Annotated in this window: 46 protein-coding genes (1 of these 46 running past the window's edge); 26 read left to right on the top strand and 20 right to left on the bottom strand. The window is 72.8% G+C overall.

Annotation, left to right across the window (positions count from 1 at the left end; genetic code table 11):
* Positions 1–643 precede the first annotated feature (643 nt).
* Positions 644–2,011 carry a (2,3-dihydroxybenzoyl)adenylate synthase gene (locus MTF69_RS37080; protein ID WP_243340899.1) on the top strand — a complete coding sequence of 456 codons (1,368 nt, stop codon included), beginning with the start codon at positions 644–646 and terminating at the stop codon, positions 2,009–2,011.
* 61 nt (positions 2,012–2,072) lie between these two features.
* Here MTF69_RS37080 and MTF69_RS37085 read toward each other — a convergent pair whose 3' ends face one another.
* The 4 genes from MTF69_RS37085 to MTF69_RS37100 all read right to left on the bottom strand — a co-directional run bounded on the left by MTF69_RS37085 (position 2,073) and on the right by MTF69_RS37100 (position 7,799).
* Positions 2,073–2,693 carry a TetR/AcrR family transcriptional regulator gene (locus MTF69_RS37085; protein ID WP_243340999.1) on the bottom strand — a complete coding sequence of 207 codons (621 nt, stop codon included), beginning with the start codon at positions 2,691–2,693 and terminating at the stop codon, positions 2,073–2,075.
* 49 nt (positions 2,694–2,742) lie between these two features.
* Complete coding sequence (locus MTF69_RS37090) at positions 2,743–4,197, bottom strand: hypothetical protein (RefSeq protein WP_243341000.1); 1,455 nt, start codon at positions 4,195–4,197, stop codon at positions 2,743–2,745.
* A 513-nt stretch (positions 4,198–4,710) separates the two neighbouring features.
* Complete coding sequence (locus MTF69_RS37095; protein ID WP_243341001.1) at positions 4,711–5,523, bottom strand: cupredoxin domain-containing protein; 813 nt, start codon at positions 5,521–5,523, stop codon at positions 4,711–4,713.
* Positions 5,524–5,630: 107 nt separating this feature from the next.
* Positions 5,631–7,799, bottom strand: a complete 2,169-nt coding sequence (locus MTF69_RS37100) for a right-handed parallel beta-helix repeat-containing protein (RefSeq protein ID WP_243340901.1) — start codon at positions 7,797–7,799, stop codon at positions 5,631–5,633.
* Between the two features lie 309 nt (positions 7,800–8,108).
* Here MTF69_RS37100 and hmgA point away from each other — a divergent pair, with 309 nt between their 5' ends.
* Positions 8,109–9,431 (top strand): homogentisate 1,2-dioxygenase, encoded by a 1,323-nt coding sequence (gene hmgA, locus MTF69_RS37105; RefSeq protein WP_243340903.1) that lies wholly within the window; start codon positions 8,109–8,111, stop codon positions 9,429–9,431.
* Between the two features lie 64 nt (positions 9,432–9,495).
* A complete protein-coding gene (locus MTF69_RS37110; RefSeq protein ID WP_243340904.1) occupies positions 9,496–10,245 on the top strand; it encodes a GntR family transcriptional regulator in 750 nt (249 codons plus the stop codon).
* Positions 10,246–10,277: 32 nt separating this feature from the next.
* On the opposite strand, the gene MTF69_RS37115 is transcribed toward MTF69_RS37110, so the two are convergent.
* Positions 10,278–10,439, bottom strand: coding sequence for a hypothetical protein (locus MTF69_RS37115; protein WP_243340906.1), 162 nt, complete (start codon positions 10,437–10,439; stop codon positions 10,278–10,280).
* 177 nt (positions 10,440–10,616) lie between these two features.
* Between MTF69_RS37115 and MTF69_RS37120 the strand changes: the two genes are divergently transcribed.
* Entirely contained in the window at positions 10,617–11,774 is a 1,158-nt protein-coding gene (locus MTF69_RS37120; protein WP_243341002.1) for a type ISP restriction/modification enzyme, read from the top strand.
* 849 nt (positions 11,775–12,623) lie between these two features.
* Here the strand turns inward: MTF69_RS37120 and MTF69_RS37125 are convergent.
* On the bottom strand, positions 12,624–13,358 hold the full coding sequence (locus MTF69_RS37125) for a TetR/AcrR family transcriptional regulator (RefSeq protein WP_243340907.1): 735 nt from the start codon (positions 13,356–13,358) through the stop codon (positions 12,624–12,626).
* Positions 13,359–13,428: 70 nt separating this feature from the next.
* Here MTF69_RS37125 and MTF69_RS37130 point away from each other — a divergent pair, with 70 nt between their 5' ends.
* Genes MTF69_RS37130 through MTF69_RS37140 form a run of 3 tightly spaced genes read left to right on the top strand, consistent with a single transcriptional unit; the run spans position 13,429 to position 16,449 of the window.
* Positions 13,429–14,421 (top strand): ATP-binding cassette domain-containing protein, encoded by a 993-nt coding sequence (locus tag MTF69_RS37130; RefSeq protein WP_243340909.1) that lies wholly within the window; start codon positions 13,429–13,431, stop codon positions 14,419–14,421.
* Positions 14,418–15,221 (top strand): ABC transporter permease, encoded by an 804-nt coding sequence (locus MTF69_RS37135; protein WP_243340910.1) that lies wholly within the window; start codon positions 14,418–14,420, stop codon positions 15,219–15,221. The genes MTF69_RS37130 and MTF69_RS37135 overlap by 4 nt, the downstream gene beginning before the upstream one ends.
* A gap of 31 nt (positions 15,222–15,252) precedes the next feature.
* Positions 15,253–16,449, top strand: a complete 1,197-nt coding sequence (locus tag MTF69_RS37140) for a CaiB/BaiF CoA-transferase family protein (protein ID WP_243340912.1) — start codon at positions 15,253–15,255, stop codon at positions 16,447–16,449.
* Positions 16,450–16,521: 72 nt separating this feature from the next.
* Here the strand turns inward: MTF69_RS37140 and MTF69_RS37145 are convergent, their stop codons facing one another.
* Positions 16,522–16,791 carry a hypothetical protein gene (locus tag MTF69_RS37145; RefSeq protein WP_030720225.1) on the bottom strand — a complete coding sequence of 90 codons (270 nt, stop codon included), beginning with the start codon at positions 16,789–16,791 and terminating at the stop codon, positions 16,522–16,524.
* A 299-nt stretch (positions 16,792–17,090) separates the two neighbouring features.
* On the opposite strand from MTF69_RS37145, the gene MTF69_RS37150 reads away from it, so the two are divergent.
* Positions 17,091–18,770, top strand: a complete 1,680-nt coding sequence (locus tag MTF69_RS37150) for a serine/threonine-protein kinase (RefSeq protein ID WP_308401503.1) — start codon at positions 17,091–17,093, stop codon at positions 18,768–18,770.
* A gap of 34 nt (positions 18,771–18,804) precedes the next feature.
* Here the strand turns inward: MTF69_RS37150 and MTF69_RS37155 are convergent, their stop codons facing one another.
* The gene (locus tag MTF69_RS37155; protein WP_243341004.1) at positions 18,805–19,605 is read right to left on the bottom strand and encodes an SGNH/GDSL hydrolase family protein; all 801 of its coding nucleotides are present in this window, start codon (positions 19,603–19,605) and stop codon (positions 18,805–18,807) included.
* A 218-nt stretch (positions 19,606–19,823) separates the two neighbouring features.
* On the opposite strand from MTF69_RS37155, the gene MTF69_RS37160 reads away from it, so the two are divergent.
* Positions 19,824–20,924: a DUF5925 domain-containing protein gene (locus tag MTF69_RS37160; RefSeq protein ID WP_243340914.1), complete on the top strand. Its 1,101-nt coding sequence runs from the start codon at positions 19,824–19,826 to the stop codon at positions 20,922–20,924.
* A gap of 155 nt (positions 20,925–21,079) precedes the next feature.
* Positions 21,080–21,622 (top strand): FABP family protein, encoded by a 543-nt coding sequence (locus MTF69_RS37165; RefSeq protein ID WP_243340916.1) that lies wholly within the window; start codon positions 21,080–21,082, stop codon positions 21,620–21,622.
* A gap of 156 nt (positions 21,623–21,778) precedes the next feature.
* Here MTF69_RS37165 and MTF69_RS37170 read toward each other — a convergent pair whose 3' ends face one another.
* The gene (locus MTF69_RS37170) at positions 21,779–22,171 is read right to left on the bottom strand and encodes a GntR family transcriptional regulator (RefSeq protein WP_243340918.1); all 393 of its coding nucleotides are present in this window, start codon (positions 22,169–22,171) and stop codon (positions 21,779–21,781) included.
* Between the two features lie 72 nt (positions 22,172–22,243).
* Between MTF69_RS37170 and MTF69_RS37175 the strand changes: the two genes are divergently transcribed.
* The 3 genes from MTF69_RS37175 (at position 22,244) to MTF69_RS37185 (ending at position 24,993) form a co-directional block, all read left to right on the top strand.
* Entirely contained in the window at positions 22,244–23,176 is a 933-nt protein-coding gene (locus MTF69_RS37175) for a GNAT family N-acetyltransferase (protein ID WP_243340920.1), read from the top strand.
* A 17-nt stretch (positions 23,177–23,193) separates the two neighbouring features.
* The gene (locus MTF69_RS37180; protein ID WP_243340922.1) at positions 23,194–23,676 is read left to right on the top strand and encodes a DUF402 domain-containing protein; all 483 of its coding nucleotides are present in this window, start codon (positions 23,194–23,196) and stop codon (positions 23,674–23,676) included.
* Positions 23,677–23,946: 270 nt separating this feature from the next.
* Entirely contained in the window at positions 23,947–24,993 is a 1,047-nt protein-coding gene (locus MTF69_RS37185; RefSeq protein WP_243340924.1) for a lytic polysaccharide monooxygenase, read from the top strand.
* A gap of 63 nt (positions 24,994–25,056) precedes the next feature.
* Here MTF69_RS37185 and MTF69_RS37190 read toward each other — a convergent pair whose 3' ends face one another.
* On the bottom strand, positions 25,057–25,917 hold the full coding sequence (locus MTF69_RS37190; protein ID WP_243340926.1) for a triacylglycerol lipase: 861 nt from the start codon (positions 25,915–25,917) through the stop codon (positions 25,057–25,059).
* 269 nt (positions 25,918–26,186) lie between these two features.
* Between MTF69_RS37190 and MTF69_RS37195 the strand changes: the two genes are divergently transcribed.
* Genes MTF69_RS37195 through MTF69_RS37205 form a run of 3 tightly spaced genes read left to right on the top strand, consistent with a single transcriptional unit; the run spans position 26,187 to position 29,155 of the window.
* Entirely contained in the window at positions 26,187–27,290 is a 1,104-nt protein-coding gene (locus tag MTF69_RS37195; RefSeq protein WP_243340927.1) for a DUF3533 domain-containing protein, read from the top strand.
* Positions 27,287–27,952 carry an acetate uptake transporter gene (locus MTF69_RS37200; RefSeq protein WP_243340929.1) on the top strand — a complete coding sequence of 222 codons (666 nt, stop codon included), beginning with the start codon at positions 27,287–27,289 and terminating at the stop codon, positions 27,950–27,952. Before MTF69_RS37195 ends, MTF69_RS37200 begins: the two co-directional genes overlap by 4 nt.
* An 18-nt stretch (positions 27,953–27,970) precedes the next feature.
* Positions 27,971–29,155: an AAA family ATPase gene (locus tag MTF69_RS37205; protein WP_243340930.1), complete on the top strand. Its 1,185-nt coding sequence runs from the start codon at positions 27,971–27,973 to the stop codon at positions 29,153–29,155.
* 37 nt (positions 29,156–29,192) lie between these two features.
* Here MTF69_RS37205 and MTF69_RS37210 read toward each other — a convergent pair whose 3' ends face one another.
* The 7 genes from MTF69_RS37210 to MTF69_RS37235 form a co-directional block, all read right to left on the bottom strand.
* Complete coding sequence (locus tag MTF69_RS37210; RefSeq protein WP_243341005.1) at positions 29,193–30,485, bottom strand: VWA-like domain-containing protein; 1,293 nt, start codon at positions 30,483–30,485, stop codon at positions 29,193–29,195.
* A 23-nt stretch (positions 30,486–30,508) separates the two neighbouring features.
* Positions 30,509–31,759, bottom strand: coding sequence for a MoxR family ATPase (locus tag MTF69_RS37215; protein ID WP_243340932.1), 1,251 nt, complete (start codon positions 31,757–31,759; stop codon positions 30,509–30,511).
* 52 nt (positions 31,760–31,811) lie between these two features.
* The gene (locus tag MTF69_RS37220) at positions 31,812–33,242 is read right to left on the bottom strand and encodes a hypothetical protein (protein WP_243340934.1); all 1,431 of its coding nucleotides are present in this window, start codon (positions 33,240–33,242) and stop codon (positions 31,812–31,814) included.
* A gap of 117 nt (positions 33,243–33,359) precedes the next feature.
* Positions 33,360–34,619 (bottom strand): vanadium-dependent haloperoxidase, encoded by a 1,260-nt coding sequence (locus MTF69_RS37225; RefSeq protein WP_243340935.1) that lies wholly within the window; start codon positions 34,617–34,619, stop codon positions 33,360–33,362.
* A 61-nt stretch (positions 34,620–34,680) separates the two neighbouring features.
* Positions 34,681–34,758 (bottom strand): putative leader peptide, encoded by a 78-nt coding sequence (locus MTF69_RS43935; RefSeq protein WP_374325190.1) that lies wholly within the window; start codon positions 34,756–34,758, stop codon positions 34,681–34,683.
* Between the two features lie 168 nt (positions 34,759–34,926).
* The gene (locus tag MTF69_RS37230) at positions 34,927–36,579 is read right to left on the bottom strand and encodes an amidohydrolase (RefSeq protein WP_243340937.1); all 1,653 of its coding nucleotides are present in this window, start codon (positions 36,577–36,579) and stop codon (positions 34,927–34,929) included.
* Positions 36,580–36,739: 160 nt separating this feature from the next.
* Positions 36,740–38,137, bottom strand: a complete 1,398-nt coding sequence (locus tag MTF69_RS37235) for a cytosine permease (RefSeq protein ID WP_243340939.1) — start codon at positions 38,135–38,137, stop codon at positions 36,740–36,742.
* Between the two features lie 232 nt (positions 38,138–38,369).
* Here MTF69_RS37235 and MTF69_RS37240 point away from each other — a divergent pair, with 232 nt between their 5' ends.
* Entirely contained in the window at positions 38,370–38,927 is a 558-nt protein-coding gene (locus MTF69_RS37240; protein ID WP_243341006.1) for a TetR/AcrR family transcriptional regulator, read from the top strand.
* Positions 38,928–38,942: 15 nt separating this feature from the next.
* On the opposite strand, the gene MTF69_RS37245 is transcribed toward MTF69_RS37240, so the two are convergent.
* On the bottom strand, positions 38,943–40,163 hold the full coding sequence (locus MTF69_RS37245; RefSeq protein WP_243340941.1) for a transposase: 1,221 nt from the start codon (positions 40,161–40,163) through the stop codon (positions 38,943–38,945).
* A 26-nt stretch (positions 40,164–40,189) separates the two neighbouring features.
* Here MTF69_RS37245 and tnpA point away from each other — a divergent pair, with 26 nt between their 5' ends.
* Complete coding sequence (gene tnpA / locus MTF69_RS37250; protein WP_243340942.1) at positions 40,190–40,561, top strand: IS200/IS605 family transposase; 372 nt, start codon at positions 40,190–40,192, stop codon at positions 40,559–40,561.
* Between the two features lie 191 nt (positions 40,562–40,752).
* Here tnpA and adhE read toward each other — a convergent pair whose 3' ends face one another.
* Positions 40,753–43,398: a bifunctional acetaldehyde-CoA/alcohol dehydrogenase gene (adhE, locus tag MTF69_RS37255; protein ID WP_279346735.1), complete on the bottom strand. Its 2,646-nt coding sequence runs from the start codon at positions 43,396–43,398 to the stop codon at positions 40,753–40,755.
* Between the two features lie 300 nt (positions 43,399–43,698).
* Between adhE and MTF69_RS37260 the strand changes: the two genes are divergently transcribed.
* From MTF69_RS37260 to MTF69_RS37290, 7 genes are all read left to right on the top strand, one after another.
* Positions 43,699–44,601 (top strand): alpha/beta fold hydrolase, encoded by a 903-nt coding sequence (locus tag MTF69_RS37260; protein WP_243340944.1) that lies wholly within the window; start codon positions 43,699–43,701, stop codon positions 44,599–44,601.
* Between the two features lie 390 nt (positions 44,602–44,991).
* Positions 44,992–45,156, top strand: coding sequence for an FxSxx-COOH cyclophane-containing RiPP peptide (gene fxsA, locus MTF69_RS37265; protein ID WP_243340946.1), 165 nt, complete (start codon positions 44,992–44,994; stop codon positions 45,154–45,156).
* Positions 45,157–45,468: 312 nt separating this feature from the next.
* Complete coding sequence (gene fxsB / locus MTF69_RS37270) at positions 45,469–47,763, top strand: radical SAM/SPASM protein FxsB, inactivated metallohydrolase extension form (RefSeq protein ID WP_243340947.1); 2,295 nt, start codon at positions 45,469–45,471, stop codon at positions 47,761–47,763.
* On the top strand, positions 47,760–48,614 hold the full coding sequence (locus MTF69_RS37275) for an aminoglycoside N(3)-acetyltransferase (RefSeq protein ID WP_374325164.1): 855 nt from the start codon (positions 47,760–47,762) through the stop codon (positions 48,612–48,614). Before fxsB ends, MTF69_RS37275 begins: the two co-directional genes overlap by 4 nt.
* A gap of 43 nt (positions 48,615–48,657) precedes the next feature.
* Positions 48,658–50,079, top strand: a complete 1,422-nt coding sequence (locus MTF69_RS37280) for a TIR-like protein FxsC (RefSeq protein WP_243341009.1) — start codon at positions 48,658–48,660, stop codon at positions 50,077–50,079.
* On the top strand, positions 50,063–54,061 hold the full coding sequence (fxsT, locus tag MTF69_RS37285; protein ID WP_243340949.1) for an FxSxx-COOH system tetratricopeptide repeat protein: 3,999 nt from the start codon (positions 50,063–50,065) through the stop codon (positions 54,059–54,061). Before MTF69_RS37280 ends, fxsT begins: the two co-directional genes overlap by 17 nt.
* A gap of 117 nt (positions 54,062–54,178) precedes the next feature.
* Positions 54,179–55,075: a DUF4231 domain-containing protein gene (locus tag MTF69_RS37290; RefSeq protein WP_243340950.1), complete on the top strand. Its 897-nt coding sequence runs from the start codon at positions 54,179–54,181 to the stop codon at positions 55,073–55,075.
* A gap of 37 nt (positions 55,076–55,112) precedes the next feature.
* On the opposite strand, the gene MTF69_RS37295 is transcribed toward MTF69_RS37290, so the two are convergent.
* The gene (locus MTF69_RS37295; protein ID WP_243340952.1) at positions 55,113–55,592 is read right to left on the bottom strand and encodes a hypothetical protein; all 480 of its coding nucleotides are present in this window, start codon (positions 55,590–55,592) and stop codon (positions 55,113–55,115) included.
* Positions 55,593–55,750: 158 nt separating this feature from the next.
* Here MTF69_RS37295 and MTF69_RS37300 point away from each other — a divergent pair, with 158 nt between their 5' ends.
* On the top strand, positions 55,751–57,536 hold the 5' portion of the coding sequence (locus MTF69_RS37300; RefSeq protein WP_243341010.1) for a transposase. 140 nt of this gene lie beyond the right edge of the window; the window shows 1,786 of its 1,926 coding nt (coding positions 1–1,786); it begins with the start codon at positions 55,751–55,753; its stop codon lies off the right edge, out of view.

Consider the following 57,536-nt stretch of genomic DNA (forward strand, 5'->3'; position numbering starts at 1 on the left):
GCGCCAGCGTCCTGTGGGCTCTCCTGCGCGACAACCGGGCGTTCACCTCCGCCCCGCCGGTCACGCAAGCGGCTTGACTTCGTCATTGAGACTCCAGGGGCAGCAGGCTGCGACACGGGGCACGGGCGCCGGACCCGCGCGGGCGGCACCGAGCATACCGACCGGTAGGCACGGTGGGGAGGGGTCCGGCACCGCCCGGAATCCGGGGCCCGCGGGCTGCAGGCAATAGGGCACGGGCCAGAGACCAGTGGCCAGAAGCCACGGGCCCAACGGCCACGCGTGGGCGCCCGCTCGTCGCGCGGGCTCCGCGCACGCCTGCATGGACGGATCCGCGTACCCGGACCCCATCGGCCTCCATGACAGCGGGATGCTGCTCCGCGGAGACCCGGCACGCCGTCAATACCCTCGTCGCCGCGCCGCGAATATCGCGCCCGCCACCACACACCACGGCCGTTCCCCCTGGTCAGCGGCGCCCATTGGTCCTTCTGCTGACGCGATTCGACGCCCTTGGTCTGGAAAGCACATTGCCCCTACGGGTATGGACGGATTTGACTGCGAGGTCAGGACGGCGGGCTTTCTCCCGCTCACGGCGAAGGACGACCCGCACGGCTTCCGGTTCAGAAGCCGGTACACGAGGAACCGAATGACATCCATGCTCGACGGCTGTACACCCTGGCCCGAGGAATTCGTCGACTACTACTGGGCGTCCGGCCACTGGCGGGGCAATACGCTGGACAACCTGCTGCGCGGCTGGGCCGTGCAGTACGGACCGCGGACCGCACTCGCCCACGGCGACACCCGCATCACGTACGCGGCCCTGAACCGCCGCGTGAGCCGGATGGCCGCCGGGTTCCGGCTGCGCGGCCTCCGGCCCGGCCAGCGGGTCGTCGTCCAGCTTCCCGACATCCCCGAGCTCGTCGTCGCCACGTTCGCGCTGATGCGCGCCGGCGCGGTTCCCGTGATCTGCCCGATCTCGCACCGCGCTCCCGAGGTGTCCCACGCCGTCCAGATCTCCGAGGCCACCGGCTACATCGGCCCCCCGACCTACCGGGGCTTCGACCACACGGCGATGGCCGCCGACATCGCGGCCCGGGGCCCCTTCCTGCGCCGGGTGTTCACCTTCGAGCCGCCGGGCACCTCGTCCCCGTACGGCGGCTTCACGACCGACACTTCGGGCTGCCACTACTTCCCGCTGAACTCCCTCGACTCCCCGCCCGAGCCGCCGCTCACGCTGAGCGCCGGCCAGGTGGCGTTCTTCCTGCTCTCCGGCGGCACCGGCGAGGCGCCCAAACTGGTTCCGCGCACCCACAACGACTACGCGTACCAGGCGCGGGCCGCTGCCGAGCTGGTGGCGCTCACCCAGGACGACGTGTACCTCGCCGCGCTGCCCACCGACCTCAATCTCGCCTTCGGCGGCCCCGGCATCATCGGCACCCTCACCGTCGGCGGCACCGTCGTCCTGGTCGAGGACCCGGAACCCGCCGCGTTCCTGGCGGCCATCGAGCGCGAGCGGGTCACCGTCGCCTCGCTGACGCCGGCCACCGCCCGGCTGTGGCTCGACGCGCGTCCCGCTGCCGCGGTCCGGGCCGATGTGAGCAGTCTGCGTCTCGTGCAGGTCGGCGGCAGCACCCTGCCCTTGGACCGTGCGACCGCCGAACGGGTGAGCTCCGAATGGGGTTGCCGCCTGCAGCAGGTCTTCGGCACGGACGAAGGGCTGCTCACCCTCACACGGACCGACGATCCCGACGAGACGGTACTCACGACGCAGGGCCGTCCGCTCTCCCCCGACGACCAGATCCGCGTCGTCGACGCCGACGGCACGGAAGTCCCCGACGGGGAGCCGGGCGAACTCCTGGCCCGCGGCCCCTACACCGCCCGCGGCTACTACCGTTCGCCCGGCCTCAATGCGCGCTCCTTCACCCCCGACGGCTACGTGCGCACCGGCGCCCTGGCGCGGCGCACGCCGGACGGCAACCTGGTGGTGACCGGCCGCGTCGAAGGCGGCGCGTAAGGCGGTGGCGGCTTCCCCAGCGGGGGGCGCCATCACCATCCGACGAGCGTGCTCCGCCCGGTCAGTCCAGGACGCGTGCGAGGTAGGCGTGCATCATCGCTCGGGTTTCGGCGACGATGTCGGGGTCGCCTGCCGGGTCGTTGCGGAAGGCCAGCTGGATGAGGGCGTCGGTGGCCTCGACCGCGACCAGGACGGCCCGCTCCAAGGCGGCGTCCGGGGTGAGGGTGAGGTGGGCGCCGAGGAGTTCGGTGAGGCGGACGGCGACCAGGTGGTTGGGGTCGGAGGCGGGCCCCTCGGACGGTGGCGCCGGCACCCCGAAGTCGACGAGGGCGAAGCCGGGCACGCTGCGCTTCATGACCAGGTACTCGTCCAGCACCGCGTCGACGACCGGGCGCCAGTCGGTGTCCGGGAGGTCCGCGAGCCGCTGCTCGATGCCGTCGGCGTAGCGGTCCAGATTGCGGTGGGCCAGGGCGATGGCCATGGCCCGTTTGTTGCCGAAGAACCGGTAGACCGAACCGATCGGCACGCCGGCCCGCAGGGCCACGGCCCGGGTACTGAGGTTCTCGTACCCGGTCTCGTCAAGGAGCTCCGCGCAGGCGTCGAGGATCCGGGCGAGGCGGTCGGCGCTGCGCTGCTGGATCGGCGTCCGGCGCAGGGGGTGGGCTGGGGGCACGGGGTCCATCATGCCGCTCCTGGGTTCACGGGTCGGCGGCGGTACCGGTTCGGCCGCCTCAGTTCAGCAGCAGGCTGAGGCCGCCCACCGTGTACGTGATCATCAGCGCGAGCAGCGGCAGTTGCCCGGCGACGGCTTTGGCGGGCGGGAAGAGGCGTACGGAGCGGTCGTGCGCGGCGATCACGCCGAGGACGTGGCCGGTGACGACGGCGATCACCTGGAGGGCGGCGAGGCCGCCGGGACCCAAGGGAGACAAGGGTTCGGGGGCGTTGTCAGTACCCAATGCCATGATGACTGTGCGTGGTCCTTCGACTACCAGGAGGGAGAAGTAGTGGGCGACGAGATAGCCGAGGGCGATCGGTACGAGTGAGTGCGCGAAGGCGGTCAGCGGGCCGGGGTGCGGCCCGCAGACGAGGCGGGTGACCGCCGCGCAGAGGCAGTAGAGGGCGGCGACGAGGGCGACGGCTCCGATGAGTCCGAGGGTGGCCGCGGCCGTGCGGCCGAGGGGGGAGGTCTGGATCGCGTTGATCCACGAGGGGTTGTCGGAGAAGCCGTCGTAGGCGGTGGATCCGAGCAGGACGCAGACGGTGGCGACGAGTCCGGGCTGCTCGGGTGTCGCGTCGAGTCCGTGGAAGGGGTTACGGAGAACGAGGCGGCCGTCGCTGCGACGGCCGAGGGGGGAGAGCCGGGCCAGGAGGGCGGAGTAGACCTCGAAGGCGTCTCCGTCGGCGAACCAGCGCTCGCCGTAGCGGGCGGCGAGCAGGAGCTGGACGGCGGCGTAGCCGGTCAGGGCGATCAGGAGGGTGGTGGTGGAGGCGGGATCGGGAGAGACGAGTTCGAGCCAGGTGAAGGCGAAGAGCCCGGCGGCGGCCGGCCATTGCCCCAGCCGGGCGGGGAGCGGTCGGTGCGTCCGGGGCTCCGGGCGCGGGGGCTGTGCGGGCTGCGGGGGCTGCCTGCCAGGGAGGTCCGGCACCGCGGCGAGGTGCGGTGCCGGACCTCGCGGACTCCGGGAGGAGCGAGCGGAGGCGGTCCCGGCGGCAACTGCGGCAGGGGGGCGGGCCGTACGGAGCTTCGCCGACACCCGGGCGAGCAGTCGGTGCAGGGCACGGAGCGGGTTGAGGAGGCGCCAGACGGGACCGAAGAGGAGGGAGGCGGGGACGAGGCCGACCCAGAGCAGGACGTAGACGGCGCCGGGAGCGGGATTGTGGGCGGGGTCGTCGGGGCCGAGGAGGAGGTACAGGAGGACGGCGAGCGCGGCCGCGAGGCCGAGCCCGCGCAGGGCGGTGCGGGTGGCCGGCGCGTCGGCCACCCGTTGGAGCCCGGCGGGCAGGGCCAGACCGGAGCGGTCGCCGCGGAAGCGGGAGGCGGACCAGAGGAGACCCAGTGCGAGGAAGGAGACGAAGAGTGCGGTGAAGGCGCCGGCGAAGGCGTAGAAGGGAGAGATCGGCAGATCGTGCTGCGAGCCGATGCCGTGCGCGAACACGGTGAGCGGATCGCCCGGGTGAAGGACCACGCCCTGGCCGGACCCGCCACCGGACACCCCGTACGGGACCGCCGCCGGCCCGTACCCGGTCACCGCCGGACCGCCGGGGTCGGGGCCGATGCTGGGGCCAGGGCTGAGGCCGGGGCTGAGGCCAGGGCTGGGACCCCGGCCTGACTCAGGGCCGGCGCCCTGGTCGGGGCCAGAGACCCAGTCGAGTCCGGCGCCCCGGTCGGGCCCAGAGACCCGGTCGGGCCCAGGAGCGCGGCCGGGTCGGGGACGCGGCCTGGGTCCGGGACCGGGTCGGAGCCAGGGACCCGGCCAGGGCCAGGGACCCGGTCGGCGTCAGCGACCCGGCCGGTGCCAGGGACCGGGCCAGGGACCCGGTCGGCGTCAGCGACCCGGCCGGTGCCAGGGACCGGGCCAGGGACCCGGTCGGCGTCACGGACCCGGCCAGAGCCAGGAACCCGGTCAGGGCCAGGGACCCAGTCGGGGACTGCGCCCGGGTCGGGGTCCGGGGCGGTTCTGGGGGTCGGGGTGGTGGGGTCATCGGACGACGAGTTGAGTCAGGACGAGGTTGGTCTCGTGGGTCTCGACCTCGAAGAGGCCCGTGCGGTCGGCCGTCAGGATCAGGGTGGCCTCCTGTCCTGCCGGCAGGGCCAGTTCCTTGTCGATGCCGTGCACGTGCAGGGTGTCAGCGCGATCGCTGGTGACCCGTAGGGCGACGCGTTCGCCGCGCGTCACCTCCACCCGGCCCGGGGCCGGGCTGACCTTGCCGTCCCGCACGGTGATGGTCACCGTGCGGTCGGCCTGCACCGCCGCCGGGGGCGTGGGAGACGGTGCGGCCGGGGAATGGGGGTGCGTGGACCGGCCGGATCCTGCGGCGAGTTGGAGGGTGGCTTCGACCGGCTTGCCCGCCACCGCCCAGGCCGTGTGGTCGTCCGCGTAGAGGCGGACGGTCAGGGTGTGCGTGCCGCCCTCGGGCACCTGCGTGGCGGGCAGGTGGAACCAAGGGCCGTACAGGCGGGCCAGTTTGCGGCCGTCCAGCTCCAGGTGCGCGTGCCCGGCACCCGGGAGGGCGCCGCCGCCGGCACTGTCGGGGGTGAAGTGGAAGTTCGTCACCGTCAGCTGGAGGTTCCAGCCGTCCTCGGAGTCCGGCCGGGCGGCGAGCCGGACCTCCGGCGCGCCCTCGGCCGGGACCTCGCGGAGGCGGTGGCCCGCGCCGTCGTCGGCAGTGAGCAGGGTGCCGGCCGTGCCGGAGGCCTGCTCGTGGGTGGTGCCGGGCTTGTGGTGGGTGGTGGCCCGCCCCCCGCAGCCCGTCGCCGCGCCGCCGGCCAGGAGCAGGGCCAGGGCGAGCAGTGCCGCCGCGCGGCCCGTCCGGCGGGACCGGCGGGACCGGCCTGGCGGCGTGCCGCAGGCGTCGCACGAGGTCCGCCGTGCGGGGCGGTCGCTGCCCGGGTGCCCCGTCACCGCCGGTCTCCCCCGGCGGCGCCCGAGCCGTGGCCGGGACCGCCCGCGGCTTCGGCTTCGGCTTCGGCGCTGCGGGTCGGGGCCGGGCCTGCGGGAACGGGGACCCGGTCGCCGGCCGGGTCGCCGCCCGGGCCTGCCGGGCGGGCCGGGGCACCGCCCGGGCGGGCGGCGGCGATGACGGCCCAGAGGATCCAGACCACGGCGACGAGGGACCGGATCCAGGCGGGGCTGAGCGGGACCCAGGGGATCATCAGGACGGCCTTGTCGAAGGCGTCGAGGAGGGTGAGCGCGCCCAGCAGCAGGGTCAGGCGGGCCAGCCAGGGCCGGGTGGGGCGCAGGGCGAGGCCGGTGCCGGTCCACCACAGGCCGAGGCAGAGCAGGGCCAGTGCCGGGACGGAGGTGCCGATCAGGCCCGTCGTGGAGCCGGCCACGTCCAGGGCCAAGCCCGCGAGGCCGAGCAGGGCGGCCACTCCAGCCAGGCGTGAGCCGCGCAGGCGGCGCCACCACAGGAGGCCGCCGACCAGGAGGAGGACCGCCGCGACGGCGAGGGCGAGCTGGGTCTCCACCCGCTGGAGGCCCCGGGAGCCGTACCAGTCGCAGCCGGCCGGGAGTTTGCGCGCCTGGACGCTGTAGTCGGCGCAGACGAGGAGCTGGGCCAGCTTCACCGGTTCGCCGGCCAGCCGGGCCGAGGCGCCGGAGACCGCGCCGCGCCGCTCGCCGCACTGCGGGAGCGTGCCCGGGGTGGAGCCGTCCGGGCCCTGCTGCCAGCAGTTGCCCCGACCCTGGCCGTCCCACCACACGTCCATGCCGTTGGGGCGGGAGGCGCCGGACTTGTCCTTGCCCATGATGTTGCCGGCGTAGCGGTTGTGGTGGGAGGTGTCGGTCTGCTTGGAGAGCGCCTCCTCGCCGCGGATGAAGGCGGGCACGGCCGAGAGGAAGAAGCCCGCGCGCTGGTGCCCGTACACCCAGTTGTTCTCGTAGAGGTTCCAGTTGCCGCCGGCGGTGATGATGCCGGTGCCGGGGGGCATGGAGATCTGCGGGCAGACCACGCCCTGCTCGTAGCCGCGCTCGGCGGGCGGTTTGGCGCAGGTGCCGTCCGCGACGTAGTGGTAGTAGTCGGCGTTGTTGTCGTGGATCAGGTTGCGTTCGAAGAAGGCGTGGTTCTGCGGGAGGCCGGGGTGGCCGGGGAAGGCGCTGTCCATCGAGGCGCCGCCCATGTTCTGGTCGAACTCGTTGTCGTGCACGTACACCGAGTCGCCCGCGGTGCCGGAGTAGCCGACCATGTTGTGGTGGCTGCGGCAGCCGGTGATCTCGATGGAGTAGCGGGGGACGTCGTAGCCGCGGCCCTCGTTGATGTCGGAGGCGCTGCCGGGGTAGATGCCGGAGTCGCCGTTGCCGTAGGACTCGCAGTTCTTGTACAGCCCGTGGTCGCTGGCGAAGGTCAGGAAGCCGTACTCGTCGTTCCAGCGGGTCAGGACGTCGTCGATGACGAACCCGTCGGCCGCGAGGACGTACAGCGAGTTGAAGGTCGTGCGCTGGGCGGTGAAGTTGCGGAAGTAGATGCCGTTGGACTTGTCCGCGCGGATCGCGTTCAGCTTCTGGTACTTGGCGTCGATGACCACGTCCTGGCGGGAGGCTCCGGTGCCTTCGATCTGAAGGTCGGTCTTGCCGAGGACGGCGACCAGGTTCTGGTTGTGGCGGCAGGCCACCTGCTGCTCGTAGGTCAGGATCTGGTAGCCGAGCGAGGAATTGGGCGCCTTGAGCGAGGCGCACTCCCCGGTCGGCTTGGGGAGCGAGGGCTCCTCCTCGTAGAGGCCGGGGAGGATCGCGATGTTCATGCCCGGGCGGTCCACGGCGTCGACCGCCGCCTGGAGGTCGCGGAAGCCGTTCTTCTCGCAGCGTTCGTAGAGGGCGAGATTGCGCTGCTTGAGGGCGTCGGGGAAGGCTGATATCCGGCGTTCGAAGGCGGGCCGGTCGGTCTTGCAGACGATCAGGTCCGGCTCGCCCGCGCGGTAGGCGGGTACGGAGCCGGTGCCGTCGGGGAACTCGACGGGGCGCTCCTCGTGCGCGCTCGCGGCGGGCGCGGCGACGAGGAGTGACAGAAGTGCCAGGAGGGCGGCGAGGAGCGCCGCCGGCACGGCAGGAAACCTGCGGGTCCACGACATGCGCGTGAGAGTAGAGGAATGTTCATCTTTTGGGATCCCCTCGCGCAGGAATAGACCCCTGACAGGCCAAGTCGTAACCGGGCGCCCTCTCCGGACGCTGCCGCGGACCCAGCCGCCGGACCCATCCGCGACCCACACCGGCCCCACCCCGGAACCCATCCCACCCGCCGCCCCACCCGCGCCACGCCCGCGCCACACCCTCGCCACGCCCTCGCCTGTCGGTCGACTGACAGGAATCCCCCGTTGACGCACGAGCCCAGGAATCCTACTGTCAGGCATAGGATTCCTTCGGCAGACCGGGAGCGTGCAATGAGCGGCGGCAGCGAGCAGGCCAGGAAGACGGCGGAGGCGCTGGAGTACCTCACCGGCTTCGGCAACGAGCACAGCTCGGAGGCGGTCCCCGGTGCGCTGCCGATCGGGCGGAACTCGCCCCAGCGCTCCCCCCTCGGCCTCTACCCGGAGCAGCTCAGCGGCAGCGCGTTCACCGAGCCGCGCTCCCACAACCGCCGCTCCTGGCTCTACCGGATCCGCCCCTCGGCCGCGCACCCGCCCTTCACCCGGACCGGCAACGGCGCCCTGCGCAGCGCGCCCTTCACCGAGGCCCCGGCCGACCCCAACCGGCTCCGCTGGAACCCGCTGCCCGACCCGGCCGCGGGTACCGACTTCCTGACCGGCCTCTGGACCCTCGGCGGCAACGGCGACGCCGCCCAGCGCTCCGGCATGGCCATCCACCTCTACTCCGCGAACGCCTCGATGACCGACCGGGTGTTCAGCGACTCCGACGGCGAGCTGCTGATCGTCCCCGAGCGCGGCGGCCTGCTCCTGCGCACCGAGTTCGGCCTGCTGAGCGCCCGCCCGGGCGAGATGGCGCTGATCCCGCGCGGGGTCCGCTTCCGCGTGGAGCTCCAGGACGAGACCGCCCGCGGGTACGTCTGCGAGAACTACGGCCGGCCCTTCGAGCTCCCCGACCTGGGCCCCATCGGCGCCAACGGGCTCGCAGCCGCCCGCGATTTCCGGGCGCCGGTGGCCTCGTACGAGGATGCCGAGCGTCCGACCGAGGTCGTCAACAAGTTCTGCGGCAACCTCTGGACGGCCACCTACGACCACTCCCCGCTCGACGTGGTCGCCTGGCACGGCACGCACGTCCCGTACGTCTACGACCTGCGCAGTTTCAACGTCCTGGGCTCCATCAGCTACGACCACCCCGACCCGTCCATCTTCACGGTCCTGACCTCGCCCTCCGACACGGCGGGCCTGGCGGGCGTGGACTTCGTGGTCTTCGCGCCGCGCTGGCTGGTCGGCGAGGACACCTTCCGCCCGCCGTACTTCCACCGGAACGTCATGAGCGAGTACATGGGGCTCATCGACGGCGCCTACGACGCCAAGGCGGAGGGTTTCGTGCCCGGCGGCGGCTCCCTGCACAACATGATGTCCGCGCACGGTCCCGACCGGGAGACCTTCGACCGGGCGAGCGCCGCCGAACTGAAGCCGCAGAAGATCGACGACGGTCTGGCCTTCATGTTCGAGACCCGCTGGCCGATCACCGCCACCGCCCAGGCGGCCGGCGCGGACCACCTCCAGGGCGGATACGACGACGTCTGGCAGGGGCTCCAGCGCCACTTCCGCGCCTAACATCACGAGCACGCCGCGCGGCGCCGCCGCCGCGCCCACCACCCCGTCCTACGGAGAACCACCCGTGACCGCCTTCGCCCCCGACTCGCTGGTACTGAACCGGAAGCTGCCGCTCTGGTACCAGGTCTCCCAGTCGCTGCGCGCCTCTATACTCGGGCGCACCGCGGACGCCTCTCTGCGCCTGCCCACCGAGGAGCAGCTCGCCGAGCATTACGGGGTCAGCGTGCTGACCATGCGGCAAGCGCTCAAGGAACTGGAGACCGAGGGCCTCATCAGCCGCCACCGGCGGCGCGGGACCTTCATCGAGCCGGCGGCGCTGCGCGGGGCCCCGGTCCGGCTGCTCGGCTCGGTCGACGCGATCGTGGCGCAGCAGTCGGGCGACCTTACGACGATCCTGGGGCACGAGCGGACGGCGGTGTCCGGGGAGCTGCTGGAGCACTTCCCGGACACCGCCGAGGTGGTCACGTACCGCAGGCTGCGCCGCGACAGCGAGAGCGGCGAGCCGACCAACTGGGCGGAGAACGCGGTGCGTCCGGAGCTCGCCGACTCCATCGACCTGGCGGATCTGGAGCGTTGGCCGATGACGAAGGTCCTGCGGGACATCGTGAAGGTGGACATCAGCCGGATCACCGACACCGTGGAGGCCCGGCTCGCCGACCCGCTCACGGCCGATCTGCTCCAAGTGCCCTTGCTGAGCCCGATCCTGCACTACACGGGTGTCACGTACGACGGCTCCGGCCGGGTGGTCGACGTGGCGCGGATCCGGTACCGCGGGGACCGCTTCTCCTTCACCGTGACCGTCGACGCACACTGATCGCCTACTTCTGGTCGTCTCCTTCTGGTCGTCTACTTCTGGTCATCCTCCGTTCCGCGCTCGCCTTCGGCCTGGGACGGCGTGGTCCGCTGCGTCTGGGGGTGGCGGAGCTTCTTCTGCTTCTCGTCCAGGTCCTCGTCGAGCCGTTCCCCCTCGGCCTGCGACGGGGTCGAGTACTCGTCGTACTGGCTCATGTCCGCCTCCCGGGACGGGTCGCCTGGTTCGGCCCGGCTCCGTCCGGAACCGGGCAGATCCCTACATAGCGAGCCTAACTCTCCGGCCCGGACGCGGCCCGGTCACCGGGTGGCGTCGCTACCATCGGCCGGGTGAGCGCTGACGCATCCCCGCGGGACCCGCTGCTGGACGATCTGATGCCCTGGGCCGTGAGCTCCCTGCGCCTGGGCCGGGCCTGGGTCGCGGCCCCCGATCCGGCCACCCTGCGCGCCCGGTGGGCCGCCCTGGCCGCCGCCGAGGGCCCCGAGCGGGAGCGGCTGTTCCGCCCGACCCGGGCGCGGACCACGGGCGCCGGGGCGGCGGCGCTGCCGGGCCAGCGCGCGGGCTCCACGGCCCGCTTCGCGGACGTGCCCGGGCCGCGCCCCGACCCCGTACGGATCCTGCGCGAGCCCTTCGACGAGCAGTGGCTGCTGCCCGACCAGCGGCTCATCGACCTGGCCCGCCCGGAGCTGTGGCGGGTGCTGGACGAGCACCAGCTGTTCGTCGTGGAGCCCGCGCAGCCGGCGGCGCTGCTGGTCACCGCGCACCTGCCGGCCGGGCGGCTCGGCCGGATCCGCCCGCTGCACCGCCGCCCGGGCGGCGCCGAGCCCAATCTCGCCCCCGGGCTGCAGCACCTGCTCGGCGAGCGCTACGGCACCTGGGTCACCCCCGAGGACCTGCTCTGCTGGATCCTCGCCGCCGGCCGCCCCGGCCCCCGGGGGTACGAGGTCCCCCTCACCTCCGACGCCACGCGCTGGCGGGCCGGGCTGGAGCTGGGCCACCGGCTGCTCTCCGTCCGGCTGCGCGGGGCCCGCGGCGGCGAGGCGCCCCGGCTGCCCGGCGGGCGCCGGCCGTACGTCCGCTCGGCGCTGCCGGCGTGGCCGCGCGAGCTCTCGTACGACCCGGAGAGCGAGACCCTGACCGTCGGGGTCGGCGCCGACGCCGGTGCCGACGCCGGCACCGTGTCGCCCGTACCGGCCGGGGCGTGGGAGTACGAGGTCCAGGGCGTCCGCGTCCTGGAGTCCTGGTTCGCCGCGCGGCTCGCACACCGGGACCCGGAGGCCGAGGGGCTGGACGCGGTGGGCCCGGCCGAGTGGCCGCAGGGCTGGACCTCGGAACTGCTCGCCCTGGTGACGACCCTGGCACTGCTGGCCGAACTGGAGCCGGAGCGGGCCGCGTTCGAGGTGGGCCCGGCGCTGGACGCCGCCGAGCTGCGTGCGGCGGGGGTCCTGCCGCCTCCCGGCTGGGCCCGGCGGCCGGCCTCGGTCCTGGACCACCAGGAGGAGGGGCCGGGCGGGCAGTTCGCCCTGCTCTGACCCGCGGGGGCCTCGAGGGGGCGTCCTGCCTTGGCGGCGCCCTACCGGAATGGGACCGCCTGGGCCGGAGCCCGCCGGAACAGGGCCCACCCGGGCGGACGCCGGAGTGGGCCCACCCGGCGGAGCCCATCCCGTGGCAGGCCCCCCGGGCGGGCATGGGCGTGGCGGTGCGGGTGGTTCGGCCCTGCGGGGCGAGGTCCCCTACCCACCCTTCCACCGTTCCCCGGGCGCTGCCCGGACCCGCGCCTCAAACGCCGGCGAGGCTGGGGGATGCCACCGGGCCGGCCCGAGCCCGGTCCTCAAACACCGGACGGGCTGGAAGGGCCCCGGGCTCCGCCCGGACCCCCTGGGGCTCCGCCCCAGACCCCGGTCCTCAAACGCCGGACGGCTGGAATGACGCGGGCGGGCTGGATTGACGCAGCGGCCGGATTGACGCGGGCGGGCTGGTTGGCGCGGGCGGCTGGATTGGCTCGGGCGGGCTGATAACCCTCCCGTCGGCGGGGCTGGAGGCGGGCCGATAATCCTCCCGTCGGCGGGTCCGGGGGGCGGGCCGATCATCCTCCCGTCGGCGGGGGCCGGGGGCGGCCCGGGACGGGGACGGGGGCGGGGTGGGGTGTCGGCCTGGACGTAAAGCGTGATTTGTGGCGCAAGCACACCCCACAACTGTCGAAGTCAGGCACAGGGCGCCTAAATCATGCAGTCCAGGCCGACACCCCACCCCGCCCCCGGCACCGGCCCCCACCCGCAGCCACGCCCCACCGACCACAACCCAGCCCCGCCGGCGTTTGAGGCGCAGGGGCCCGGGGACTGGTCCCCGGCAGCGGCGCCGCGCCAGGCGACCGGCCGGTCTCAGGCCCCCCGGGGGGCCCACGCCCCCAGCAGCCGCGACACCGACCGGTCGAACACCTCGGCCGGGTCGGCCAGTTCCCCCGGCACCCCCGGCGCAGCCGCGAGCATGCCCGCCAGCAGCGGGTACTCCCCCGTCGCCAGCCGGGAGCCGAGCCAGGCCGCCCGTACCGCCTGTTCTTCGGCCTCGCTCCAGGGAAGCTGGCGGGCCCGCTCGGCCAGAGCCAGCTCGCCCGCCACGAAGGCTGCGACCGTGCCGTTGACCGCCGCGATCAGTTCCAGCTTCTCCCCGCCCGGAGCGTCGAGCGGCGCCAGGCAGGCCAGGCTGTGCTCCAGGTACCGCAGGGCGTTCGGGCCGAATCCGTGGACCGGACTCAGCAGCCGGGGCAGCCAGGGGTGCCGGTGCATGATGGCCCGGGTCTGGCGGGCCAGCGCGAGCTGGTCGGCCCGCCAGTCGCCGGCCGGCGGCGCGAGGGCGTACTCCCCGCTGACCGCGTCGACCATCAGCTCGTACAGGTCCTCCTTGCGCGGCACGTAGTTGTAGAGGGACATGGTCCCGGCGCCGATCCCGGCCGCCACGCGCCGCATCGAGACGGCGTCGATCCCCTCCTCGTCGGCGATCCGCACCGCCTCGGCGGCGATCGAGTCGCGGCTGTGGGCGGGCCGGGGGCCGCGGCCGGCCCGCGGCGGGCGGGCCCAGATCACTTCGGGTTCAGCGGAGCGGCCGCTGGGTGTCATCGCTCATCACCTCGTCCATCCTCACCATCGTAGTTACGTACGGCGTACGTAGTCAGGTAGGGTGCACTGCATGACTACTACGTACGCTGTACTTAGTGAGGGTCTGGAGAAGAGCTACGGCAAGGTCCACGCCCTGCGCGGCCTCGACCTCGCCGTCCCGCCGGGCACCGTGTGCGGCCTCCTCGGCCCCAACGGCGCGGGCAAGACCACCGCCGTCCGGATCCTCAGCACCCTCACCACGCCCACGGCCGGCCGCGCCCTCGTCGCGGGCCACGACGTCACCCGGGACCCGGCCGCCGTCCGTCGCGCCATCGGGGCCACCGGCCAATTCGCCTCGGTCGACGGGGATTTGACCGGAGCCGAGAACCTCCGGCTCTTCGCCCGGCTCGCCGGACTGCGCGGTCGCGCCGTCCGCGCCCGCGCCGACGAGCTGCTGGACGGCTTCGGCCTCACCGAGGCCGCCGACCGGGTGGCGGGCACCTGGTCCGGCGGGATGCGCCGGCGCCTCGACCTGGCCGCCGGACTGGTCACCCGGCCCCGCGTGCTGTTCCTCGACGAGCCCACGACCGGCCTCGATCCAGCGGCCCGCGAGCAGATCTGGACGGCGGTACGAGACCTCGCGCGCGAGGGGACCACCGTGCTGCTCACCACCCAGTACCTGGAGGAGGCCGACCGGATCGCCGACGACATCGTGGTCGTGGACCACGGCCGGGCAGCCGCCACCGGCACCCCCGCCGAGCTCAAGGCCCGGATCGGCGCCTACGCCGAGGTCTGCGTCGGCGGGGCCGGGGCCCTCGCGGGTGCGGCCGCCGTACTCGACCAGCTGACGGGGGGCCTGCCCGCCCTGGACCGGGAGCGCCTCACCGTCGGCGCGACCGTCCTCGACCCCACCCTCACGCTGCCGCAGATCGTCCGGGCGCTCGACGCGGCCGGCATCGCCGTCACCGACGCGAGTCTGCGTCCGCCCACCCTCGACGAGGTGTTCCTGCGCCTCACCGGAGCCCGTCCCGGAGCCCGGCCCGGAACCCGTCCCGCCACCGCACTCGAGGAGAACGCGGCATGAGCACCCTGCTGTCCGACGGCGGCGCCGTCCTCACCCGCCAGCTGCAGAAGGCCCGGCACGCCCCGGGCCTGCTGATCCTCACGCAGACCATGCCGGTCACCATGCTGCTGTTCTTCGGCTACGTCTTCGGCAGCGCGCTCGCCATGCCCGCTTCCGAGTACCGGCAGTTCCTGGTCCCGGGGCTGCTCGCCGCCACCGCCGCGAACGGCCTGATGGCCGGCATGTTCACGGCCGCGCAGGACGCGCACCGCGGGGTGACGGACCGCTTCCGGACCCTGCCGATGAGCCGCAGCGCGGTGCCGCTCGGGCAGACGGCCGCGGATCTGGTGACGACCGGCGTCTCGATGGTGCCGCTGATCCTGGTGGGGCTGGCCATGGGCTGGCGGGCGGAGAACGGGCTCCCGGGAGCCCTCGGGGCCTTCGGCCTCCTGCTGCTGTTCCGCTTCGCCACCGCGTGGGTGGGGACGTACCTCGGCCTGCTGAGCAGGAGCGAGGAGGCGGCGGGGCAGCTCGGGGGCGCCACCTTCATCCTGCCGTTGCTCTCCAGCGCGTACCTGCCGACGGCCGGGCTGCCCGGGTGGCTGCGCACGGCCGCCGAGTGGAACCCGATCAGCGCGGTCGCCACCGCCGTGCGCGTGCTGTGCGGAAACATCGGCGGCGGGGCCGCAGCGGGCGAGGCCGCGGCCGGCGCCGCCTGGCCGGTCGCGCACCCGGTCGCCGGGGCGCTGCTGTGGTCACTGGTCCTGCTGGCCCTGTCCGTGCCCGCCGCCACGCGCCGGTTCGCACGCGGCCGGGGGTGACAGACCGGCCCCCACCAGGTAGGCAGGGCTCATGACTACCGAGCCCCTCCCCCTCGACGGCATCACCGTCGTCTCCGTCGAGCAGGCCGTCTCCGCGCCCTTCGCCACCCGTCAGCTCGCCGACCTCGGCGCCCGGGTGATCAAGGTCGAGCGGCCCGACGGGGGCGACTTCGCACGCGGCTACGACACCGCCGCGCACGGTCTCGCCTCGCACTTCGTGTGGGCCAACCGGGGGAAGGAGTCGATCGCGCTCGACCTCAAGGACCCGCGCGGCCGCGAGGTCCTGCACGGGCTGCTCGGCGGGGCCGACGTGTTCGTGCAGAACCTCGCCCAGGGGGCAGCGGCCCGGCTCGGGCTCGACTCCGCCGCGCTGTGCGCCCGCTACCCCCGACTGGTGGCCGTGGACGTCTCCGGCTACGGGCCCGAAGGCCCGTACGCCCACAAGCGCGCCTACGACATGCTCGTCCAGTGCGAGGCCGGCCTGGTCTCGGTGACCGGCACCCCGGAGCAGCCGGTCAAGGCGGGGGTCCCGGCGGCGGACATCGCGGCCGCCATGTACGCCTTCTCGGGCGTGCTCGCGGCCCTGCTGCGGCGCGGCACCACCGGGCGCGGCGGCAGGGTGGAGGTGTCGATGCTGGACGCGCTCGCCGAGTGGATGGGGCATCCGCTGCACCACACCATGCACGGCGGCGAGCAGCCGGTGCGGACGGGCCTCGCGCACGCCGTGATCGCGCCCTACGACGCCTACGCGACGGCGGACGGGGACCGGGTGCTGCTGTCGGTGCAGAACGACCGGGAGTGGCGGCGGCTGTCCGAACAGCTCTTGGAGCGCCCGGAGTTGGCCGATGACCCGGGGTTCGCCACGAACGCCGCGCGCACCGCGAACCGGGAGAAGACCGACGCGGTGGTCGCCGAAGCGCTGGGCCGGCTCGGCGCGGGCGCGGCGATCGAGCGGCTGGAAGCCGCGGGCATCGCCTGCGCGCGGCTGAACTCGGTGGCGCAGCTCGCCGCGCACCCGCAGCTGGAGGCCCGGGACCGCTGGCGGGAGGTGGGCTCGCCTGCGGGCCCGCTGCGGGCCCTGCTGCCGCCGATCGGGCTGCCCGGCAGCGCGGCACCGCACATGGGTGCGGTGCCCGCGCTCGGCGAGCACACCGAATCCCTGCTGCACGCCCTGGGGATGACGGGCGAACAGATCACGGCACTGCGCCGGGACGGTGTGGTTCGCTGACTGGGCAGGGTTGATCAGGCCGGGGAGGGAGCGGCGGCGCTGCGGGGGCGGGTACGCCCCGAAAGCGGTCGGTTACGAGCGGCGGCTGCCGAAGAGGGTGCGCCGCAGCCTCCGCAGCGGCGCGAAGAGCGATACGCGCGCGCTCCGGCTCCGCAGCCGGTGCGTGTGGTCGCGCGAGGTCAGCTCACGCATGAGCAGCGTCGCCTCGGCGGTCTCGCGGTGCGGGACGGCGGGACCGCCCAGCACGGCGAGGTGGCGGTCGAGGCGCGAACTGGTCGCACCGCTCCCGCAAGTGATGGCAGGCACGCGAGGCGGCCTGCTGCGCATTGCTATCTGTTCCATGTCTCTCCCCACCCGTACGAGGGCACCCGGCCCACCGGGCAGGGTAACCCTATCGTCCCCACGTCGCGCACGGGTATCCCGGTGGTGTGAATTGCCCGTGCGGCCAGCGGGAGTTGACGATTACTCAGCGGAGTCGACCGTCACTCTCCGCGAAATCCGGCGGGGCGTGCGGGACATGGAACCGGATCGGCGGCGACTGCGTGACTCCTGTCGCGACCGGAGCCACGGCGCACGCTCTGCGCTAACTTGGAGTGATCGTCCGGTAACTCTCTTGGGGGCGCGCGTGAATGAGGCTTTCGGTGACTGAGTCCACGGCGAACGGAGGCGGGGGCGAGCGCGTCATCGCCGGACGCTACCGCCTGCTGGGCCCGCTCGGCCGCGGTGGGATGGGCATGGTGTGGCGAGCCCGGGACGAAGTCCTGGGGCGCGAGGTCGCCGTCAAGGAAGTGCGCGCACCGGCCGGAATGGACGAGGCCGAGGTGGCCCGCATGTACCGGCGGCTGGAGCGGGAGGCCTGGGCCGCGGCCCGCGTCTCGCACCGGGGCGTGGTCACGGTCTACGACGTGGCCACCGAGGACGGCCGGCCCTGGATCGTGATGGAGATCGTACGGGGACTCTCGCTCGCGGAGGTCCTGGAGGGCGACGGGCCGCTCACCCCGCAGCGGACCGCACACATCGGCGAACAGGTACTGGCCGCACTGAGGTCCGCGCACGAGGCGGGGGTGCTGCACCGGGACGTCAAACCGGGCAACGTGCTGATCGCCAACGACGGCCGGGTGGTGCTCGGCGACTTCGGGATCGCGAGCCTGGAGGGCTCCACCGCCATCACCATGACGGGCGAGGTGGTCGGCTCCCCCGAATTCCTTCCGCCCGAGCGGGCGTTGGGGCACGAGCCGGGTCCCGGGTCGGACCTGTGGGCGCTCGGCGTGACGCTGTACCTGGCCGTGGAGGGCGTATCGCCCTTCCACAGGGAGTCCCCGGTGGCCACGCTGCGGGCGGTGGTGGAGGAGGAGTTCCCGCCGCCGCTGCGGGCCGGGCCGCTGACGCCCGTCCTGGAGGGGCTGCTGGTCAAGGATCCCGAGGAGCGGCTGTCCGCGGCGGAGGCGGCCCGGATGCTGCGCATCGTCGGCGCGGGCGGAACCGTACGGGCCTCCGGCGGCCCGGTGTCGGGTCCCGCGGCGGGTCCGGCGCCGGGCCCGCCGGCGGGGGCGGACAGCCCGACCTCCGTGGCGCAGCACCGCTACGGCCACCCCACCCCGCCGCTGCCGGCGCCCGCACCGGGGACCGGGCCGGTGCGGACGTACCCCCCGGAGCCCGAGCGGAACGGGGCCGGGCTGGTGCTGACCCTCGGAATCGTGGTGCTGCTCGCGGTGGTGGTCCTGCTGGGGTGGCTGCTGCTGAAGGACCGCGGCACGGGCGGCGACGGCTCGGACGGGGCGACGCCCACCCCGACCGTCACGCAGAGCCCTTCGCCCTCCCCGACCCCCTCGCCGAGCGCCTCGCCCTCGCCTTCCCCCAGCCCCTCTCCCTCCCCTTCGGCCACGCCGCCGCCCGGCATCACCCTGTCCGCCGTCCGGGCCGTCCGGGACACCTATCGCGGCGACTGCCCGGCGCCCGCCGCGGAGGCGCCCGCCTTCACCGCCACCGTCGCGGTGGACCGCACGCCGGCGGTGGTGGAGTACCGCTGGGCCACGCGAAGCGGGCGGACCACGGGCCCCGGCTGGCGGACCCTCGCGTATCCGGCGGGCGGACCGGGGAGCGTACGGCTGGACCACACGGAGCTGACGCACGACCCGGACGCGGCCTTCGAGGACGCGGTGCGGCTGGAGATCCGGGCGCCGTCGGAAGCGGCTTCGGCGTGGCTGGAGTTCTCTGTGACGTGCGAGGAGGAGACCCCGACGGGCGGGGCCTCCTCCCCGAGCACGTCCGGACCGACCGGCTCCCCGTCACCGAACCCGGGTCCGACGGCCAGTCCGTGAGGCGTCGGGCCGTGACGCCTCAGGCCGTGACGTGTCAGGCCGCGCTGGTGAAGACCGGCAGGTAGCCGCCGGACTGTCCGGCGGCGGTCGGGTGGTAGGACTCGCCGATGTTCAGCCAGTTGACGCTGTGCAGCCACGGGCTGCTGGAGCAGATCTCGTGGCCGGTGAAGGCGCTCGCGACCGAGGCGAAGGCGAAGCCGTGGTCGGCGGCGCGTTTGGCGATGGCCGCGTTGAGGTGGTCGGAGGCACCGTTGATGGCCTTGCGCTCGCCCTCCGAGAGCCCGGCCACGCAGGTGCCGTTCAGCTTGTAGAAGCGGGGGTAGCCGAGGACGACCACGCGGGCGCCCGGGGACCGGCTGTGGATGGCGTTGTAGACCGTGTCGAGCTGGCCGGGGAGGGTGGAGTCGACGTAGGCCTTGGCCTGGTTGACGCGGCTCACGCAGGTGGCTTCGGACTGGAGGACGCAGGTGGTCATGACGTCGGAGAAGCCGGCGTCGTTGCCGCCGATGGTGATGCTGACGAGGTCGGTGCCCGCGTTCAGCGGTGCGAGCTGACCGCTCATCACATCACCCGTACGGGCGCCCGAGCAGGCGGCGAAGGAGAAGGTCTGGGGGGCGTGTGCGGCGGCCCAGAGGGCCGGGTAGGCGCGGGTGGTGCGCTTGCAGTTCCCGCTGGCGCTGTCGTAGTTGCCGGCGCCTACGCCGGAGGAATAGGAGTCACCGAGGGCGACGTAGCCGAAGTCGGCGGCGGCGGTCGCCTGGCCGGCTCCGAACAGGGCTGCGCCCGCGGCGAGTAACAGGGCCGAGGCCAAGGCGGCGAAACGAGGCATTCTCATGCTCATGTGTGCGGCTCCTCGTGGGGGGTTACTCCGGAGTTACTCCTGAGTCCGTGGTACAAGGAACCGAGGTCGGCTGGAAGTGTCCATGCCAAGAATGTTCGGGGTGGACATGCGGCGCGAATCTTCACCCGCACGGCGTTTGAAGAGGGAATCCCGCCACCCGATCCGGCGAAACACGGGTGCATGAGGCCAGTTCGTGCCGGATCATGGGCGCCATGCCAGCCAACCCCCAAGACGCACTGCCGATCCGGCTCAACGTCGACGACAGCGACTCCCCGTCGGACGTCGTCGACGCGCTGTTCCTCGGCCGCTTCGCGTCCGGCGAGCAGCCCTACTCGCACAGCGTGTCGATCGACCGGGTCAAGCCGGGCGCGACCCTGCTGCCGTCCGGGGCAACGGTGTTGCGCTCCGCCCGCGACAGCGACCGCAGCGCGACGCTCGCCGAGGGCGAGGGGTGGACCATGCTCGTCTCCCGCTGGAGCCGGGGCGCGGACGTCACGGTGACGGCGGTCAGCGAGGAACTCGCCGCCGAGGTGCTGGGCGAGGCCACGGAGGGCGCGCAGGACGAGCCCGAACCGCAGCCCGAGAACGTCGCGATGGGGTTCTGGTACGTCTCCCCGCGCCGCGGCCCCTACCGCACGACCCGGCAGATCGCGGCCGGCACCTGGGAAGAGGTGCGGCCCAACTACACGGCTCCGGTGGCCGGGGCGATGGACCGGCTGATGAAGGTCACCCCGGACGACATCGCCGGCCGGCTACTCCTGCTGCACGGCCCTCCGGGCACCGGGAAGACCTCCGCCCTGCGCACGCTCGCCCGGTCCTGGCGGGACTGGTGCCAGGTGGACTGCGTACTGGACCCGGAGCGGCTGTTCAACGACATCGGCTACCTGATGGACATCGCGATCGGCGAGGACGAGGGCACCGCGAAGAGCCGCTGGCGGCTGCTGCTGCTGGAGGACTGCGACGAGTTGATCCGCGGCGAGGCCCGGCACACCGCCGGGCAGGCGCTGTCACGGCTGCTGAACCTCACCGACGGCCTCCTCGGCCAGGGCCGCAACGTCCTGGTGGGCGTCACGACCAACGAGGACCTGGAGCGGCTCCACCCGGCGGTGGTCCGGCCGGGGCGCTGCCTCGCCCGCATCGAGATCGGCCGGCTGACGCACCGGGAGGCGGTGGACTGGCTCGGCACCGACGAGGGCATCTCCCGCGAGGGCGCGACGCTGGCGGAGCTCTACGCCCTGCGCCGCGGCGCGTCGGGCCCCGCCGCCCTGCTGCCGCCGCAGGGCCACGACACGGAGGCGGGACTGTACTTGTAGGTGCGGGGCGCGCACGTGCGGCGGCCCGGCCTGCGGTTCCCACCGCGCGGGGCGCGCACGGGTCCGGCGCGCACGGCGGGGACAATGAGGGCACGGCCGAAGGCCCCCACCGGCCGTGCGCACCCTCGGGGGACCCACGAACAGGAGAACGCACCGTGCTCGAACCGGCGCAGGAGAACCCCTTCCCCGACAGCCACGTCCTCGGCGAGGGCCCCGAGCCGCACCCGCAGCTCCAGCCGGTGCTGGGCCTCATCGGACGCTGGCACGGCCGGGGCAGCGGCGAGTACCCGACGCTGGAGCACGGGTTCCGTTACGAGCAGGAGATCACCTTCAGCCACGACGGCCGGCCCTTCCTCTGCTACGAGTCCCGCGCGTGGCTCATCGACGACTCCGGCACCGCCCTGCGCCCCGCGGGGCGGGAGACCGGGTGGTGGCGCATCCTCCCGGACGCCTCGGTCGAGGTCACGCTCGCCCACCCGACGGGCATCGTCGAGACCTACGTCGGCCGGGTCTCCGGTACGGAGATCGAGATGGCCACCGACACGGTGGGGCTGACCCCGCGGGCCAAGGAGGTCACCGGCATGACGCGCCGGTACACGCTCCGGGACGGCGAGCTGACGATCGTGCAGGAGATGGCCGCGGTGGGCCAGCCCATGCAGCACCACCTCCAGGCCCGGCTGAGCCCGCGCAAGGACTGACCGACCGGGCGCCGTCCGGCGGGGCCCGCCGGGCCGGGGCTGCCACGCAGGGCCGGGGCTGCACGCAGGGCCGGACCGTCCACGCAGGGCCGGGCCGTCCGCGCAGGGCGAGGCCCCACGCGCAGGGCGGGCCGGGCCGGGCCGACCCGCCGGGTGTCAGTCCGCGTACCGCGCGCGCAGCGCGTCCAGGGCCGCCGCGGTCGCCTCGTCGAAGGTCAGTCCCAGTCTCCGCGCCCGCTCCGCGTAGGCCTGCGCGGCGGTGGCCGCCTCGCGGGCGGGCCCGTCGCCGGCCGCCGCCACGAAGCTGCCCGCGCGGCCGCGCGTCTCGATCACGCCGTCGGACTCCAGCGCCCGGTACGCCTTCGCGACCGTGTTCGCCGCCAGCCCCAGTTCCTCCGCGAGCCCGCGGACCGTCGGCAGTTTGAACCCGGCGGGCAGCCGGCCCGCCCGCGCCCCGCCGGCGATCTGGGCGCGCAGCTGCTCGTACGGGGCGGCGGCGCCCGCCGCGCCGTCGATGCGGATCTTCAGGTGCGGAGAAGTCGAGGTCACGCGGCCGATTGTCCCCCATCCGCCGGGAAATTCGCAGGCGCCCGCCCCCCGGCCGCACCTACGGTCGACCACGTGATCACAACCATCCGGGATCTGCGCCCGAACGACCCGACCGACACCGAGTCCGTCGTGCGGGTGCGCCGCGCGGCCCTGCCCTTCATGATCAGCACCGCCCGCGGGATGGCCTTCGAACTGGCCTCCGCCCACCCCGACAAGCGCTACCGCCTCCTCGTCGCCGAGAACGCCGACGGCCTCGTCGTCGGCACGGCCCAGGTCGGGATCGTGTACGACAGCACCGAACCGGGCCAGGGGTTCGTCAACGCCTACGTCGACCCCGCCCACCGCGGACTCGGCGCAGGATCCGCCCTGCTGGGCGCGGCCGAGGAGCACCTGGGGGCCGAGCGCGCGAAGGACGCGTACGCCTGGGTCCTCGACGAGCCGCCGCACCGCGCCTTCGCCGAGCGGCACGGCTACCGCGCCTCCCGCTCCGCGCACTTCCTGCGCCTGGACCTCGCCACGGCCGCCCTGCCGGCGCTGCCCGGGAAGCTGCCGGACGGGGTCGAGCTGCGCGCCGGCTCGGCCTTCGCCGCCGATCCGCGGCCGCTCTTCGAGGCCGACGCGGCGGGGACCCTGGACGAACCGGGCGACGTTCCGGTGGAGTTCGACGACTACGAGGACTGGCTGCGGAACACCTGGGAGCACCCGTACCTCGACCGGGAGCTCACCACCGTGGTCCTGGTGGACGGCGAGGTGGCGGGCTTCACCGCCGCCCACACCGACGGGGCCGGGCGGTACTCCTCCGCCATGACCGCCATCCTGCGCCCGTTCCGCGGCCGGGGACTGGCCCGGCTGGCGAAGACCGACTCGCTGCTCCGGGCCCGCGCGGCCGGCTGCACCGAGGCGTTCACCGGCAACGACACCGGCAACGCTCCCATGCTCGCCGTCAACGCCCGGTTCGGGTACGAGGTCTGCGCCACGGAGACCCGCTACACCAAGCAGCTGTGAGAACTGGAGACACCACGATGACCGACCGACTGACCGTTACCCTCACCAAGGCGGGCCGTACGAAGATCCGTTACCCGGCCGAGCTGGTGGCCGACACGGGCACCCGGATCACCGTACGGGCCCCCTGGGCGGCCCCCGGGGTACGGGACTTCGGCTTCGTCCGCTTCGAGCCGGGCGACGTGTTCACCGAGCACTTCTGGCGCGACCGCTGGTACGCGGTCAAGGAGGTCCGGACGGGCGAGGGCGTCCTCAAGGGCTGGTACTGCGACATCACCCGCCCGGCGTCGGTGCGGGACGGGGTGATCCTGATCGAGGACCTGGACCTCGACCTGTGGGTGCCGGCCGACGGGAGCTCGGTCCTGCGGCTCGACGAGGACGAGTTCGCCGAGAGCGGGCTCGCCGACACCGATCCCGAAGCGGCCGCCGAGGCGGTACGGGCCCTCGACGCCCTGGACGCCCAGGCCCGTTCGGCCGCAGGCCTGTCCGCCCTGCTGTCCTGACCCGCGGGCGGCACGGCGGCGGCGCGGCGGCGCGGCGGCGGCGGGCACGCTTTCTGTAGGCCCCGCTTAGTGGCTCCTTAAGCGCGCCCTAAGGATTGGCCGTGGCGGCCCGAACCCCGGGGAACGCGGGGGTGCGGCGGTTAGTTTGGCTGGGCCAGGGAGGGCCGGAGGCGGCGCCGCGGACCCGTGAGGGGCGGCGCCGCACAGCCTCGGCCTTCCGGCGCACCCACGACTCGCGCAGCCCTGTGCCGTGCCCAGAGGAGATCCGCCATGCCCGCACGCCGTACCGCCGCCCGCATCGCCGCCGCCGGCCTCGCCCCGCTCGCGGTGGCCGCGTACGCCGCCGTTCCCGCGGCGGCCCACGGTTCGATGACGGACCCGGTCAGCCGGGTGGCGGCGTGCTACGCGGAGGGCCCGGAGTCCCCCAAATCGGCGGCCTGCAAGGCCACGGTCGCGGCGAGCGGGGCGCAGGCGTTCTACGACTGGAACGCGGTGAACATCGCCAACGCGGCCGGTCAGAGCAAGGCGCTGATCCCGGACGGGCAGCTGTGCTCGGCGGGCAACGACAAGTACAGGGGGCTGGACCTGGCGCGCGCCGACTGGCCGGCGAGCCCGATGGCCGCGGGCCCGCACACCTTCCGCTACAAGGGGACCGCCCCGCACAAGGGCTCCTTCGAGCTGTACGTGACGAAGGACGGCTACGACCCGTCGAAGCCGCTGAAGTGGTCCGACCTGGAGGCGGCGCCCTTCGCGAAGGTCACGGACCCGGGAATGCAGAACGGCGACTACGTCTTCTCGGGCACCGTCCCGAACAAGACCGGCCGTCACCTGATCTACAGCGTCTGGCAGCGCTCGGACAGCCCGGAGGCCTTCTACACCTGCTCGGACGTGGTCTTCGGGAAGGACAACGGCGGGAGCGGTACGGGCGGCAACGGAGGCAACGGGAGTCAGCCCAGCGCCAAGCCGAGCTCGAAGCCGAGTGCGAGGCCGAGTGCGAAGCCGAGTTCCACGCCCTCGGAGCAGCCCGCGGAGCAGCCGTCGCAGCGGCCTTCGGCCCCCACGGACCAGCAGATCTCCGAGGGCGCCGGCAAGTCCACGGTGGAGCACAACGGGCACGGGGACAACGACCCGAAGACGAACGGCGGCGGCGCCCCGTCCCCGGTCCCCTCCAAGGGCGGGACCGACCTCGCGGAGACGGGCGGCAGCGGCGCCACCCCGGTGATCGCGATCGGCGGAGCCGGTGTCCTGGCCGTCGGCGCGGCCGTGCTGTTCGCGCTGGCCCGCCGCCGTGCGACCCCGGGCCGCCACGGCCGCTGACCGGCCGCCGCGGAGCGGTGACACCGAGGGCGGGCGGCCCGCCGGACGGGCCGCCCGCCGCCGTCAGGAGAAGACCGACGCGCAGGTGGTCCGCTCGGCGTGCGCCGGGTCGAGGGCGTTCTCCGCCTCGTGCCAGGCGATCCGGTCGGTGAGCCCGATGGCCACGTGCTCCGAGAGGTCCACCGCGCACAGGTCCTGGAGCAGCACGTTGCGGACGTTCGGCCCGGTGAGGAACTGGCTCCGGTACGGGGTGACCACCTCGTCGTAGCGGGTGGCGATCACCGTGTACGCGACTCCGGGGACGGTGTCCCCGCCCTCGTTCAGCTTGTTCTGGAAGGCCGATCCGGCGATCTGGTCGGCGAGGCCCGGGGTGGCCGCGCTGATCAGGTCCCGGGCTCCGGGGAAGTACGGGAGCAGCTCGGTGAGGCCGAGCAGGGTCGTCCCGTGGTTGTCGGGGGCCAGCCCGACCAGGGCGTTGACCTTGACGGCGCCGCCGAGGAACTTCAGGTAGTAGCGCGGCATCATGCCGCCCTGGGAGTGGCCGACGATGTCGGTTTCGGCGGCTCCCGTGGAGGCGAGCACCCTGTCCACGAAGACGTCGAGCTGTCCGGCGGACGCCTCGATGGGGCCGAGCCCGTTGAAGAAGGGGACGCCGGGCAGCTGCCCGTAGTCGAGGGAGTAGACGCAGTAGCCCCGGTGGACGAGGTACGGCGCGAAGCCGAGCCAGTTGTCGACGGAGTTCCCGAAGGTTCCGTGGACCAGGACGACGGGCCGGGGGTGGGCGGCGGACGGTTTGCAGGACCAGTTGTTCCAGCCGCTGCTCGGCGCCGAGGCGGCCTGGGCCGCTCCGGTGGGGGCGACGAGCGCGGCAGCGGTCAGGGTGAGGACGGCCAGCGGGCGGAGCAGGCGTCTCCAGGGCAGCATCGTGTGATCTCCTCGCGGTTCAGGGGAGTAACGAGGGACGGCGCGGGAAGTGCGTGGGGGTGCATCCCGTGATCCGGATCACAAGGGGGTGCTGCAGCCGCTAAATTACGGGCGAGTAGTAAAACTGGGAAGTTACGCGGCGGTAAAAAATCCGCGGCCGTCCCGCCGGTCCGCCCCGCCCGTCCACTCCGCCCGTCCACCCCGCCGGCCGTCATCCATTCGGCCCACCCCTGCTGCGCCCCGCGCCCGGTACGCCGAGCGTGTGAGACATGACCCAGCCCACCCACGCAGACCCAGGGCAGTCCGGCGGCTTCCTCGCCGAGATCAAGGACGCCGTCACCACCCGGGCCGCTCTCCTGGTCCTGGGCGTACTGGCGCTCCAGCTCGCCTTCATCACCTCGTACGTCGGGGCCTTCCATCACCCCAAGCCCAGCGAGATCCCGATCGCGGTGGCCGCGCCCGCCCAGCCGATCGCCGAGCAGACGGCGAAACAGCTCGCCGCACTGCCGGGCAAGCCGCTCGATCCGCGCGCCGTACAGGACGAGGCGACGGCGCTGCGGCAGATCCAGAACCGGGACGTGGACGGCGCGCTGATCATCGACCCGGCCGGCACGACCGACAAGCTGCTGGTCGCGAGCGGCGCCGGGGCCTCCCTGTCCCAGGCCGTCGAGGAGATCGTCGGCGTCGTCGAGAAGACCCAGGGGCGCAGCGTCCGCGTCGTGGACGTCGCCCCGGCGGCCGCCGGCGACGCGCGCGGCCTGAGCTCGTTCTACCTGGTCGTGGGCTGGTGCGTGGGCGGCTACCTGTGCGCCGCGATCCTCGCGATCAGCGCGGGCGCCCGGCCCGCGAACGTCCACCGCGCGGTCATCCGGCTCGGCGCCCTGCTGGTGTACTCCATCGCGGCCGGGCTGCTCGGCGCGGTGATCGCCGACCCGGTCCTGGGCGCGCTGCCCGGCAGCATCTGGGCCCTGTGGGGGCTCGGCACCCTCGTCGTCTTCGCCGTCGGCGCGATCACCCTGGCCTTCCAGGGCCTCGCCGGCGTGGTCGGCATCGGCCTGGCGATCCTGCTGGTGGTGGTGCTCGGCAACCCGAGCGCCGGCGGCGCGTACCCGTACCCGCTGCTGCCGCCGTTCTGGAAGGCCATCGGCCCGTGGCTGCCGCCGGGCGCGGGCACGTACGCCGCGCGCTCGATCACGTACTTCAAGGGCAATGACATCACCGGGCCGCTGCTGGTCCTGAGCGGCTGGGCGGTGCTCGGCTCGGCGATCACGCTGGCCTGCGCGGCGGGCCGCAGGGGCAAGGCGGGAGCGGCGGTGGGCAGCGGGCTCCCCGACGGGCCGGACGCCCTGCCGGAGCGGGAAGCCGTGCGATGAACAACCCCATCCACGGCCGCAACCGCATGGGACCGGCCGAACAGGCCGTCTCCGTCAAGCGGATGGAGCCCAGCGCGCAGGCGCAGCTGGGCCCCCTCGGCCTCACCGGCTTCATCGTCGTCACCACCATCGCCACCGGCATCGACGCGGGCATCTTCCCCGAGAAGCTCAGCCACTCCGTGCTGCCGCTGGTCGGCTTCTTCATCGGCGGGCTCGCCCAGCTGCTGGCCGGGCTCTTCCAGGCGCAGCGCGGCGACACCTGGCACGCCACGGTCTTCGGCGGCTTCGGGCTGTTCTGGATGTCGAAGGCCCTGCTGCTCCAGTGGGTGCTGCCGGCCACCGATCCGGCGCTGCGCGGGGACGTGAGCGGGCTGTTCGCCCTGCCGTGGGTGTTCGTGGTGTTCGTGCTGTGGATCGGCAGCTGGCGGATCCACCTGGTGCTGCTGTCCACCTTCACGTGCGTGCTGGTGGTCTTCGTCGGGATGACGATCAGCGGGTTCACCGGCTCGGTGATCTGGGAACGGATCACCGGCTGGAGCGGGCTGCTGGCCGCGCTCGGAGCCACGTACCTGCTCGCCGGGCAGATCATGGCGAGCACCTGGGGCCGCCAGGTGCTGCCGATGGGCCGCTTCCTCGCCCCCGAGGAGCACCCGGAGACGTGAGCACCGCATGATGGCCACATGATCACGACCCTCGCGGTGGAGAACTACCGCTCCCTGCGCAAGCTGATCGTCCCCCTCGGTCGGCTCACCGTGGTGACGGGCGCCAACGGCACCGGCAAGTCCAGCCTGTACCGGTCGCTGCGGCTGCTGGCCGACTCCGCGCGCGGCGGTGCGATCGCGGCGTTGGCCCGGGAGGGCGGACTGCCCTCCACCCTGTGGGCCGGCCCGGAGAAGACCGGGCGGGCGGTGCGCGAGGGCCTCTACGAGGTCGAGCCGACCGTCCGCTCCGAACCGGTGAGCTTGCGGCTCGGCTTCGCCGGGGACGAGTTCGGCTACGCGGTGGACTTCGGCCACCCCGCGCCGGTCCGCGGCTCGCTCTTCGGCCTGGACCCCGAGATCAAACGGGAGTGCACCTGGGCCGGGCCGGTCCTGCGCCCCGCCGCCGTGCTCTCGGACCGGTCCGGGCCCGCCGTGCGCACCCGGACCGCGGACGGCGGCTGGCACCGCACCCAGGGCGCCCTGCGCCCGTACGACTCCATGCTCAGCGAACTCGCGGACCCACAGCTGGCCCCCGACCTGCTGGCCCTGCGCGACCTGATCCGCTCCTGGCGGTTCTACGACCACGTCCGCACGGACGCCGACGCCCCGGCCCGCACCCCGCGCGTCGGAACCCGTACGCCGGTACTCGCCGCGGACGGCTCCGACCTGCCGGCCGCGCTCCAGACGATCCGGGAGACCGGCGACCACGCGGCGCTGGACGCGGCCGTCGAGGCGGCCTTCCCCGGCAGCAGGGTGGCGGTCACGGAACGGGACGGCCGCTTCGAGCTGGAGCTGCACCAGCACGGACTGCTGCGCCCGCTGGGCGCGGCGGAACTCTCCGACGGGACCCTGCGCTACCTGCTGTGGACGGCCGCCCTGCTGACCCCGCGCCCGCCCGCCCTGATGGTGCTCAACGAGCCGGAGACCAGCCTCCACCCGGACCTGCTGGGCCCCCTCGCGGACCTGATCCTGACGGTGGCCCGGGACACCCAGACGGTGGTGGTCACCCACGCCGCCCCGCTGGCCGAAGCCCTGGCGGCGGGCGTCCGCCGCCACCGCGTGGACCTGCAGACCATCACCCTGCTCAAGGACTTCGGCCAGACCGGGGTGGCCGGCCGCGAGGGCCCCCTGGACGAACCCCTCTGGTACTGGCCGAAGCGGTAGCCGCCGGTCCGCCGCGTCCGCCACGTCCGCCGCCCGGCTAACCGATCTCCACCACGCGCGCCCAGTCGGGCGGCGAGTCGGGGACGTAGTCGCGGTCCTCGTCCCAGGAGCGCCTGCGCCCCTGCCGGGGGAACAGCCCCACCACCGTCCGGCACGGCGGGCGCGAGCTGGGCCAGGGCGTCTGCCCGTCGGTCAGGACCACGATCACGTCCGGCCGGGGCGCCGAGCGCAGCGCCCTGGCGAAGCCCGTGCGCAGATCCGTACCGCCGCCGCCCAGCAGCGGGATCCCCTCGGCGCGGCACAGCGGATGCGCGATCCGGGCCGAGGCGTCGCACGGCACCACGGTGACCAGGTCCCGGCGGCCGCCCACCGCGCGGGAGATGGCGGTGACTTCCAGGAGCGCGCTGCCCAGCTCCGCGTCGCTGACGGACCCGGAGGTGTCGATGACCACGCTGACCCGGGGCGGCCGGCGCCGCAGGCTCGGCAGCACGGCTCCCGGCACCCCGGCCGAACGCCGCGACGGCCGGCTGTAGGTGTAGTCGTCGCCCGCGCCGGATCCGGAGGTGGCCGAGCGGACGGCCGCCCCCAGCAACTCCCGCCACGGCTGCGGCGGGTGGAACACCTCCTGCGCCCAGCGCTTCCAGCCCCTCGGGGCGTTCCCGGGCCTGCCGTTGATGCCCTGCGCCACCCGGAAGCGGACCGCGTCGCGTTCCTGCTCGCTCAGGCCGTGCACGCCGTCGGCGCCGTCCTCTCCGAGGTCCCACTCCCGTTCCAGCCCGTCGGCGCCGCTGCCGCAGTCCAGCCAGGCCATGTGCTGCGTGTGCGGCCCGAGCCCGAACTGCGTCAGGTACTCCTCCATGAGCTCCCCCTCCGGCAGCCCCACGGCCTTCGGCTGGACAGCGCCCTCGGGCCGGAGCAGCCCGTCGCCGTACGCGTCGTCGTTGATCTCGAAGTCGGCCGCGATGTTCATCCGCAGCCGCTCCCCCGGGCCGGTCAGGCCGCGCTCCCGGGCGACCCGGTCCCCGCGTCCGTGGTGGTCGCGCAGCAGGTGGGAGACCTCGTGCACCCAGACCGCGGCCAGTTCCTCCACGGGGGTGCGGTCCACGAAGCCGGGCGAGACGTAGCACCGCCAGTGGCGGTCGACGGCCATCGTCGCCGCCCGGCGCGATTCCACGACGTGCAGGGCGAACAGCGCCGTGGCCAGGTACGGCCGCACGCGGACGGCGTGCAGCCTGGCGGCATAGAGCTTGTCCAGGTCGAGCGTCGCGGGCGACGCGGGCGTTACGCGCGACGCGGGCTTCACGGTGGTCGCAGGCGTCGCAGGCGTCATGGCCGTCGCGGGCGTCACGGCCGTCATCGGCCCGCCTTGACAGGCACGCCCGACCGGGCAGCCGCCCGGTCGGCGCGCCGGGACAGGGCCACCGCCCCGGCGAGCCGGTCGATCGCGGCCGGGACCTCCCAGTCCTCGCGGCGCAGCGCGGCCAGCGTGCTCGCGGGGACGACCACCAGGTCCGGGGCGCCGCTCTCCAGCGCCCGGGCCAGGAGCGCCCACGCCGCGTCCCAGCGGGACTTCTCCGGGCGCCCCCGCACCGCCTCGACCACACCGTCGAGCACGGCTTGGCGCAGGTCCCCGCGCTCGGGCAGGACGGCGGCCGCCGGGTCGGCGAGCAGCGCCTCCGGGTCCGGGAGGTCCATCCGGTCCAGGCTCGCCAGGAGTTCCAGCCCGGGACCGTCTCCGACGGTTCCCCTGACCAGCAGGGAGAGCACTTCCCGGGAGGAGCCCGCCGCGGTCGCGAAGGCGATCAGGCAGAGAGTCATCTCCCAGCTCCGGGGAGAGGGCCAGGGACCGCCCCGGCGGGTTTCGCCGGAGGGCAGCTGGTGGACGAGCTTGGGCCGGGCGGCGAGCAGCCCGCACACCGCGCGGCGGGCGAAGTCCACGGCTTCGGGGAGCCGTTCGGGGTCGAGCCGGGGCAGGGTGGCGCGGGGCCAGGTCCCGCCGAGGCCGCGTACCACCACCTCGTGGTCGTGCGTCCACTGGAGGTGGACGAAGCGGTTGGCCAGGGGCGGGCTCAGCTCCCAGCCGTCGGCGGCGGAGGCCCGCGGATTGGCGGCGGCCACGATCCGGACCTCGGGCGGCAGTTGCAGCGCGCCGATCCGCCGCTCCAGTACGAGCCGGAGCAGGGCCGCCTGCACAGCCGGCGGCGCGGTGGACAGTTCATCGAGGAACAGCAGGCCCCGGCCGGCCCGTACCAGGCGCACGGCCCAGTCCGGCGGGGCCATCGGCACTCCCTGCTCAGCGGGGTCGTCTCCGACGATGGGCAGGCCGGAGAAGTCGGACGGCTCGTGCACGCTGGCGATGACGGTGGTCAGCGGGAGGTCCAGGGATGCGGCGAGCTGGGTCAGGGCCGCGGTCTTGCCGATGCCCGGCTCGCCCCACAGGAGGACAGGCAGGTCGGCGGCCACGGCCAGGGTCAGTGCCTCCAGCTGGATGTCGGGGCGCGGTTCGGTCGTCGTATCGCGCAGCAGGGCCAGCAGCCCTGCGGCGACGTCGAGTTGGGCGGTGGCGGACGGGGCGGACGGGGCGGTCTGGGTGGAGGAGCGCATGCGGAATCACCTTTGGGTGTGTGGCGGGAAGGGGGGTAGTGCAGGGGCCGGTTCAGCGGTGGGTCGCGTGCCGCGGGTGCGAGCGCTCGGTGCGGGGCGGACGGGGAGAGAGGTAGCCGGCGTGGGCGCGGCCGGCGGCCGGTTCGGCCAGGCCCGCCCTGAACAGTCCGTAGGTGACCCGCCGGAGCGCGGCCGCCTCCAGTTCGTCCCGCAGCGGGCCGTCGCGCAGCAGCGCTCCGGGACCGAGCAGTCCCTCTACGACGGCCAGGGCGCCGGCGGTGTCGCCGTGGTCGAGGCGTTCGCGGACGCCGGAGAGGGAGTCGGGGCGACGGTGCGCCTCGTCGATGGCCCGCAGGCAGGGCAGCGGCGTACCGGTCAGCGCGATCAGCAGTTCCTCGCGGCGGATCTCTGCCGGGTCGTGGTCCAGCGGGGTCAGTACCCCGTCGACCTGGCCGATCCGGTGCCGGGCACCCCGGCAGTCCACCAGGCGGGCTCCCCCCGTCCGGTCCCCGGCTTCGGCCCCGGCAGGCCGCGGCGGCGACCAGTCCGGTACGAGAGCCCGCCCGACCAGCGGGTGCAGCCGGCCGGCGTCGATCGCCCCGGTACGGAGCAGCTCCAGGTCGGGCAGTACCCAGGTCGCCGCGTCGGGCAGCACGGGCGGGGCGGGAGCGCCCGCCTCCGCGGACGCGGCGGCGGAGATCCGCCCGCCCCCGGCGCCGTCCCCGCGCGGATGCACGTACAGCCGGTGCCGGGCCCCGAGCCGCACGGAGACCGGACCGCCGGAGCGCCCCTCGGCGCGGAGCACGATCTCCGCCTCTGCCGCCCACCGGTCGACGGCGCAGCCGGGCACCGGAAGCAGCGGCCACGGCAGGCCGGGATCCACCGCGGGGCCCGTGTCGCCGGGCTGCCGGCCGGCCCCGGACCTGGAGCGGAGCTCGTCGCTCCGGCGGGCGTCCCACAGGTGGCGGTGCAGGTCGAGGCGGAACCGCGGATGGGGGTGTGGGTGGGGATGCGGACCGGCCCCCGGAGGGCGGCGGGCGGCGTCCTCGGAGCGGGCTCCTTCCCACAGGGCGAGGCTGATCCGCTGCCCGTACTCCGCCCAGGCAGGCGGAGTACGGACCACGAGGTGCAGCGGACGTGCACCGCCGGGCCCCGCGTCCGCGTAGCGGGCCAGGGCGATGGTCAGCCCGGGGCGCAGCAGTCCGTCCGGGGCGATCCTCGGCAGGTGCCAGCGCAGGAGGTCCGGTGCCAGGTGGCGCAGGTCGGCCCGGATCCGGGCCGCGAGTTCGCGGCCGTGGGTGCGCGCCAGGGCGCGCAGGTCGAAGTCCACGTCGACGGCCGCGGCGGCGCACGCCCCCGCCCAGTCACCGGCGGAGCGGCGGGCGGTCGCGGTCTCGATCATGGACGGCGGCACGGCGAACTCGCGCACGCGCAGCCAGAAGGAAGGGCGGGAAGAAGTCCCGTTCGCGGTCTGAGTGAGCATCAGCACTCACCTTGCGCGGACGGGACCCCCGATCTCTGTGTACGGGAAGTCGTCATCGCGGCGAGACTAACGCCCCGCCCCCGCGGCCCGCCAGGCATTTCTTCACCGGGGGCCGGCTCAGCCCAGTGGAGCGAGCAGCGCGCCGGCGTTGCTCAGGGCGTGGCGGCCGACCGCCTTGCCGAGGGTCACTCCCGCCTCGTCCGCGGAGCGGGTGTGGATGCCCGAGAGGATCCGTGCGTCGACGTTGTCACGGGTCAGCTGCTCCCAGCCGGTGTACGTCCGCCGGACGCCGGGGGCGGTCGGGCTGGTGAGGGCGAAGGGGGCGGTACGGGGTCCCGCGAGGGCGTCCAGGATCACCTCGGCGGCGCCGGAGTAGGTGGTGTGGCCGCTGGGGTAGTCCGGGTGGGCCGGGGTCTGGTGGAGCGGGGTCCAGGTCTGGTCGGGGGCGATGGCCCCGGTGCGGATCGCGGTGACGGGACGCCAGCGCGTGTACGCGTACTTGCTGTCGGAGGTGGCGATCTGCGTGTCGACCAGGGCGGCGTGGAACAGGCCGACCAGCGCGGCCCGTTCGGCGGCCGAACCGTGCGAGCGGGTCACGGCGACGCGCAGCGGCTCGGTGTACAGGGTCAGCGAGGAGCCGTACCAGAAGGTGGCGGTCTCCGTCTGGCGGGCGGTGCGGACGGTGGAGTCGGCCGCGCCGTACGCGCGCACCTCGGCCAGGTCGGCCCGGTAGCGGCGGGAGTCGAGCGCGGGCGGCGGGCCGATCCGGTACTGGTCCGGGGAGTCCAGCAGGAAGGGCTCGGCCACGCGGTTGCCGTACTGCGCGGCGGGGGCGTAGCCGTCGGGGGTGGGCTGCCAGACGCCGGGGGCGGCGGCGGGGACGGTGAAGGGCGCGTTCACGGAGGCCGGGTCGAGGCCGTCGCCGCGGCGGTCCGCGAGCGCGAGCTTCGCCTGCCGGGCTCCGGCGGCGACGCCACGGTCCTCGGCGCGGCCGTCGGGGATCCGGCGCAGGCTCTCGGCGAGCGCGGCGTCCAGTACGGCCGCGCGGCCCGGGGCGAGGTCCACCAGGACGTCGTGCACGGCCGAGGCGACGGCGGCCTCCTGGAAGGCCGCCCGGTCGCGGCCGCCGGGGGCCTCGCGTCCGGCGCGGGCGGCCGCGAGCCAACTGATGGCCCAGGTGCGGCTGTTGGTGACCTGGGTGGCCGCGCCGTCGGTGGCGACGGTCTGCGCGGTGAGGTCGTACCACTCGCGGACGGCGGCCCCGCCGTCGGCGGGCGCGGGCGCGGGCGCGGCCTGGGCCGCGGACGGGAGGGCCACCGTGGCGGACAGCACCAGGGCGGACCCGAGGGCGAGCAGGGCAGAGCGGGACGGCTTCACGAACACTCCTGACGGGCGGACGGACTTCGGGTCGGCAGGACCGGGCGGCCCGACGGGCCGCTCACCGACACAGCGCACCGGCGACGCGCATGAAGTCGATCGCACGCCGCTTGGTCAGACCGGGAGCTCTCGTAGCCATGCCCCGAACCTAGCCACCGGCCGCTCGCCCGCACAACACCCGTTTCCCGTCAGGCCCGTTCGGCCACAGACCTGCAGTACGCCCGTCACGATCGCGTTACGCGACGGCGGTCGGGTCGGCGCGGTCGGGCGGCGGGCCGGGTCCACTGCCCGTCCGGGGCCCGCCGGCCTACCCCGCCCGGTGGACCACCTCGCCCGCGACCACCACCGTTTCGGCCACCGTCCCGGGGATCTGTTCCGGGGCCACCGCGAGGATGTCCCGGGACAGGACCACGAAGTCGGCCGCCTTGCCGACCGTCAGGGAACCCCGGTCCTCCTCGAGGAAGTTGGCGTACGCGGAACCCATCGTGTAGCCGTACACCGCCGTCCGGGCGTCCACCGTCTCCTGCTCCTGCCACGGCTCGCCGCCGCCCAGCGGGCGCCGGGTCAGCGCCGTGTAGATGCCGATCATCGGGTCCATCTCGGCGACGTTCCAGTCGCTGGAGAAGGCCAGGACGGCGCCCGCCTCGGCGAGGCTCCGCATCGGCCACGCCTTGTGCCAGCGGTCCTCCCCCACGTTCTCCGCCCAGTCCTGGCCCGGACCGGCGATCTCCGGCGCGCAGTGCCGCGGCTGCATGCAGGCCACCACGCCGAGCTGCTCGAAGCGCGGTACGTCCTGGGGGTCCAGGCATTCCACGTGCACCACCTGGTGGCGGGCGTCGCGCGGGCCGTTCACCGCCCGTGCGTGCTCGACGGCGTCCAGGACCGTACGGATGCCCCGGTCACCCGTGGCGTGGACGAAGCACTGGAACCCGCGCGCGTCCAGCCGGGCGAGGAGATCGGCGAATTCCTCCGCCGGGTAGAAGGTCTCGCCCCGGTGCGCTCCGCAGCCGGTGTACGGCTCCAGCAGCGCGGCCGTGCGCGGCTCCACCACGTCGTCGATGTAGAGCTTGAGGGGGCCCACCCGGAAGCGGTCCCCCGCGTGCACCTTGGCGGCCGCCTCGAAGAGGTCGAGGTCCTCCTCGGTCGTACCGCGCGGGTGGAACAGCGCGGCGACGATCCGCGAGCGCAGCCGGCCCTCGGCGCGTGCCCGGTCGTACAGCTCCAGGTCGTCGAGGGAGTTCTGCGGCTCCACGACGGTGGTGATGCCGAAGCCGATCGCGTCGTCGAGGCTCTTGGCGAGGCGCCCGTACTGGCGGTCCGGGGAGGCCCACGGCACGCCCAGGTCGCGCAGGGCGCGGTGGCCGTCGCGGGAGAGCCCCTTGATGGCGAAGTCCTTGACGAAGCCGGTGGGCTCGCCGGTCTCCGGGTCCACGGCGGCCGTGCCGAAGGGCAGGTCGGTACGGTCCTTCGCGACGCCGAGCCGGCGCATGGCCGCCGTGTTCAGCCAGGCCGTGTGGACGTCGTACGAGAGCACGATCGCGGGGGTGTCCCCGGTGACCGGGTCCAGGTCGGCGGCGGTGGGCATGCGGCCGCCCGGGATCGCCGAGTAGTCGAAGGCCTCGGCTTCGATCCACTCGGCGTCGGGGTTGGCCTCCCGCCACTCGCCGATCCGGTCGAGGATCGCTTCGAGCGTGCGCACCCCGGCGAGCTGCACGCACGCGTCGTCGGAGCCGAGCCGGACGTGGTTGTGGGCGTCGATGAACCCCGGCAGCACGAGCCGGCCGCCCGCGTCGATCCGCTCGGTGTCCGGGCCCGCCCAGTCGGCGGCCTCCGCGTCCGGGCCCACCCAGACGATCCGCCCGTCGCGCACGGCGAGGGCTTCGGCCTCGGGCAGCTCGGGGTCGACGGTGTGGATGCGGGCTCCGGTGAGGAGCAGGTCGGCGGGGGCGGGGTGTGACATGAGGTGGTGCTCCTGTGCAGAGGGGGTACGGGGAGACGAGCGGCGGGGAGGGAGCCCCCGGGCGACCGGGAGGAGGCCCCAGGCGACCGGGAAGGCCGAAAGGGGCCGGGAGGGGGCCCGCGGCCCCCCGGGCGGCCGGGAAGGCCCGGAGGGGAGGCCCTCAGGCGGCCGGGGCGTACGCGGGCACCCGGCGGGCGAGGGCCCAGTACGTGAGCCCGGAGACCACCGAGCCGAGCAGGGTGAGGTCGGCGCCGCCGAGCGGGGCCACGAGCGGCCCGGTCCACAGCTCGGAGTCGCAGGTCAGAGCGGCGAAGGCCATGCCGGCGAGCAGGGCGGCCATGCCGGCCGGGTGGTAGCCGGAGCGGTACCAGTAGGCGCCCCCGCTCCCGGCGTGCAGCGCGTCGGAGTCGTAGCGGCAGCGGCGCAGCAGCATGTCGGCGAGGAAGACTCCACCCCAGGGGGCGAACACGATGATCAGGAGGGAGAGGAAGGACAGCAGCGAGGTGGTGAAGTCGGTGAGGAAGAGCGCGGCCAGCGATCCGGCGGCGGTCACGGCGGCGCTGACGACGATGGCCCGGGCCCGGCTCCACGGGATGCCGAGGACCTGGAGGTTCAGGCTGGAGGAGTAGAGCGTGATGATCGAGTTGGTGACGGAGCCGCCCAGGACCAGGGCCAGGAACAGCGGCTGGAACCAGCCGGGCAGCAGGCTCTCGGCCCCGGCGACGGCGTCGGTCATGTCGGTCTGGGTGGCGGCGGCCACGCCGGCGATCCCGAGGGCGACGGAGGAGAGGAACCCGCCGAGCGCGCCCATCCAGGTGATCGACTTCAGCGAGGTGGTGCGGGGCAGGTAGCGGGTGTAGTCGGCGGGCATCGGCAGGTACGAGAACGGCCCGGCGAGCATCACGACGAAGGCCAGGCTCCAGCCGGACAGGCCCGGGGCCAGGGCGTCGGCCGGTGCGGTGGTCTCGGCGCCGGGCAGGACGAAGACCAGCAGGGCGCCGAAGCCGACGGCCAGGACGTAGGCCATCCAGCGCTCGGCGAACTGCACGGTGGCGTGGCCCCACATCGCGACGGCGAAGGTGAGCGCGAGGGTGATGCCGAGCGCGGCGGCCCGGATCACAGTGCCGCCGCCCAGGCCGATTTCGGCGAAGAAGACCTCCAGCGCCAGGGTGCCGACGACGGTGTTGACGATGGTGTAGCCGATGCTCACCACCCAGTTGAGGACGCCCGCCGGCCAGTTGCCCCGTACGCCGAAGGCGGCCCGGGAGATGACCAGGGTGGCGGTGCCGGTGCGGATGCCGCTGAGTCCGGCGGCGCTGATCGCGAAGAAGGACAGCCCGCTGATCACGACCACCGCGGTGGCCTGCCAGAAGCTGAGGCCGAAGGCGACGGCGAGGGCTCCGTTGATCACGTAGGTGAAGGTCAGGTTCGAGCCGAACCAGAGCCAGAAGAGGTCCTTGGCCCCGCCGTGGCGCTCGGCGTCGGGGATGGGGTCGATGCCGTGCGTCTCGACTCTGAAGACCTCGTCGACGGCGGCCGTCGTCTCCTGGTGTGCCATGCGTCTGCCCCTGACCTTCGGCGGTGAACCGTGAACCACGAACCGTGAACGTGAACCGTGAACAGACCTTGAACGGCGTTCTAAGTTCTTGAATGGCATTCAAGATGCGCTGCCGACCCGGACCCCGTCAAGCCCCTGTCCGGGATAAGGTCGGCCCACGAAGATCGGGAAGGCGGCACGGGTGGCAGCGGGAGCGGCACGGCGGCGCGACGGGCAGATCGCCCAGGAGCGGATGCTGGAAGAGGCCATGACGGCGATCGCCGAGGACGGGCTGGCGACGCTCACCATGTCCGCGCTCGCCGAACGTCTCGGCACCAGCGGCGGCCACATCCTGTACTACTTCGGCAGCAAAGACCGGCTGCTGCTGGCCGCCCTGCGCTGGAGCGAGCAGCAACTGGCCGGGGAACGCTCCGCGTTGCTGGGCCGCCGGCTCACCGCACACCGCAAGCTCGCGCTCTTCCTGGAGCTCTACCTGCCCCGCGGCCCCCGCGATCCGCGCTGGACGCTCTGGATCGAGCTGTGGGCCCGCATCCCCTCGAACGAGCCGCTGCGCGCCGCCCAGCAGGAGATCGACGACGGCTGGCAGCGGGACCTCGAGGCGCTCCTCGCCAAGGGGGTGGAACAGGGCCGCTTCGCCGCCGGCCTGGACGTCCCCGCCCGCGCCTCGGAGCTGCTCGCCCTGCTGGACGGCCTGAGCACCCGGGTGGTGCTGGGCGAGAGGGGCGCGGACCGGGCCACCTCCCTGGAGCGCGCGCGCTCGGCGGCGGCCCTGCTGATCCCGCACCTTTGACTTCCGCTCCCCTCCCTAAAGGGAGGGGATTCCTACCACGGTCGTCTGACCGTCTCGGTGGGTTCCTGCTTCTTCGCGCCGTGCCGGGACAGGTCCCGGTCTTACCAGCGCTCGACAGGCTGATACCGCAAGTCCTGCGGCCTTGGCGACGTTGACCGCCGCGTTGATGTCCCGGTCAAGAACGGCCCCGCACGCCCCGCACTCCCACACACGGATGCGCAGGGGTTTGGGGCCGTCCTTGACGCCGCACTGCGAGCACATCTGAGAGGTCGGCTCGAAGCGTCCGATGCGTACGAGGGTGCGCCCGTACCGGGCGGCCTTGTACTCCAGCATCGTCACGAACGCGGACCATCCGGCGTCGTGTACGGACTTGGCCATGCGCGTGCGGGCGAGTCCCTTGACCGCCAGGTCCTCAACGGCAACCGCTTGGTTCTCACGGATGATCCTCGTGGAGAGCTGGTGGTGGAACTCACGCCGCGCGTCAGCCACCCGCGCATGAGCGCGGGCGACCTTGATACGCGCCTTCGTCCGGTTGCTGGAGCCCTTCACCTTGCGGGACAGACGGCACTGTTCCCGCTTCAGCTTCTTCTCCGCCCGGCGCAGAAAGCGGGGTGATTCGATCTTCGTACCGTCCGAGAGGATCGCGAAGTGCGTCAGCCCCAGGTCGATTCCGACCTGGCCGGCCATCTCGGGCAGCGTCTCATCCGCGCCGGTCTCGATGACGAACGAGCAGAAGTACCGGCCGGCCGCGTCCTTGATCACGGTCACCGTGGACGGGTTGGACGGCAGCGTGCGGGACCACTTCACCCGGACATCGCCGATCTTCGGCAACGACAGGTCACCGCCGGCCGTGATCCTCCAGCGGGCATTCGCGGTGAACCGCATGGCGTGTCGGTTGTCCTTGCGGGACTTGAACTGGGGCGCACCCATCTTGGGGCGCTTGCCCTTGAGGCCATCGAAGAAGTTCCGGTAGGCGGTATCCAGGTCCCGAAGGGACTGCTGGAGCACGACGGCGGACACCTCCCCGAGCCAGGCCCGCTCCCCGGTCTTCTTCGCCTCGGTGATCAGAAGCTTCGACAGGTCCCCGGTCTTCGGGAACGGTGCACCCTCGGAGCGGGCGGTCTCACGAGCGCGAAGCGCATCGTTGTAGACCACCCGGGAGCACCCGAACGCCCTCGCCAGCGCCGAGCGCTGCGGACCGTTCGGGTACATCCGGAAGGAGTACCTGAGCTGCATGAGAACGACCGTACTACGGTCGGTTTATGGCTGAATATCAGAACATCCGTACTGGTCGCCACTGCGCTTTCGTCCTCCACGCCCACTTGGTTTTCGTGACGAAGTACCGGCACAGAGTCTTCACTGACGCGCACCTCAAGCGCATGGAGGAGATCATGCGCGCGGTGTGCGCCGACTTCGAATGCGAACTGGTCGAGTTCAACGGCGAGAACAAACACGTCCACCTACTCAACAGTCTGAAGGGCTCCCGCAGGCTCCGCCAGGAGTACCCGGAACTGGTCCGGCACTACGGGCGGGCGCAACGGCTGTGGTCCGGCTCGTACTTCGCCGGGTCGGTCGGCGGGGCCCCGCTGTCGATCGTCCGCCAGTACATCGAGCAGCAGAATCGTCCGCTGTGACCTGCGGGTTAGAGCAGCCCTGAGAATCGCTTCACCACCGCCCTAAAGGGCGGTGCACTGCGATTGGTCCCGGTAGCCGGTCCCGCACCCGGACATGTGGAAAGCCCGCCCGGGCCTTAGCGTCCCGGGCGGGCTCTTCCGCTCCTTAGCGGAGGTTCTCGGGAGGAAGAAGGATTACTTCCTCGTGGCGGTCACTTCTTCTTGGCCGCGGCGGCCGCGGCCTTCTTGGCCGGGGCGCCCTCGGCGTTGCCGTAGTACGCCTGGCGCATGAGCTGCTTCAGGTCGTCGATCATCGGCATCCGCGGGTTGGCGGGGGCGCACTGGTCGGCGTAGGCGTTCATGGCCTGGGTCGGCAGGGCCTCGATGAAGGCCTGCTCGTCCACGCCCTCCTCGGCGAAGGAGGAGGTGATCCCGCACTTGCTGCGGAGCTCCTCGACGGCCCTGGCGTAGGACTCGACGCCCTCGGCGGCCGTGGCGGCCGGCAGGCCCAGCATCTTGGCGATCTCCTGGAAGCGCTCCGGCGCCCGGTAGACCTCGGCCTTGGGCCACGGGGTGGCCTTGTGGGTGACCGTGCCGTTGTGGCGGATCACGTGCGGCAGGAGCAGCGCGTTGGTGCGGCCGTGGGCGACGTGGAAGGTGTTGCCCAGGGTGTGCGCCATGGCGTGGACCATGCCCAGGAAGGCGTTGGCGAAGGCCATGCCCGCCACCGTGGAGGCGTTGTGCATCTTCTCGCGGGCCTCGGGGTCGTTCGGACCGTCGACCACGCAGCGCTGCAGGTTTTCGAAGATGAGCTTGATGGCCTGGAGGCACAGGCCGTCGGTGTAGTCGTTCGAGTACGCGGAGACGTAGGCCTCGGTGGCGTGCGTCAGGGCGTCGAAGCCGGAGTCGGCGGTCACCTTGGGCGGGAGGCCCATCGGCAGCATCGGGTCGACGATGGCGACGTTCGGGGTCAGCGCGTAGTCGGCGAGCGGGTACTTCTGGGCCGCGGCCGGGTCGGAGATGACGGCGAACGGGGTGACCTCGGAGCCGGTGCCCGAGGTGGTCGGGATGGCGACCATCTTGGCCTTCTCGCCCAGCGAGGGGAACTTGTAGGCGCGCTTGCGGACGTCGAAGAACTTCTCCTTCGTGTCGGCGAACTCGACCTCCGGGCGCTCGTACATCAGCCACATGATCTTCGCGGCGTCCATCGGCGAGCCGCCGCCGAGGCCGATGATCGTGTCGGGCTTGAAGTCGCGCATCATCGCGGCGCCGGCCTGGACGGTGGAGAGCTCCGGGTTGGGCTCGACGTTGTCGATGATCTGGATCGACACGGCGCCCTCGCGGGCCTGCAGGATGTCGACGACCTTCTGCACGAAGCCGATGGAGACCATCGTCTTGTCGGTGACGATCGAGACCCGGCTGATGCCGTCCATCTCACCGAGGTAGCGGATGGAGTTGCGCTCGAAGTAGATCTTCGGCGGGACCTTGAACCACTGCATGTTGGTGTTGCGCCGTCCGATCCGCTTGACGTTGATCAGGTTGACCGCGGTGACGTTGTTCGACACCGAGTTGTGTCCGTACGAGCCGCAGCCGAGGGTGAGCGAGGGGAGGAAGGCGTTGTAGACGTCGCCGATGCCGCCGAAGGTGGAGGGCGAGTTGGCGATGACGCGGATCGCCTTGACCTTCTTGCCGAACTCCTCGACGAGTTCCTCGTCCTCGGCGTGGATGGCGGCGCTGTGGCCCAGACCGTGGAACTCGACCATCGCGGCGGCCAGTTCGAGGCCGTGCTCGGTGTCGGAGGCCTTCAGGGCGGCCAGGACCGGGGACAGCTTCTCGCGGGTCAGCGGCTCGTTCTCGCCGACCTCGTTGCACTCCGCGAGGAGGATCGAGGCGTCGGCGGGGACGGTGAAGCCGGCCTGCTCGGCGATCCACTGCGGGGACTTGCCGACGACCGCGGGGTTCAGCTTGGCGCCGTTGGCGTCGGCCGCGTAGGCGGTGGTGCCGAAGACGAACTGCTCGAGCTTGGTCTTCTCGGCGGCGGAGACCACGTGGGCACCGAGCCGCTTGAACTCGGCGAGGCCCTTCTCGTAGATCTCGGCGTCGAGGATGACGGCCTGCTCGGACGCGCAGATCATGCCGTTGTCGAAGGCCTTGGAGAGCACGATGTCGTGGATCGCGCGGCCGAGCTTGGCGCTCTTGTGGACGTACGCCGGGACGTTGCCCGCGCCGACGCCCAGGGCCGGCTTGCCGCACGAGTAGGCGGCCTTGACCATGGCGTTTCCGCCGGTCGCGAGGATGGTGGAGACGCCCGGGTGGTTCATGAGGGCGCCGGTGGCCTCCATGGAGGGGGCGGTGACCCACTGGACGCAGTTCGCGGGGGCGCCGGCGGCGACGGCGGCGTCGCGGACGATGCGGGCGGCCTCGGCCGAGCAGTTCTGCGCGGAGGGGTGGAAGGCGAAGATGATCGGGTTGCGGGTCTTCAGGGCGATCAGGGCCTTGAAGATCGTGGTGGAGGTCGGGTTGGTGACCGGGGTCATCGCGCAGACGACGCCGACCGGCTCGGCGATCTCCGTGATGCCGTTCAGCTCGTCGCGGCGGATGACGCCGGCGGTCTTGAGGCCGCGCATCGAGTTCACGACGTGCTCGCAGGCGAAGAGGTTCTTGACGGCCTTGTCCTCGAAGAGGCCTCGCCCGGTCTCCTCGACGGCGAGCTGGGCGAGCTCGCCGTGCTGGCTCAGTGCGGCCAGCGAGGCCTTCTTGACGATGTGGTCGACCTGCTCCTGGTTGAACGACGAGAACTGGTCGAGCGCCTTGAGCGCCTCCTGGACCAGTCCATCCACCATCTCGTTCGCCTGCATGGCAGGAACTCCTTCATTTCGACTCAACCTGAACCGCTTTCCTGATGACTCAATTCGACACCCAAAAGCGGAAGCCGTGCCGCCGAAAAAGCCCTTATCCACCGGGCCGAAGGGCCGTTCACACCCGTTCACCCTCTCCCAATCACCTATCTGACCTGCACGTATACCTCAGGACCTAAGACCCCTGTGCGCTTGTGAAAACTTTCACAAGAATTTCGCGCGCAGTGCGCCCTACCGCGCTCCTCCCCCAGCGAGCACAATCACCGTGACCAGTCGTGTCGACCGAGAGGGAGGGAGCGCGTGCGCAGTCAGGTGCGCGTCGCGGACGGACGGAATCTGACGGTGGAGCGCTGGGGCGACCCGGACGGCAAACCCGTTTTCCTGCTTCACGGCATGCCCGGCAGCCGGCTGGGCCCCGCCCCCCGGGGCATGGTCCTCTACCAGCGCCGGATGCAGCTCATCGCCTACGACCGCCCCGGCTACGGGGGCTCCGACCGCCATCCGGGCCGCACCGTCGCCGACGTCGCCGCGGAGGTGGCCGCGATCGCCGACTCCCTGGGCCTGGACAACTTCGCCGTGGCCGGCCGCTCGGGCGGCGCCCCCGGCGCGCTGGCCTGCGCCGCCCTGCTCCCCGACCGGGTCACCCGGACCGCCGCGCTGGTCTCCCTGGCCCCCCGGGACGCGGAGGACCTGGACTGGTTCGAGGGCATGTCCCCCTCGAACATCCGGGAGCATTCCACCGCGGGCCGGGACCCCGAGGAGCTCGCCGCCCGGCTGATCCCGCGCGCCGCGGGGATCGCCGAGGACCCCGGCCGGCTCCTGGACGAGCTGCGCCGCGAGCTCACCGAGAGCGACCGCATGATCGTCGCGGACGCGGGGCTGCGGGCCATGCTGCTGCGCAATTACCGCGAGGGCGTCCGCACCTCCGCCTACGGCTGGATCGACGACGCCATCGCCTTCAGCAGCCCCTGGGGCTTCGACCCGGCGGACATCCGCTGCCCGGTGCTGATCTGGCACGGCGAGCTCGACGTGTTCTCTCCCGTGGGCCACTCCCGCTGGCTGGCCAGCCGCATCCCGGGCGCCACCACGAACATCGACCCGGCCGCCGCGCACTTCGCGGCGCTGCGCGCCCTGCCCGACGTACTGACATGGCTGCTCAGGGAAGTGCCCGCACCCCCCGTCAACGAGCAGCAGCCGGCGTAGGCGACCGTCCTGGAAACGGGCCCACCGCGCCGCCCGCGCGCGAGTGCCGCACCGTCATCAACTCACCCGCACGGCAATGCGACTTGCGACCATGCGATCACCGCCCGGCCCTCGCAGCCGCGGACCGGGGTGTCAGCCGACGGCCACGGCAGGCCCGTAAATGGAAAGGATCTTGCCGTAAGGCAAACGGGCGAATACCAGGTCCGAGGGAATTCGATCATGTTTACCAGAGCCGCCCGATCGGCCCTGCACAGGACATCACTCTGTAGCGACGACCTGGGCAGTTCGGCACGCCGATCAGTGGCCGGGGAGGTAAAGTCCGCGCCAGACACTGGCTCCTCGCCAATGTCAACCCCTCCCATTCCCCATGACCTCCCCGAGGACGGCGTCATGAACACCTCCGCAACCCACCCGGCCAGCAGCGTCACGGCCGCCCGCGTCCCGCTCGACCGTATCGACGTCCGCGGCGCGCGCGCGGCCGCGACCCTGGGTCGCGTCCTCCCGACGGAATCCGGCCGGAAGGTTCAGACGCCGATCTTCAACTCCGCACTCTGACCCCGAAGTCCGCGCTCCAAGCGCTGAGAGGCGTCCCGCAATTCCGGTACGATCGGCAAGTCCCGCAAGGGATAGGGCGAGAAGACGCCCTGTGGGAGTCAACCGCACCGTGTCCGTCCCCGGCTTGCCGGTACGGATCACGCGGCAGCACAACAGCTGAACTGTGCCTCTGCTCCCCGAATGCCGGACCAGCGCCCTGAGCGACCCCGGATGAGCCGCCCCCGGGCGACCACGCCGGACAGCCCAGGAACCGCCCCGGCTGCAATCCGTCATCCCCCACAGGAATAACGGATCAAGTCTTAGACTGGTGGAATGACCGGTCTGATCGCTTTTCGCGAGATCGTCCTGAAAGTTCACAGCAGATGCGATCTTGCTTGTGATCATTGCTATGTGTACGAACACGCAGATCAGAGCTGGCGCGCGCGGCCGAAGGTGATCTCCCCCGAGGTGATCTCCCAGACCGCGTCGCGGCTCGCCGAACACGCAAGAGCACACGCACTCCCCTCCGTCACGGTCATCCTTCACGGAGGGGAACCGCTTCTCGCGGGCCCCGCCCGACTCCGGCTCGTGTGCGAGGAATTCACCCGCGCCCTCGATGGAATCGCCGCCCTCGACCTGCGCATGCACACCAACGGCTTGCAGCTCAGCCCCCGCTATCTGGACCTCTTCGCGGAGTTCGGCGTCAGCGTCAGCGTCTCCCTCGACGGGGACCGCGCGGCCAACGACCGCCACCGGCGCTTCGCCGACGGACGCACCAGCCACCCCCTGGTCCTGGCCGCCGTGGACCTCCTGCGCACCGAGCCCTACCGCCACCTCTACCAGGGCCTGCTCTGCACCATCGACGTGGCCAACGATCCCGTGGCCGTCCTCGACGCCCTGGTCGAACTGGCCCCGCCCCGCGTGGACTTCCTCCTCCCGCACGCCACCTGGCAGACGCCGCCGGTCCGCCCCGACGAGGCCCCCGACACCTACGCGCGCTGGCTGCTGCGGGTCTTCGACCACTGGGAGCACCGCGGGCGCCCGGTCCCCGTACGGCTCTTCGACTCGCTGTTCTCCACCCTGGCCGGCGGCCCCAGCCTCACCGAGTCGCTCGGCCTCGCGCCCACCGATCTCGTGGTCGTGGAAACCGATGGAAATCTGGAACAGGTCGACTCCCTGAAGAGCGCCTTCGAGGGAGCCGCCGCCACCGGGTTCAACGTCTTCGACCACGCCTTCGACCTGGTCGCGGCCCATCCCGGGGTCCGCGCCCGGCAACTGGGCCTGGCCGGCGTCAGCGATGCGTGCCGCCGGTGCCCCGTCGTACGCTCGTGCGGAGGCGGGCTCTACACGCACCGCTACAAGGCCGGTCCGGCCGACGCCCCGGACACCGGGGCCGCCGCGGACACCGGGGATTTCGACAACCCCTCCGTCTACTGCACCGACCTGCGCGAGCTCGTCGACGGCGTCCAGGGCCGTACGAGTGCCCGCGCGAGCGCCCCGGAACTCTCCGACCCGGCCGAGCTGGCCGGCTCCCAGGAGCAGCTCACCCGGGACCTGCTCGCCCTCTTGAACGACCGCCGCACGGGTGATTCCGACTGGGACCGTGCCTGGCGGGTGCTGGGCGCCGTGGAGCGGGCCGGGCGGGCCGGCGCGGACGCGCTGGACGCCGTACTGGCCCACCCCTTCACCCGGACCTGGGTCATGGCCTGCCTCGACCCCACGCCGCAGGAGCGCCCCGGTGCCCCGCAGGCGGCCCGCCGGCTGACCGCGCTGGCCGCGGCCGCCGTCCTGCGCGGCGGCCTCGACCTGCCCGCCGAGGTCGTCTACCGGGACGGCGAGGTGTACCTGCCGACGCTCGGCCTGCTGCGGCTGGGCGAGCCCGGCACGGACGGCCGGGCCACGCTGCACGCCGCCGACGGGGGGTACGCCGTCCGCGAGGAGGGCCGCCCGGAGCACCGCTTCGGGCCCGCGGCGGGTGACGCGCGCTGGCAGCCCGTACGCACCTGGTCGCCGGGGCCGGACGCGGCCCCGGTGGCGCTGGAGGACCTGGATCCGCACCGCAACTGCTTCGCCCGCCCGCCCCGGCTGCGGCTCGGCGCCGCGGAGGCCGAGGAGTGGCGGGAGCGCCTCGACGCGGCGTGGGCGCTGCTGCACGCCTCGGTGCCCGAGTTCGCGCGGGCGGCCGCCACCGGGCTGACCACGCTGACCCCGCTGGCCGGCGGTCCCCGGGCCGGCGGCTGGGGCGAGGCCGGGCGGCACGGTCCGGGCGCGCTCGGAGTGCCGTACGCGGCCGGGGTGGCGCAGACCGCGCTCGCGCTGCTGACCGGGCGGCGGCGGGCCGGGCTCCAGGCGCTGACCGAGGTGGCCGACCTGTACGCGCTGGACGGGGAGTGGCAGCACCCCTCGCCCTGGCGGGAGCGCCCGGTCCCGGTGTCCCGGCTGCTGGCCGACGTCCACGAGCGGGTGGCGGTGGAGGCCTACCGGCGGGCGACCGCCGCCGCGGAGCCGGGCGGGCTGGACCGCATCAACCGGGCGCTGGACCGGCTGTCGGGGGCGGCGGAGCTGACGAGCACCGGAAAGCGGCTCGTGGAGCAGCTCCGCTGGGAACTGAAGGCGGTCGACGCATGACCGGCCCGCCGGGCCCCGGGGAAGCCGGCCGGCTCCCCCGCCCCGCCGACGGCGGCCCGGCCGGTCCCGCCGGCCCCCTCCACGCGCTCGGCGTCCGCCCGGGCATGCGCCTGCTGGTGCACGCCTCGCTCGGCGGCACCGGCCTGCGCGCCGAGGAGCTGCGCGACGCCCTGCTCGCCGCCGTCGGGCCGCGCGGCACCCTCGCGGCGCCCGCCTTCACCCCGCAGAACTCCAAGACGTCCACGGCGCACCTGGCCCGGATCGCGGGCCTCTCCGAGGAGGGCGTACGGGACTTCCGCGCACGGATGCCCGCCTTCGACCCGGCGTGCACCCCGAGCCACGGCATGGGGGTCCTCGCCGAGGCGGTGCGCACCGCCCCGGGAGCGGCGCGCAGCGGGCATCCGCAGACCTCTTTCGCAGCGGTCGGCGAAGGGGCCCGGGAACTGTGTGCGGAACATCCGCTGACCAGCCATTTGGGCGAGGAATCACCCCTGGGAAAGATGTGCGGCAAGGGATGGAAGGTACTCATGATCAATGTGGGATTTTCCGTCTGTACCGCTTTTCATCTCGCGGAGTATCGAATTCCGAAGCCCCCCTTGCGCATGTACGAGTGTGTGGTGAAGGTGAAGCATCCGGGCCTTCCGGGGCGGCAGCCCGCAGGGCCCGAGGGGGAAGGGTGGACCGCGTACGAGGACATCGCGCTGGATGACAGCGATTTCGCCGAGATCGGCAGGGCGTTCCCGGAAGACCGGATACGCCGGGGGTGGATCGGCGGGGCATCGGCCATGCTCTTCGCCCTTCCGCATGCCGTCGATCACGCGCTTGAATGGATGACCGAAAACAGACGCTGATTGACTGAACGATGAGGGGATGTGGCGGAGCAGCTCCGGAATGATGTTTCTTCGCTCGCATCTTCGGGACGGGGGTCGTGTGCCCGCATCAGTGCAGCCGTACTTTTTTCTCAGTTATGCGCATACACCGAGGTTCGGGGCGGGAGGACCGGACCCGGACATGTGGGTGGAGCGGCTTTTCCGCGATCTCTGCAGCCATGTCATGGCGCTGACGAATCTGCCCGCGGGAGCCGAGGCCGGCTTCATGGACCGGGAGATACGCAGCGGTGAGGGCTGGTCGGAACGGCTCGGGGCGGCGCTCGCCACCTGCCGGGTCTTCGTCCCCCTGTTCTCGCCGCGCTACTTCGCCAGCGAAATGTGCGGGAGGGAGTGGTTCGCCTTCGCGCAGCGCACCATCCACCACGTGGCGCTCAGCAACCAGCCGGCCGAGGCCATCGTGCCCGCGTTATGGGTACCGGTACCGCCCTCCCAACTGCCGCTTCCGGCCGAGCGGTTGCAGTTCAACCACAACACCTTCGGCGAGCGGTACGTCACCGACGGACTCTACGGACTGATCAAACTGCGGGGCTACGCCGAGCAGTACGAGAGCGCCGTGTACGAACTCGCCAAAAGGATCGTCCGGGTCGCCGAGACCGTCCGGCTCGATCCGATCCGGCCCCTCGACTACCGGCTGGTGCCCAGCGCCTTCGGCTCCCCGGGCGGCGGCCACAGCAGCACCGCCCGCACGCTGCACGTCACCGTGGCCGCCGCCTCCCGGCACGATCTGCCCGAGGGCCGCAGCCCCGAGTACTACGGGGACAGCGCGCTGGACTGGAACCCGTACCACCCGGTCTCCCAGCGGCCCATCGCCTACGTGGCCGAGGACCTGGTCCGCAACCTCAACTACCAGACGACGGTGGGGTCGTTCGACGACGAGGCCGGGCACTTCGACTCCAAACAGCCGCCGACCCGGCCCGAGATCCTCATCGTGGACCGGTGGGCGGTCCAGGACGAGCAGCGCCGCCAGCGCCTGGCCGCCTTCGACCAGGAGTCCCGGCCGTGGATCAACGTGGTCGTGCCGTGGAACCGGTACGACCACCAGAGCCGCGCGAAGGAGAGCGAGTTGGCCCACCGGCTCGAGGACACCATGCCCGTCAAGATGAGCCAGGGCCGGGCCGCCTGCCGGGCCGCCGCCAACGGCGTGGCCAACATGGAGACGCTCGGGCAGATCCTGCCGCAGGTGGTGGAGGCCGCCGCCCAGCAGTTCCTCAGACACGCCCAGGTCTACCCACCGGCCGGCAGCCCCGTGGCCGGCACCGAACGGCCCCGGCTGCTCGGTCCCATGGGGATGAACGGACCGCCGGGACCACCGCCCGCCCCCTTCCCGCCCACCGTGGGCGATACGGGCGACCGGCCTGCCGGGCCCGGCAGGCGCGAAAACGACACCGACAACGACCGGGGGGACGCGGATGACATCGAGTCGTGACAGCCAGCACAGCGGCAGTGACGAGCACCGCGAGGGGCGCATCGTCACCTTCTACTCGTACAAGGGAGGCACCGGCCGCACGATGGCGCTGGCCAACACCGCCTGGATCCTCGCGGCCAACGGCAAGCGGGTCCTCGCCGTGGACTGGGACCTGGAGGCTCCCGGCCTGCACCGCTTCTTCCACCCGTTCCTGGACCCCTCCACCCTCGGCGCCACCACCGGTGTCATCGACCTGATCAGCGAGTACGCGTGGGCGGCCACCAGCCCGGTGCAGCGCGCCGACGACTGGCACAAGGACTACGCGCGGATCCAGCCGCACGCCGTCTCGCTGACCCCCGAGACCCTCGGCTGGGAGTTCCCCGACGGCGGGACCCTCGACTTCGTCTCGGCGGGCCGGCAGAACCGCGAGTACTCGGCGACCGTCTCCACCTTCGACTGGGACAACTTCTACGACCGCCTCGGCGGCGGGCTCTTCTTCGACGCCTTACGGGCGGACATGAAGCGGAACTACGACTACGTCCTGATCGACAGCCGCACCGGCCTCTCCGACATAGCCGACATCTGCACGGTCCACCTGCCCGACGTCCTGGTCGACTGCTTCACCCTGTCCGACCAGTCCATCGACGGCGCGGCCTCCGTGGCCCGGCAGATCGACGAGCGCTTCAACGACCGCGGCATCAAGATCTACCCGGTCCCGATGCGCATCGACGAGGGCGAGAAGGAGAAGGCGGACGCCGGACGCGCCCTGGCCCGGATCAAGTTCGACCGCTTCCCCAACGGGCTGATCGGGGACGACCTCACCTCCTACTGGGGCGCGGTGGAGATCCCGTACCGCCCCTACTACGCCTACGAGGAGACCCTGGCCACCTTCGGGGACGAGGCCGGGCTCACCAACTCCCTGCTCTCCGCCTTCGAACGGCTCACCACCGTCGTCACCGAGGGCGACGTCACCTCGATGCCGGCCATCGGCGAGGAGGTGCGCCTGCGCATCCGGGACGCCTTCACCCGGCGCCGTCCCGCCCTGCCCGCGGACCTCTTCCTCTCCTACGTCGCCGAGAACCGCATGTGGGCCGACTGGATCGAATCGGTGCTGACCCGGGCCGGCTTCCGGGTCGTCCCCCGGGACGTCTCCGCCGAACGGGCCCCGGCCACCGCCGGCGACACCCTGGGCGGAACCGGGATCAGCGTCGACACCGCCGCGCGGACCGTGGTGCTGCTCTCCAGCGCCTACCTCAAGTCCGCCCGCGCGGTGGACGTGTGGGAGCGGGCCGCCGCCGAGGACCCGACCGGGGGCCGGCGCCAGCTGGTGCCGCTGCGGGTGGGCGACGTCCGCCTGTCCACCCCGTACATCGACCGCAATCCGGTGGACCTGTTCCGCCTCGACGAGGTGCACGCCACGACCGCGCTGCTGCGCGCGGTGGAACGGCCGATGGCCCTGCCCGACACCGTCGCCAGCGCCTCCGCGCCCGGCCCCCGCTTCCCGGGGACGGTCCCGAAGATCTGGAACGCACCGCCCCGCAACCCCGGATTCACCGGCCGCTCCATCGTGCTGGAGCGGATGCGCGACCAGCTCGGCGGCGGCATATCCGTCGTGCTGCCGCAGCCGCAGACCCTGTTCGGGCTCGGCGGCGTCGGCAAGACCCAGGTGGCGCTGGAGTACGTGCACCGCTTCATGGCCGACTACGACCTGGTCTGGTGGATCTCCGCCGAGCAGACCGACGACGTGGTCGCGGCCCTCGCGGAACTGGCCGTACGCCTGGGCGCACAGACCGGCGAGGACATGTCGGCCGCCTCCCAGGAGGCGATCGACCTGCTGCGGCGCGGGGTTCCCTCCTCGCGCTGGCTGCTGGTCTTCGACAACGCCGACGATCCCGAGACGCTCAAGCGGTACTTCCCGCCGGGCGGCCCGGGGCACGTACTGGTCACCTCCCGCAACCAGTCCTGGTCCCAGTACGGCGACGCCCTCCCGGTGGACGTGTTCCTGCGCGAGGAGTCCATCGAACACCTCCAGCGCCGGGCCCCCGGGCTCAGCAAGGAGGACGCCGAGCAGGTGGCCGTCGCGGTCGGCGACCTGCCGCTGGCCGTCGAGCAGGCGGGCGCCTGGATCGCGGAGACCGCGACCCCGGTGTCCGCGTACATCGAGCAACTGGCCCAGCAGGCCGCCCGCGTGCTGGCGCTGAACCAGCCGCCCGGCTACCCGGAGCCGGTGGCCGCCACCTGGAACGTCTCCATAGAACGGCTCCAGTCCCGCTCCCCCGCGGCCGTGCGGCTGCTCCAGCTGTGCGCCTTCTTCGCGCCCGAGCCGATCTCGGCGAACCTGCTGTACAGCAAGGAGATGATCGACGCCCTCAAGCCGTACGACTCCTCCCTCCAGGAGAAGCTCGTCCTGGGCCGCGTGATCCGGGAGATCGGCCGGTTCGCGCTCGCCAAGGTGGACCAGGTCAGCAACAGCATCCAGGTCCACCGCCTGGTGCAGGCCGTGATCCGGGCGCAGCTCTCCGAGGAGGAGCAGCGCGAGGCCCGGCACGCGGTGCACCGGATCCTGGCGGGTGCCCGGCCGGACGACGACGAGCCGATAGACAACCCGGAGACCTGGCCGCGGTTCAACACCATCTGGCCGCACCTGACCCCGTCGGAGGCCCGGTTCTGCAAGGAGCCGGAGACCCGTCGGCTGCTGATCGACCGCGTCCGCTACCTCTGGAAGCGCGGCGACTTCAAGGCCGCGTACGCGCTGGGCGAGGAGCTGCGCGAGACCTGGCGCGAGACCCTGGGCGGCGACGACCTCCAGTACCTGTACCTGCGCTTCCACCTCTCCAACATCCTGCGCTCGCAGGGCCGGTTCGTGGAGGCGATGGAGCTGGACGAGGGCACGCTGGAGCGCCAGCAGGCGGCGCTGGGCGTCTCGCACCCGCACACGTACATGACCACCAGCGGTCTGGCGATGGACCTGGGCGCGCTCGGCCGCTACGGCGAGGCGATGGAGCTGGCCAACGCCGCGCACGAGGGCTTCGGGCAGATCTTCCACGAGGCCCACCCGCGCACCCTGGCGGCCGCGAACAACCTGGCGCTGAACCTGCGCATGATCGGGCAGTACGCGCGGGCCAGGGAGATCGACCAGGAGGTCTTCGACCGGCGCACCGAGGTACTGGGCACGGACCACCCGTACACCCTGTCCTCGGCACAGAACCTGGCGCGCGACCTGCGCGAGGTCGGCCGGTACGACGACTCGGTCCAGCTGCTGAGCCGGACGTACGAGATCTACAAGCGGACCCTGGGCCGGGCCTTCCCCGGCACCCTGTCGGCCGCCAAGAACCTGGCCGTCTCGCTGCGCAGGGCGGGCGACGTGGAGGACGCACTGCGGCTGACCACGGCGACCCGCAACCGGTACCGGGCCAAGTACACCTCGGTCAACCCCGACCTCCTCGCCTGCGAACTCAACCTGGCCGCGGACCTGTTCGCGACCGGGGACCCGGGAGGGGCGCGGGACCTGGCCCAGGAGGTGGTGGACGAGTACGTCAAGGTGCCGGGTGAGCGGCACCCGTACACCCTGGCCGCGGTCAACAACCTCGCGGTGTTCCACTGGGGCACGGGGGCGGCGGAGACCGCCGAGCCGATGCTGCGCCAGACCATCCACCACATGCGCGAGGTGCTGGGCGACAACCACCCGCACACCATCTTCGCCAACCTCAACCTGGCCAACGCCCGGGCCGACCTGGGCGATCCGGAGGGAGCCCTGGAGCTGGAGCGGCTCGCGGTGATGCGGCTGCGCGAGGCGCTGGGCGTACACCACCCGGAGACCCTGGCGAGCTCCTCCAACATGGCGGTCAGCCTGGACATGATGGGCCGCAAGGAGGAGGCGAACCGGGTACGGGCGGAGTCGGTTTCCGAACTGACCCGGCTCCTCGGCGAGGACCACGGGCTGACGCGGTACGCCCGCGACGAGCGCCGGGTCCACCGGGACCTGGAGCCGCTGGCGGTGTGACCAGCGGGGGCGGCTCCCGCCGGGAGCCGCCCCCGCACCTCCCCTCCCCTCCCCTCCCCTCCCGATAGACACAGAACGCAGAACCAGCAGACTGGGGGGTTCGCTGTGAGTGACAGCATGACCTTTCGAAATGAGGACCTGCCGGCCCTCTTCCACCACACCGACCAGGCGGCGATCTCCCGGCAGCGGGAGTCCACCCAGGCCACCCGCGCCCAGCTGATGCTGCTCGTCGTGGCCGCCGCGATCGCCGCCCTGCCCGAGGGGCCGAAGCTCGGCTCCGCGTACCTGTCCGGGCTCCTCAGCGTGCTCGCCTACGCCGGGGTGCTGGGCGTGGGCGTACGGGCCACCCGGCGCCGGGCCCGCCCGCAGTGGCAGCTGAACCGCAGCGCCGCGGAGTTCATCAAGTCGCTGGCCTGGCGGTACGCCGTCCACGGCGCCCCGTTCGGCAGCGATGTCCCGGGCGTCGAGGAGGCGTACCGGACCCGGCTGGAGGCGGGGCTGAACGAGCTGCGGAAGATGGGCTGGGAGGATCCGCGGACCGCCGGGCCGGTGCCGGAGGGCGGGGAGATCACCGGTGCGATGTTCCGGCTGCGGGGGCTGGACTACCAGGTCCGCAGGGAGACGTACGTCCGTGACCGGCTGATCGAGCAGCGCAACTGGTACCAGCGCAAGACGGAGGTGTCCCGGCGGGCGACGGCCCTGTGGTCGTGGTCGATCGTGCTGCTGACCCTGCTGGCGCTGCTGTTCGCCCTCTTCGGGGCGTTCGGTTCGGGTCCGGGGCCGGCGCTGACCGGGCTGCTGAGCGCGGCGGCGACGGCCGGCATCGCCTGGAACGAGGTGCGGCGCCACCACCCGCTGATAGAGGCGCACACCCTGATCGAGCAGGACCTCTCCGCGATGATGGTCGTGATGCAGACGACGATCACCGAGACGCAGTGGCCGACCGCGGTGTACGAGACCGAGCGGTACGTGTCCCCGCAGCACACGGACTGGCTGGCCCGGCACAGCAGTTGAGACGGCACAGCAGTTGACGAGCCGGGCGGGCGTGGCCTCAGTCCCGGGCCACGCCCTCCCGCCAGATCACGGTGACGGGCTTCCCGAGCGCGCGGGCGTAGGCGACGATCTCGGCGGTGCCGCCGTGCCCGCGGGCGGGCAGGCCGTCCCAGACGGCGACGAGCCGGTCGCAGGAATCGGCGATGTAGGTGCCGGCCGCGTAGTAGGCCTCGTCGGTGGAGCGCGCGAAGTCCATCCGGACCTCCTGGGCGGCCCGGCGCTTGAGCCCCAGGTACCGGTCCAGCGATCCGGTGTCCTCGAAGCCCTCCTCGTAGTCCCCGCTGGGGATGACCACGGTGAGGTCCGCGCCGTATTCCAGCGCGATGGCGGCGAAGAGCTGGTCCGCTCCCTCGGCGAGGCTGGAGAAGGCCTCCAACGGCCCCTCGTGGCCCCCCAGTACGGCCCGCAGTCCCTCCTCCACATGGCCGAGCAGCTCGTCCGGAATCGACCGGTGCCCGGTCACGCCGATTCGCTTCATGCGGAAACCCGCTCCCCCCGTGGACACGAACGCCCTGGACATCCTCCCAGAAGGCGGGAGGACGTCCAGGGGTGCGGCGGGGGGGCACGGGTCCGGCCCAGTGGGCAGGGCCGCAGGCTAATGACGTTGGCCAGCCCGACCATGGGCAGGTGTCGGTGATGGTGCTGCCGCTGGCCGTCACCGACCCCGGCGTCCTTACCCGGCTGGAGAACCTGTTCGGGGCAATGTGGTCGATCAAGCGCGCCGCCCAACGCGACGCCCGCGCCAAGGTCGATGCCTACTGGACCGCGAGGCGCGAGCGGGACGAGCACGGGGCGAAGGCCGTACGGCAGCGCCTCGGCCTGTCCCGTGAGGCCCTGGAAAGGTGCACCTACAAGCATCTCGAAGCCTCCGGGCACTTGAAGCATCACGCCTCGAAGGCCCTGGCCATGCACATGGCCGATGAGGTGTGGAACGGCGTCCAGCGCCACCTGTTCCCCGACACCACCGGCCACCGCTTCGGCCGCCCCAAGACGGGCCGCTGGCACGACTTCACCCGTATCCCCGGCCGCGCACGCTCCCACACCGCCGGACGCAAGTGGGAGACCTTCCGTCTCGTCGGCAGCCTCCACGGCCACACCATCGCCTACACCCGCGGCGGACGGCACACCCTGATGCAGCCGCGCCGGATGCCAGTGCCGGCGGAACCGTCCGGCACCGTGCCCACGGGCAAGACCACCACGTCGGGGAAGCCGGGCACGCGGAAGACGACATGGTGGGACCACAGAGGCCCGCTCTCTGTGGTGTTCGCAGGCGGCCCCGACTCCGGCCCAAATGACCTCGTACTCCCGGTGCGCGTCCCGCAGCAGCCCGGCCAGTGGGCACGTGTCGAACGCTTCCTCGCCAACCCCGACAGCTGGCACAAGGTCGATCTCGTACGCCGCCGCAAAGCCGCTACGCCGGGTGGCTGGGTGTACGAAGCTCACCTGATGATCCTCGGCCCCGGCTACACCGCACCAGCCGTACGGGCCATGCGCGAGCAGGCCGCCGCGCTGGGCCGGATCGGCGGTGTGGACGGCAACGTTTCCAACGTCTCCGTCGCCTCCTTCCCGGCCAGTCTTGACCCCGCCGACGGCGCCCCGGCCTCCACCGAGATCACGCTCACCCCTGGGGAACGAGCGCTGCTGGAGCGGGAAGCGAAGAAGCGGCGCGGTCGTGCGCGGGCTTTGGAGCGCTCCCGCCGGGCAACGAACACCGCGCAGTACGGCCTGTCGAAGAACCAGGTCCGCCGCGCAGAGCGCCGGGCCGCCAAGGGCCTGGAACCCAAGGTCGCCAGTATGCCCGGCGGTGCTCGTGTCGCTCGTGTCGATGGGGTGCCCAAGCAGGCGTTCCGCCGAGACCGGCTGTCGGTGAACTACCGGGAGCAGCGCGCCCGCCAGGCCGAACACGCCGCCTCGATGGCGGAGCACCGCCGCCACCGCGCCCGCCAGATCGCCAGGCAGATCATCGCCGCGCACGGCCCCGTGCTCGTGGTCGAAGACTGCGACATCCGCACCTGGCACCGGCTGTGGGGCAAGCGCCTCTCCCAGACCACCCCCGGCCTGCTCATCGCCGCCCTTGACCGTGAGTGCCAGGCTGCGGGCGGCCGACTCGTGAGGGCCTCCACCTGGTCCACCGCTCTGTCGCAGCACTGCCTGTGCGGCAAGCGTGTGTCCAAGACCCTGCGGGACCGAGAGCACAAGTGCACCGCCTGCGGACTCGCCGGAAAGCGAGACCTCGTGTCCGCCGCGCTGGCCGCGTTCGTCCGCTTCACCAACGTGGACGACCCCAAGACCGCGTACCTGGACACCACCGCGTCCCGGAACGCACAGATCACCTTCGCAGAAGGGCTGGAAGAAGCCCTGCGGGAGTCAACCGCACCGAACCAGACCACCGTTCACGGTGCTGGTCATGCGGCAGTCCCAC

The sequence above is a fragment of the Streptomyces sp. AP-93 genome (genome assembly GCF_022808175.1).
Taxonomy (GTDB): domain Bacteria; phylum Actinomycetota; class Actinomycetes; order Streptomycetales; family Streptomycetaceae; genus Streptomyces.

Bases quoted from the DNA above. Each gene is read 5' to 3' on its own strand.
- MTF69_RS37080 (WP_243340899.1), top strand. From the start codon at position 644: ATGACATCCATGCTCGACGGCTGTACACCCTGGCCCGAGGAATTCGTC.
- MTF69_RS37085 (WP_243340999.1), bottom strand. From the start codon at position 2,693: ATGGACCCCGTGCCCCCAGCCCACCCCCTGCGCCGGACGCCGATCCAG.
- MTF69_RS37100 (WP_243340901.1), bottom strand. From the start codon at position 7,799: ATGTCGTGGACCCGCAGGTTTCCTGCCGTGCCGGCGGCGCTCCTCGCC.
- hmgA (WP_243340903.1), top strand. From the start codon at position 8,109: ATGAGCGGCGGCAGCGAGCAGGCCAGGAAGACGGCGGAGGCGCTGGAG.
- MTF69_RS37115 (WP_243340906.1), bottom strand. From the start codon at position 10,439: ATGAGCCAGTACGACGAGTACTCGACCCCGTCGCAGGCCGAGGGGGAA.
- MTF69_RS37120 (WP_243341002.1), top strand. From the start codon at position 10,617: ATGCCCTGGGCCGTGAGCTCCCTGCGCCTGGGCCGGGCCTGGGTCGCG.
- MTF69_RS37125 (WP_243340907.1), bottom strand. From the start codon at position 13,358: ATGACACCCAGCGGCCGCTCCGCTGAACCCGAAGTGATCTGGGCCCGC.
- MTF69_RS37130 (WP_243340909.1), top strand. From the start codon at position 13,429: ATGACTACTACGTACGCTGTACTTAGTGAGGGTCTGGAGAAGAGCTAC.
- MTF69_RS37135 (WP_243340910.1), top strand. From the start codon at position 14,418: ATGAGCACCCTGCTGTCCGACGGCGGCGCCGTCCTCACCCGCCAGCTG.
- MTF69_RS37140 (WP_243340912.1), top strand. From the start codon at position 15,253: ATGACTACCGAGCCCCTCCCCCTCGACGGCATCACCGTCGTCTCCGTC.
- MTF69_RS37145 (WP_030720225.1), bottom strand. From the start codon at position 16,791: ATGGAACAGATAGCAATGCGCAGCAGGCCGCCTCGCGTGCCTGCCATC.
- MTF69_RS37155 (WP_243341004.1), bottom strand. From the start codon at position 19,605: ATGAGAATGCCTCGTTTCGCCGCCTTGGCCTCGGCCCTGTTACTCGCC.
- MTF69_RS37160 (WP_243340914.1), top strand. From the start codon at position 19,824: ATGCCAGCCAACCCCCAAGACGCACTGCCGATCCGGCTCAACGTCGAC.
- MTF69_RS37180 (WP_243340922.1), top strand. From the start codon at position 23,194: ATGACCGACCGACTGACCGTTACCCTCACCAAGGCGGGCCGTACGAAG.
- MTF69_RS37185 (WP_243340924.1), top strand. From the start codon at position 23,947: ATGCCCGCACGCCGTACCGCCGCCCGCATCGCCGCCGCCGGCCTCGCC.
- MTF69_RS37190 (WP_243340926.1), bottom strand. From the start codon at position 25,917: ATGCTGCCCTGGAGACGCCTGCTCCGCCCGCTGGCCGTCCTCACCCTG.
- MTF69_RS37195 (WP_243340927.1), top strand. From the start codon at position 26,187: ATGACCCAGCCCACCCACGCAGACCCAGGGCAGTCCGGCGGCTTCCTC.
- MTF69_RS37200 (WP_243340929.1), top strand. From the start codon at position 27,287: ATGAACAACCCCATCCACGGCCGCAACCGCATGGGACCGGCCGAACAG.
- MTF69_RS37205 (WP_243340930.1), top strand. From the start codon at position 27,971: ATGATCACGACCCTCGCGGTGGAGAACTACCGCTCCCTGCGCAAGCTG.
- MTF69_RS37210 (WP_243341005.1), bottom strand. From the start codon at position 30,485: ATGACGCCTGCGACGCCTGCGACCACCGTGAAGCCCGCGTCGCGCGTA.
- MTF69_RS37215 (WP_243340932.1), bottom strand. From the start codon at position 31,759: ATGCGCTCCTCCACCCAGACCGCCCCGTCCGCCCCGTCCGCCACCGCC.
- MTF69_RS37220 (WP_243340934.1), bottom strand. From the start codon at position 33,242: ATGCTCACTCAGACCGCGAACGGGACTTCTTCCCGCCCTTCCTTCTGG.
- MTF69_RS43935 (WP_374325190.1), bottom strand. From the start codon at position 34,758: ATGGCTACGAGAGCTCCCGGTCTGACCAAGCGGCGTGCGATCGACTTC.
- MTF69_RS37230 (WP_243340937.1), bottom strand. From the start codon at position 36,579: ATGTCACACCCCGCCCCCGCCGACCTGCTCCTCACCGGAGCCCGCATC.
- MTF69_RS37235 (WP_243340939.1), bottom strand. From the start codon at position 38,137: ATGGCACACCAGGAGACGACGGCCGCCGTCGACGAGGTCTTCAGAGTC.
- MTF69_RS37240 (WP_243341006.1), top strand. From the start codon at position 38,370: ATGCTGGAAGAGGCCATGACGGCGATCGCCGAGGACGGGCTGGCGACG.
- MTF69_RS37245 (WP_243340941.1), bottom strand. From the start codon at position 40,163: ATGCAGCTCAGGTACTCCTTCCGGATGTACCCGAACGGTCCGCAGCGC.
- tnpA (WP_243340942.1), top strand. From the start codon at position 40,190: ATGGCTGAATATCAGAACATCCGTACTGGTCGCCACTGCGCTTTCGTC.
- adhE (WP_279346735.1), bottom strand. From the start codon at position 43,398: ATGCAGGCGAACGAGATGGTGGATGGACTGGTCCAGGAGGCGCTCAAG.
- fxsA (WP_243340946.1), top strand. From the start codon at position 44,992: ATGAACACCTCCGCAACCCACCCGGCCAGCAGCGTCACGGCCGCCCGC.
- fxsB (WP_243340947.1), top strand. From the start codon at position 45,469: ATGACCGGTCTGATCGCTTTTCGCGAGATCGTCCTGAAAGTTCACAGC.
- MTF69_RS37275 (WP_374325164.1), top strand. From the start codon at position 47,760: ATGACCGGCCCGCCGGGCCCCGGGGAAGCCGGCCGGCTCCCCCGCCCC.
- MTF69_RS37280 (WP_243341009.1), top strand. From the start codon at position 48,658: ATGTTTCTTCGCTCGCATCTTCGGGACGGGGGTCGTGTGCCCGCATCA.
- fxsT (WP_243340949.1), top strand. From the start codon at position 50,063: ATGACATCGAGTCGTGACAGCCAGCACAGCGGCAGTGACGAGCACCGC.
- MTF69_RS37290 (WP_243340950.1), top strand. From the start codon at position 54,179: ATGACCTTTCGAAATGAGGACCTGCCGGCCCTCTTCCACCACACCGAC.
- MTF69_RS37295 (WP_243340952.1), bottom strand. From the start codon at position 55,592: ATGAAGCGAATCGGCGTGACCGGGCACCGGTCGATTCCGGACGAGCTG.